At 70.8% G+C, this 56,737-nt stretch carries 48 protein-coding genes and 2 pseudogenes; 28 read left to right on the top strand and 22 right to left on the bottom strand.

Going from position 1 to position 56,737, the window contains the following annotated elements; genetic code table 11:
- Positions 1 to 146: 146 nt before the first annotated feature.
- Positions 147 to 587: a methylmalonyl-CoA epimerase gene (mce, locus tag ACGFNV_RS07110; RefSeq protein ID WP_389427415.1), complete on the bottom strand. Its 441-nt coding sequence runs from the start codon at positions 585 to 587 to the stop codon at positions 147 to 149.
- Positions 588 to 734: 147 nt separating this feature from the next.
- On the opposite strand from mce, the gene ACGFNV_RS07105 reads away from it, so the two are divergent.
- The 3 genes from ACGFNV_RS07105 to ACGFNV_RS07095 all read left to right on the top strand — a co-directional run bounded on the left by ACGFNV_RS07105 (position 735) and on the right by ACGFNV_RS07095 (position 4,367).
- A complete protein-coding gene (locus tag ACGFNV_RS07105; protein WP_393620142.1) occupies positions 735 to 1,937 on the top strand; it encodes an acetyl-CoA C-acetyltransferase in 1,203 nt (400 codons plus the stop codon).
- An 82-nt stretch (positions 1,938 to 2,019) separates the two neighbouring features.
- On the top strand, positions 2,020 to 2,976 hold the full coding sequence (gene meaB, locus ACGFNV_RS07100; protein ID WP_393621445.1) for a methylmalonyl Co-A mutase-associated GTPase MeaB: 957 nt from the start codon (positions 2,020 to 2,022) through the stop codon (positions 2,974 to 2,976).
- A 158-nt stretch (positions 2,977 to 3,134) separates the two neighbouring features.
- The gene (locus tag ACGFNV_RS07095) at positions 3,135 to 4,367 is read left to right on the top strand and encodes an MFS transporter (RefSeq protein ID WP_393620141.1); all 1,233 of its coding nucleotides are present in this window, start codon (positions 3,135 to 3,137) and stop codon (positions 4,365 to 4,367) included.
- On the opposite strand, the gene ACGFNV_RS07090 is transcribed toward ACGFNV_RS07095, so the two are convergent.
- Positions 4,368 to 5,009 carry a PepSY domain-containing protein gene (locus ACGFNV_RS07090; protein ID WP_393620140.1) on the bottom strand — a complete coding sequence of 214 codons (642 nt, stop codon included), beginning with the start codon at positions 5,007 to 5,009 and terminating at the stop codon, positions 4,368 to 4,370. It lies immediately after the preceding gene.
- 124 nt (positions 5,010 to 5,133) lie between these two features.
- Between ACGFNV_RS07090 and ACGFNV_RS07085 the strand changes: the two genes are divergently transcribed.
- On the top strand, positions 5,134 to 5,802 hold the full coding sequence (locus ACGFNV_RS07085; protein WP_393620138.1) for a response regulator transcription factor: 669 nt from the start codon (positions 5,134 to 5,136) through the stop codon (positions 5,800 to 5,802).
- Positions 5,799 to 7,271 (top strand): sensor histidine kinase, encoded by a 1,473-nt coding sequence (locus ACGFNV_RS07080; protein ID WP_393620136.1) that lies wholly within the window; start codon positions 5,799 to 5,801, stop codon positions 7,269 to 7,271. The genes ACGFNV_RS07085 and ACGFNV_RS07080 overlap by 4 nt, the downstream gene beginning before the upstream one ends.
- 7 nt (positions 7,272 to 7,278) lie before the next feature.
- Here ACGFNV_RS07080 and ACGFNV_RS07075 read toward each other — a convergent pair whose 3' ends face one another.
- From ACGFNV_RS07075 to ACGFNV_RS07060, 4 genes are all read right to left on the bottom strand, one after another.
- On the bottom strand, positions 7,279 to 7,755 hold the full coding sequence (locus ACGFNV_RS07075; protein ID WP_133927787.1) for a MarR family transcriptional regulator: 477 nt from the start codon (positions 7,753 to 7,755) through the stop codon (positions 7,279 to 7,281).
- 92 nt (positions 7,756 to 7,847) lie between these two features.
- Entirely contained in the window at positions 7,848 to 8,600 is a 753-nt protein-coding gene (locus ACGFNV_RS07070) for an AIM24 family protein (protein WP_393621443.1), read from the bottom strand.
- Between the two features lie 38 nt (positions 8,601 to 8,638).
- Positions 8,639 to 9,289, bottom strand: a complete 651-nt coding sequence (locus ACGFNV_RS07065) for an AIM24 family protein (RefSeq protein ID WP_393620134.1) — start codon at positions 9,287 to 9,289, stop codon at positions 8,639 to 8,641.
- 1 nt (position 9,290) lies between these two features.
- A complete protein-coding gene (locus ACGFNV_RS07060; protein ID WP_393621442.1) occupies positions 9,291 to 9,923 on the bottom strand; it encodes an AIM24 family protein in 633 nt (210 codons plus the stop codon).
- Positions 9,924 to 10,154: 231 nt separating this feature from the next.
- On the opposite strand from ACGFNV_RS07060, the gene ACGFNV_RS07055 reads away from it, so the two are divergent.
- The 5 genes from ACGFNV_RS07055 to ACGFNV_RS07035 all read left to right on the top strand — a co-directional run bounded on the left by ACGFNV_RS07055 (position 10,155) and on the right by ACGFNV_RS07035 (position 13,055).
- Positions 10,155 to 10,502, top strand: a complete 348-nt coding sequence (locus ACGFNV_RS07055; RefSeq protein ID WP_393620133.1) for a DUF3817 domain-containing protein — start codon at positions 10,155 to 10,157, stop codon at positions 10,500 to 10,502.
- Entirely contained in the window at positions 10,499 to 10,792 is a 294-nt protein-coding gene (locus tag ACGFNV_RS07050) for an MTH1187 family thiamine-binding protein (RefSeq protein WP_393620131.1), read from the top strand. The genes ACGFNV_RS07055 and ACGFNV_RS07050 overlap by 4 nt, the downstream gene beginning before the upstream one ends.
- Before the next feature lie 156 nt (positions 10,793 to 10,948).
- Positions 10,949 to 11,701, top strand: a complete 753-nt coding sequence (locus ACGFNV_RS07045) for a hypothetical protein (protein WP_393620129.1) — start codon at positions 10,949 to 10,951, stop codon at positions 11,699 to 11,701.
- On the top strand, positions 11,698 to 12,408 hold the full coding sequence (locus ACGFNV_RS07040) for a DUF4166 domain-containing protein (protein ID WP_393620127.1): 711 nt from the start codon (positions 11,698 to 11,700) through the stop codon (positions 12,406 to 12,408). The genes ACGFNV_RS07045 and ACGFNV_RS07040 overlap by 4 nt, the downstream gene beginning before the upstream one ends.
- Positions 12,405 to 13,055, top strand: coding sequence for a TetR/AcrR family transcriptional regulator (locus tag ACGFNV_RS07035; RefSeq protein WP_393620125.1), 651 nt, complete (start codon positions 12,405 to 12,407; stop codon positions 13,053 to 13,055). The genes ACGFNV_RS07040 and ACGFNV_RS07035 overlap by 4 nt, the downstream gene beginning before the upstream one ends.
- Before the next feature lie 57 nt (positions 13,056 to 13,112).
- Here the strand turns inward: ACGFNV_RS07035 and ACGFNV_RS07030 are convergent, their stop codons facing one another.
- The gene (locus tag ACGFNV_RS07030) at positions 13,113 to 14,096 is read right to left on the bottom strand and encodes a DUF5937 family protein (RefSeq protein WP_393620124.1); all 984 of its coding nucleotides are present in this window, start codon (positions 14,094 to 14,096) and stop codon (positions 13,113 to 13,115) included.
- Positions 14,097 to 14,171: 75 nt separating this feature from the next.
- On the opposite strand from ACGFNV_RS07030, the gene ACGFNV_RS07025 reads away from it, so the two are divergent.
- From ACGFNV_RS07025 to ACGFNV_RS07010, 4 genes are all read left to right on the top strand, one after another.
- Entirely contained in the window at positions 14,172 to 15,446 is a 1,275-nt protein-coding gene (locus ACGFNV_RS07025) for an MFS transporter (RefSeq protein WP_393620123.1), read from the top strand.
- An 11-nt stretch (positions 15,447 to 15,457) separates the two neighbouring features.
- A complete protein-coding gene (locus ACGFNV_RS07020) occupies positions 15,458 to 15,967 on the top strand; it encodes a MarR family winged helix-turn-helix transcriptional regulator (RefSeq protein ID WP_393620121.1) in 510 nt (169 codons plus the stop codon).
- A 43-nt stretch (positions 15,968 to 16,010) separates the two neighbouring features.
- Positions 16,011 to 16,349, top strand: a complete 339-nt coding sequence (locus ACGFNV_RS07015) for a DUF3817 domain-containing protein (protein ID WP_133927043.1) — start codon at positions 16,011 to 16,013, stop codon at positions 16,347 to 16,349.
- A 124-nt stretch (positions 16,350 to 16,473) separates the two neighbouring features.
- Positions 16,474 to 18,174: a methylmalonyl-CoA mutase gene (locus ACGFNV_RS07010; RefSeq protein WP_393620119.1), complete on the top strand. Its 1,701-nt coding sequence runs from the start codon at positions 16,474 to 16,476 to the stop codon at positions 18,172 to 18,174.
- Here ACGFNV_RS07010 and ACGFNV_RS07005 read toward each other — a convergent pair.
- From ACGFNV_RS07005 to ACGFNV_RS06995, 3 genes are read right to left on the bottom strand one after another with little or no spacing between them, the layout of a single operon-like run.
- Positions 18,150 to 22,442 carry a caspase family protein gene (locus ACGFNV_RS07005; protein WP_393620117.1) on the bottom strand — a complete coding sequence of 1,431 codons (4,293 nt, stop codon included), beginning with the start codon at positions 22,440 to 22,442 and terminating at the stop codon, positions 18,150 to 18,152. The genes ACGFNV_RS07010 and ACGFNV_RS07005 overlap by 25 nt on opposite strands.
- Positions 22,439 to 23,359 (bottom strand): antibiotic ABC transporter ATP-binding protein, encoded by a 921-nt coding sequence (locus ACGFNV_RS07000; RefSeq protein ID WP_393620115.1) that lies wholly within the window; start codon positions 23,357 to 23,359, stop codon positions 22,439 to 22,441. Before ACGFNV_RS07000 ends, ACGFNV_RS07005 begins: the two co-directional genes overlap by 4 nt.
- A 56-nt stretch (positions 23,360 to 23,415) precedes the next feature.
- Positions 23,416 to 24,045, bottom strand: coding sequence for a TetR/AcrR family transcriptional regulator (locus ACGFNV_RS06995; protein WP_393620113.1), 630 nt, complete (start codon positions 24,043 to 24,045; stop codon positions 23,416 to 23,418).
- Positions 24,046 to 24,278: 233 nt separating this feature from the next.
- On the opposite strand from ACGFNV_RS06995, the gene ACGFNV_RS06990 reads away from it, so the two are divergent.
- From ACGFNV_RS06990 to ACGFNV_RS06975, 4 genes are all read left to right on the top strand, one after another.
- The gene (locus ACGFNV_RS06990) at positions 24,279 to 25,253 is read left to right on the top strand and encodes a tetratricopeptide repeat protein (RefSeq protein WP_393620111.1); all 975 of its coding nucleotides are present in this window, start codon (positions 24,279 to 24,281) and stop codon (positions 25,251 to 25,253) included.
- A 649-nt stretch (positions 25,254 to 25,902) separates the two neighbouring features.
- Positions 25,903 to 26,535 carry a DUF6230 family protein gene (locus ACGFNV_RS06985; protein WP_393620110.1) on the top strand — a complete coding sequence of 211 codons (633 nt, stop codon included), beginning with the start codon at positions 25,903 to 25,905 and terminating at the stop codon, positions 26,533 to 26,535.
- A 117-nt stretch (positions 26,536 to 26,652) separates the two neighbouring features.
- Entirely contained in the window at positions 26,653 to 27,246 is a 594-nt protein-coding gene (locus tag ACGFNV_RS06980) for a DUF6114 domain-containing protein (RefSeq protein WP_393620108.1), read from the top strand.
- Positions 27,236 to 28,645, top strand: coding sequence for a hypothetical protein (locus tag ACGFNV_RS06975; protein WP_393620106.1), 1,410 nt, complete (start codon positions 27,236 to 27,238; stop codon positions 28,643 to 28,645). Before ACGFNV_RS06980 ends, ACGFNV_RS06975 begins: the two co-directional genes overlap by 11 nt.
- Before the next feature lie 103 nt (positions 28,646 to 28,748).
- On the opposite strand, the gene pyk is transcribed toward ACGFNV_RS06975, so the two are convergent.
- The 3 genes from pyk to pta all read right to left on the bottom strand — a co-directional run bounded on the left by pyk (position 28,749) and on the right by pta (position 33,638).
- Complete coding sequence (pyk, locus tag ACGFNV_RS06970; protein WP_393620104.1) at positions 28,749 to 30,179, bottom strand: pyruvate kinase; 1,431 nt, start codon at positions 30,177 to 30,179, stop codon at positions 28,749 to 28,751.
- Between the two features lie 130 nt (positions 30,180 to 30,309).
- Positions 30,310 to 31,539 (bottom strand): acetate kinase, encoded by a 1,230-nt coding sequence (locus ACGFNV_RS06965; RefSeq protein WP_393620102.1) that lies wholly within the window; start codon positions 31,537 to 31,539, stop codon positions 30,310 to 30,312.
- Positions 31,536 to 33,638, bottom strand: coding sequence for a phosphate acetyltransferase (gene pta / locus ACGFNV_RS06960; protein WP_393620100.1), 2,103 nt, complete (start codon positions 33,636 to 33,638; stop codon positions 31,536 to 31,538). Before pta ends, ACGFNV_RS06965 begins: the two co-directional genes overlap by 4 nt.
- Before the next feature lie 228 nt (positions 33,639 to 33,866).
- On the opposite strand from pta, the gene ACGFNV_RS06955 reads away from it, so the two are divergent.
- Positions 33,867 to 34,892, top strand: coding sequence for an ATP-dependent 6-phosphofructokinase (locus tag ACGFNV_RS06955; protein ID WP_393620098.1), 1,026 nt, complete (start codon positions 33,867 to 33,869; stop codon positions 34,890 to 34,892).
- A gap of 197 nt (positions 34,893 to 35,089) precedes the next feature.
- Here the strand turns inward: ACGFNV_RS06955 and ACGFNV_RS06950 are convergent, their stop codons facing one another.
- Entirely contained in the window at positions 35,090 to 35,806 is a 717-nt protein-coding gene (locus tag ACGFNV_RS06950; protein ID WP_393620096.1) for an XRE family transcriptional regulator, read from the bottom strand.
- Positions 35,807 to 35,983: 177 nt separating this feature from the next.
- On the opposite strand from ACGFNV_RS06950, the pseudogene ACGFNV_RS06945 reads away from it, so the two are divergent.
- Positions 35,984 to 36,477 (top strand): annotated as a pseudogene (locus ACGFNV_RS06945) (PPOX class F420-dependent oxidoreductase).
- A gap of 27 nt (positions 36,478 to 36,504) precedes the next feature.
- Here ACGFNV_RS06945 and ACGFNV_RS06940 read toward each other — a convergent pair.
- Positions 36,505 to 37,374, bottom strand: coding sequence for a nucleosidase (locus tag ACGFNV_RS06940; RefSeq protein WP_393620094.1), 870 nt, complete (start codon positions 37,372 to 37,374; stop codon positions 36,505 to 36,507).
- A gap of 63 nt (positions 37,375 to 37,437) precedes the next feature.
- Between ACGFNV_RS06940 and ACGFNV_RS06935 the strand changes: the two genes are divergently transcribed.
- Positions 37,438 to 38,004: a hypothetical protein gene (locus tag ACGFNV_RS06935; RefSeq protein ID WP_393620093.1), complete on the top strand. Its 567-nt coding sequence runs from the start codon at positions 37,438 to 37,440 to the stop codon at positions 38,002 to 38,004.
- Here the strand turns inward: ACGFNV_RS06935 and ACGFNV_RS06930 are convergent.
- A complete protein-coding gene (locus tag ACGFNV_RS06930; RefSeq protein ID WP_393620092.1) occupies positions 37,998 to 38,693 on the bottom strand; it encodes a response regulator in 696 nt (231 codons plus the stop codon). The genes ACGFNV_RS06935 and ACGFNV_RS06930 overlap by 7 nt on opposite strands.
- Positions 38,690 to 40,330 (bottom strand): ATP-binding protein, encoded by a 1,641-nt coding sequence (locus tag ACGFNV_RS06925; protein WP_393620090.1) that lies wholly within the window; start codon positions 40,328 to 40,330, stop codon positions 38,690 to 38,692. Before ACGFNV_RS06925 ends, ACGFNV_RS06930 begins: the two co-directional genes overlap by 4 nt.
- 122 nt (positions 40,331 to 40,452) lie before the next feature.
- Here ACGFNV_RS06925 and ACGFNV_RS06920 point away from each other — a divergent pair, with 122 nt between their 5' ends.
- Positions 40,453 to 41,874, top strand: coding sequence for a cation:dicarboxylate symporter family transporter (locus ACGFNV_RS06920; protein WP_393621441.1), 1,422 nt, complete (start codon positions 40,453 to 40,455; stop codon positions 41,872 to 41,874).
- A gap of 182 nt (positions 41,875 to 42,056) precedes the next feature.
- Here ACGFNV_RS06920 and ACGFNV_RS06915 read toward each other — a convergent pair whose 3' ends face one another.
- Complete coding sequence (locus ACGFNV_RS06915; RefSeq protein ID WP_393621440.1) at positions 42,057 to 42,674, bottom strand: TetR/AcrR family transcriptional regulator; 618 nt, start codon at positions 42,672 to 42,674, stop codon at positions 42,057 to 42,059.
- Positions 42,675 to 42,802: 128 nt separating this feature from the next.
- On the opposite strand from ACGFNV_RS06915, the gene ACGFNV_RS06910 reads away from it, so the two are divergent.
- The 6 genes from ACGFNV_RS06910 (at position 42,803) to ACGFNV_RS06885 (ending at position 50,210) form a co-directional block, all read left to right on the top strand.
- Entirely contained in the window at positions 42,803 to 44,554 is a 1,752-nt protein-coding gene (locus tag ACGFNV_RS06910) for an MFS transporter (RefSeq protein ID WP_393620089.1), read from the top strand.
- Positions 44,555 to 44,753: 199 nt separating this feature from the next.
- The gene (locus tag ACGFNV_RS06905) at positions 44,754 to 45,389 is read left to right on the top strand and encodes a TetR/AcrR family transcriptional regulator (RefSeq protein WP_393620087.1); all 636 of its coding nucleotides are present in this window, start codon (positions 44,754 to 44,756) and stop codon (positions 45,387 to 45,389) included.
- Between the two features lie 160 nt (positions 45,390 to 45,549).
- A complete protein-coding gene (locus ACGFNV_RS06900; protein ID WP_393620085.1) occupies positions 45,550 to 45,978 on the top strand; it encodes a MerR family transcriptional regulator in 429 nt (142 codons plus the stop codon).
- Positions 45,975 to 46,307 carry a thioredoxin family protein gene (locus ACGFNV_RS06895; RefSeq protein ID WP_393620084.1) on the top strand — a complete coding sequence of 111 codons (333 nt, stop codon included), beginning with the start codon at positions 45,975 to 45,977 and terminating at the stop codon, positions 46,305 to 46,307. Before ACGFNV_RS06900 ends, ACGFNV_RS06895 begins: the two co-directional genes overlap by 4 nt.
- A 189-nt stretch (positions 46,308 to 46,496) precedes the next feature.
- Positions 46,497 to 48,728, top strand: coding sequence for a HelD family protein (locus tag ACGFNV_RS06890; RefSeq protein ID WP_393621439.1), 2,232 nt, complete (start codon positions 46,497 to 46,499; stop codon positions 48,726 to 48,728).
- Positions 48,729 to 48,809: 81 nt separating this feature from the next.
- The gene (locus ACGFNV_RS06885; protein WP_393620083.1) at positions 48,810 to 50,210 is read left to right on the top strand and encodes a cytochrome; all 1,401 of its coding nucleotides are present in this window, start codon (positions 48,810 to 48,812) and stop codon (positions 50,208 to 50,210) included.
- A gap of 59 nt (positions 50,211 to 50,269) precedes the next feature.
- Here ACGFNV_RS06885 and glgB read toward each other — a convergent pair whose 3' ends face one another.
- The 4 genes and pseudogenes from glgB to ACGFNV_RS06865 all read right to left on the bottom strand — a co-directional run.
- Positions 50,270 to 53,014 (bottom strand): 1,4-alpha-glucan branching enzyme, encoded by a 2,745-nt coding sequence (gene glgB / locus ACGFNV_RS06880; RefSeq protein ID WP_393620081.1) that lies wholly within the window; start codon positions 53,012 to 53,014, stop codon positions 50,270 to 50,272.
- Between the two features lie 37 nt (positions 53,015 to 53,051).
- Positions 53,052 to 54,440: a maltokinase gene (locus ACGFNV_RS06875; RefSeq protein WP_393620079.1), complete on the bottom strand. Its 1,389-nt coding sequence runs from the start codon at positions 54,438 to 54,440 to the stop codon at positions 53,052 to 53,054.
- A gap of 87 nt (positions 54,441 to 54,527) precedes the next feature.
- Complete coding sequence (gene treS, locus ACGFNV_RS06870) at positions 54,528 to 56,228, bottom strand: maltose alpha-D-glucosyltransferase (RefSeq protein WP_393620077.1); 1,701 nt, start codon at positions 56,226 to 56,228, stop codon at positions 54,528 to 54,530.
- Positions 56,225 to 56,737, bottom strand: a pseudogene (locus tag ACGFNV_RS06865) (alpha-1,4-glucan--maltose-1-phosphate maltosyltransferase); the annotation flags it as partial. The gene treS and the pseudogene ACGFNV_RS06865, both read right to left, overlap by 4 nt.

Raw genomic sequence — 56,737 nt, 5'->3', positions numbered from 1 at the left:
GGGGCCCCCGGGGAATGGTGTCAGATCAACGGCGGAGCACGGACTGCTGCCCCGTCGCGCGTCCCCCGAAACACAGGACCCCGGACTGCGGTCACCCTGGTGGAGCGGCGACCGCACCCAACCCTACCGGCCCATATGTACGGGGGTCAGTGCTCAGGTGACTCAACAGGCGCAGAAGTGACCAGTTCTGTCAGAACGCCATGGCAATCCTTCGGGTGCAGGAACGTGATCCGCGACCCCATGGAACCGCGTCGTGGCTCTTCGTACAGAACGCGTACGCCCTTCTCCTTGATGTCGGCCGCCTCGGTGTCGACATCCGCCGTACCGAAAGCGATGTGGTGGACGCCCTCGCCGTTCTTCGCGAGCCACTTGGCGACCGTGGAGTCCTCCCGGGTCGGCTCCAGGAGCTGGAGGTACGAGGCTCCGCCGTCCGACGTATCGTTGATCTTGAGCATGGCTTCGCGGACCCCCTGCTCCTCGTTGACCTCGGAGTGGAAGACCTCGAAGCCGTAGGTCGCGCGGTAGAACTCGACAGTCTTGTCGAGGTCGAAACAGGCGATCCCGATGTGGTCGATTCGCGTCAGCATGGATTCAGTGCAGCGCCCCGGAGGTGGTTACGCAACGTGCGCGCGATCACACCGACGGCCCGATGACGGCACGGAGTGCCACTCAGTACATTCGAAGTAAACCCTCGTTCACTCCTCGGCAGTGCAGCCGGAAGGGGATCGCACCTCATGACTGGAACGAACGGCACCACCTCGGTGATCGTCGCGGGCGCCCGTACGCCCATGGGACGGTTGCTGGGCTCGCTGAAGTCCTTCTCCGGAGCCGACCTCGGCGGCTTCGCGATCAAGGCCGCCCTCGACCGTGCGGGGATCGGGGGCGACCAGGTCCAGTACGTGATCATGGGGCAGGTGCTCCAGGCCGGCGCGGGCCAGATCCCGGCCCGCCAGGCCGCCGTCAAGGCCGGCATCCCGATGAGCGTCCCGGCACTCACCGTCAACAAGGTGTGTCTTTCGGGCCTCGACGCCATCGCGCTCGCCGACCAGCTGATCCGCGCGGGTGAGTTCGACGTGATCGTCGCGGGCGGCCAGGAGTCCATGACCAACGCCCCCCACCTGCTGCCGAAGTCCCGCGAGGGCTTCAAGTACGGCGCGGTGGAGATGCTCGACGCGATGGCCTACGACGGCCTCACCGACGCCTTCGAGAACATCGCCATGGGCGAGTCGACGGAGAAGCACAACACCCGCCTCGGCATCGGCCGCCAGGAGCAGGACGAGATCGCCGCCCTGTCCCACCAGCGCGCCGCCGCCGCCCAGAAGAACGGCGTCTTCGAGGCCGAGATCACCCCCGTCGAGATCCCGCAGCGCAAGGGCGACGCGGTCGTCTTCAGCAAGGACGAGGGCATCCGCGGCGACACCACCGCAGAGTCCCTCGGCAAGCTGCGCCCCGCCTTCACCCGGGACGGCACGATCACCGCCGGCTCCTCCTCGCAGATCTCGGACGGTGCGGCGGCCGTGGTCGTGATGAGCAAGGCCAAGGCGCAGGAGCTCGGCCTGGACTGGATCGCCGAGATCGGCGCCCACGGCAACGTGGCGGGACCGGACAACTCCCTGCAGTCCCAGCCGTCCAACGCGATCCAGCACGCCCTCAAGAAGGAGGGCCTGGAGGTCTCCGACCTCGACCTCATCGAGATCAACGAGGCCTTCGCCGCCGTGGCGGTCCAGTCAATGAACGACCTCGGAGTGTCCACGGAAAAGGTGAACGTCAACGGTGGCGCCATCGCCCTGGGCCACCCCATCGGCATGTCGGGCGCCCGCCTCGTCCTGCACCTCGCCCTGGAGCTCAAGCGGCGCGGCGGCGGCGTCGGCGCGGCCGCGCTGTGCGGCGGCGGCGGTCAGGGTGACGCGCTGATCGTGCGGGTACCGAAGGCGTAAGCGGTTTTGCCGGTCTCTTCTGGTGACGGGTGTGACGGTGGTGTCCGGCACGGCCGTCGTGACCTTCGTGAACGGAGCTGTGATGCAGGACGTCTCCACTCTGGTGGCCCAGGCCAGGGAAGGCCGGCCCCGGGCCGTGGCCCGGCTGATCTCCCTGGTGGAGGGGGCGTCCCCGCAGCTCAGGGAGGTCATGGCCGCCCTGGCCCCGCTGACCGGCAACGCGTACGTCGTGGGCCTCACCGGCTCACCGGGCGTCGGCAAGTCCACGTCGACGTCGGCGCTGGTGACCGCCTACCGCAAGCAGGGCAAGCGGGTCGGCGTCCTCGCCGTCGACCCGTCCTCCCCGTTCTCCGGCGGTGCCCTCCTCGGTGACCGCGTCCGCATGTCGGAGCACGCCTCCGACCCGGGCGTCTACATCCGCTCGATGGCCACCCGCGGCCACCTGGGCGGCCTCGCCTGGGCCGCCCCGCAGGCGATCCGCGTCCTCGACGCGGCGGGCTGCGACGTGGTCCTCGTCGAGACGGTCGGCGTCGGCCAGTCGGAGGTGGAGATCGCCTCCCAGGCCGACACCTCCGTCGTCCTGCTGGCCCCCGGCATGGGCGACGGCATCCAGGCCGCCAAGGCCGGAATCCTGGAGATCGGCGACGTCTACGTCGTCAACAAGGCCGACCGCGACGGCGCGGACGCCACCGCCCGCGAGCTCAACCACATGCTGGGCCTCGGCGAGTCCCGCGGCCCCGGCGACTGGCGCCCGCCCATCGTCAAGACGGTCGCCGCCCGCGCCGAGGGCGTCGACGAGGTGGTGGAGGCCCTGGAGAAGCACCGCGCCTGGATGGAGGAACACGGCGTCCTGGCCGAACGCCGCCTCTCCCGCGCCGCCCGCGAGGTCGAGACCATCGCCGTCACGGCCCTGCGCGAACGCATCGGCGACCTCCACGGCGACCGCCGCCTCAGCGCACTCGCGGACCGCATCATCTCCGGCGAACTCGACCCGTACCGGGCGGCGGACGAACTGGTGGCGGGCCTCACCGAGTCCTGAGGGATCGTCGACTACGGGTCCACCCTGGTACGTTGACCCGCATGTTCCTCCTCTGTGCGTAGAGCACACCGACGAGCCACGCACGGCAGCCGAGCGATCGGCCCCGTCGCCGTGGCACTCCGGTGTCCCCTCTCCGCCTCACGTCGAGGAACTCACGCATGTCCGCACCTCCTTCGCGGCTGTCGTACGCCGCCGTCCTGCGCGTCCCCCGCGCCCGCTCCACCTTCGCCGCCGCCCTCGCGGGACGCCTGGCGTACGGGGTGGTCTCCCTCTCCCTGCTGCTCGCCACGGTCCGGGCGACAGGCTCGTACGCCGTGGCCGGTACCGTCATGGTCCTGTTCGGGACCTCCACGGTCCTCCTGATGCCGTTACGGGCCTCCCTGGTCGACCGCCACGGCCCGCGCCGCGCTCTGACGCCCATGGCCCTGCTCCACGCCGGCCTGCTCTCCCTGCTCGCCGCGGTCACCTGGAACCCCGGAACACCGGCGGTGGTGCTCGGCACGGTCGCCGCGCTCACGGGCGCCTGCGCGCCCCCGCTCGGCCCGACCATGCGCATGGTCTGGGGCGAACTGGTCCAGGACCGGCGACTGCTGCAACGGGCGTACAGCCTCGACGGCGTCGCCGAGGAACTGCTGTACGTGTCGGGCCCCGTCCTGGTCGGCGTACTGGTCCGGTACACCACCCCGGCCGCCGGACTGCTGCTGACCGCGGCACTGATCGCGGCCGGGACGTGCGCGTTCGTGGCCTCACCGGTGGTGGGCGGCATCCGGGGGTCCTCGGAACGGCGGCGGCAACGCGAGAAGGGCTCCGCTCAGGGGCTGCTCCCACCGGTCCTCGTGGCGGCCGGGGCGGGCCTCGCGCTCAGCGCCGTCGACCTGCTGGTGGCGGCCTTCGCCGACCGGCACGGGTACGGCGGGGACACGGTCGCCTGGATGCTGGCCGCGCTCTCGGTGGGCAGCGCGGTGGGGGGCCTCCTGAACGGCGCGATCGACTGGCGCACACCCGCGCGGGTACGGCTGCCGTGGCAGGCGGCGGGCCTCGGCCTGGTGGTGTGCGCGGCCGGCCTCGCCCCCGACCCCTGGACCCTCACCGCGGCCCTCGTCTGCGCCGGTGTCTTCGTCGCCCCGGCCCTGACCACGGCCTACCTCATCGCGGACGAGACGGCGCCGCCGGGCGCCCGGACCCGGGCGGGCGCCTGGATCAACACCGCCGTGAACGCGGGCAGTTCCTGCGGCGCGATCACAGCCGGACTGCTGCTGAGCCACGCCCCGCTCGGCGTGTGCTTCGCCGCGGCGGGGTGTGTGGCGCTGCTTTCGGCGGGCGGCGCCGTGTGGGCGACAGCCGGACGGGGCCGCACGCCTCGGGCGCGGCCCCGGTCCCTTCGGGTCTGATCAGTCGTCGTCGCGGTCCGCCGTGACCTTCGCAGTCTTCGGGTCGACGTTCCAGTCGTGGTCCTTGCTGTGGGTGTCCGTGGTCTCCACGTCCCAGCGGGGGGAGCGGTCGTCGTCGAGGTCGACGGAGGTCACGGTGCCCTTGGGGGCGGCTGCCTCGGCCGCCTGCTTGGCGTCGACGGTGGCGACCTTCAGGGCACGGTGGGCGTCGGCGGCGTCGTCGTCCTGCTCGGTCTCCGTGGCGAGGATCCTGCCGGTCTGCTGGTCCACGTGGACGGTGTACGAGGTCGTGCCCTTGCCCAGGATGTCGACCTCCCAGCCGCGGACGTCGTCCCCGTCCTCGTCGTCACCGGCGTCGAGGTCGGCGGAGACCGCCGTTCCCGGCTTCGCCTTCAGGGCCGCGTCGATCGCCTGAGCGGCGGTCAGCTTGCTGTCACGCGCCTCGGCGGAGTCACCGGTGCGGTCGTCACGGTCGTCGCTGGTGTCGTCCTGGCCCTTGGTGTCCCTGTCGTCCCCCGACACCGCCGTAGGCGCCTTGGCGGGCGCGTCGTCCTCGCCTGCCGCGCCGAAGGCGAGCGTCGCACCGCCGCCGATCATGACGGCCGCGGTGACGGTGGAGACGACGACGAGGTGGCGCTTCATGGATGTCCTCCCGTGGTGGGTTCGTTCCGTTCGCTTCGACGAGAACCAACCTGCCGAACCGGACCTGAAGCCCCGCTGAAGCCACCTGAAGATCGCTTCAGGTTCGCTTTGGCACCCTGTTCCCATGCGCCTGTTGATCGTCGAGGACGAGAAGCGTCTCGCCCTGTCCCTGGCCAAGGGCCTGACCGCCGAGGGCTACGCCGTGGACGTCGTCCACGACGGCCTGGAGGGGCTGCACCGGGCGAGCGAGTCGCCGTACGACCTGCTCGTGCTCGACATCATGCTGCCCGGCATGAACGGCTACCGCGTCTGCTCCGCGCTGCGCGCCGCCGGCCACGACGTGCCCATCCTGATGCTCACCGCCAAGGACGGCGAGTACGACGAGGCCGAGGGCCTGGACACGGGCGCGGACGACTATCTGACCAAGCCGTTCTCGTACGTGGTGCTGGTCGCGCGGATCAAGGCGCTGCTGCGGCGCCGCGGGCAGGGGGCGGGGGCATCACCCGTGCACGTCCTCGGCGAGCTGCGGGTCGACACCGCCGCACGCCGTGTCCACCTGCGCGACGACGAGGTGACGCTCACCGCCAAGGAGTTCGCCGTCCTGGAGCAGCTCGTACTGCGGGCGGGCGAGGTGGTGTCCAAGGGCGAGATCCTCGACCACGTCTGGGACTTCGCCTACGAGGGCGACCCCAACATCGTCGAGGTCTACGTCAGCGCCCTGCGCCGCAAGCTGGGCGCCGCGCTCATCCGGACCGTGCGCGGTGCCGGGTACCGGTTGGAGGCGGCCCGGTGAGACGCCTGTTCGGTTCCGTCCGGGCCCGGGCCACGCTCGGCGCCACGCTCGTCGTCGCCGTCGCCCTGGTCGCCGCCGGGGTGGCGGTCCTGCTGTCCCTGCGGTCCAACCTGAGCGGCCAGGCCGGCACCCAGGCCGAACGCACCGCGCGGGAGGTCGCCGCCGAACTCGCCGCCGGGAAGAGCTACGCGCAGCTGTCCCTCGACGGCGACGACCGGCCGGTCCAGGTCGTCACGGAGGACGGGACGCTGGTCGCGGCCAGTGAGGACCTGGAGCGGATCAGCGGGACGGGCAGCGACGCCGTGCGGCCGCGGGCGGCGGCGACCCCTGGTGCCGGGCAGACCGCCCCCGAAGACACTGAAGACACTGAAGACACCGACGACGCGGACGACAAGGCGGGCGACGCGACGGACGACAAGAACGGCGAAGGCGGCCTCGACGCCGGTGAGATCGACGAGGACACCGACTTCTCCGACGGTGCCGCGACGGTCGACGGGGACACCGGGGACTACCGATTCGCCGCCGTCCACGTGGACACCGGTGACCGCGGCACCCTCACCGTGTACGCGGGCGCCCCCCTCTCCGCCGAGCACAGCGCCGTGCGCACCGCGCTGACCAGCATGCTGATCGGCTTCCCGCTGCTGCTGGGCGTCGTCGCGGGCGTGACCTGGCTGGTCACCCGGCGCGCCCTGCGCCCGGTGGAGGGCATCCGGCGCGAGATGGCCGCGATCACCGCCTCCGAGGACCTGGCCCGGCGCGTCCCGGAGCCGGACACGCACGACGAGGTGGCTCGGCTCGCCCGCACCACCAACGCCACGCTGGCAGCGCTGGAGGCCTCCGTGGCGCGCCAGCGCCGGTTCGTCGCCGACGCCTCCCACGAGCTGCGCAGCCCGATCGCCAGTCTGCGCACGCAGTTGGAGGTGGGCGTCGCCCATCCCGGGCTGCTGGACGTCCCGGGCGCGGTCGAGGACACCGTACGGCTTCAGCAACTGGCCGCCGACCTGCTGCTGCTGGCGCGTCTGGACGCGGGGGAGCGGCGGGGCGACACCCGGGTGGACCTGGGCGCGCTGGCGCGGGAGGGGGCCACCGGGCGGGCCGGGGTGACGGTCGAGGCGGCCGAGGGCGTGGAAGTGGCCGGATCGCGGGGGCAGCTGGAGCGGGTGCTGGCCAATCTGCTGGACAACGCGCGGCGGCACGCGCGCGAGGCGGTGTCGGTCACCGTTCGACGGGAGGGGGGCCGGGCGGTGCTGGAGGTCGCCGACGACGGCGACGGGGTGCCCGAGGGGGAACGGGAGCGCGTCTTCGAGCGGTTCGTACGGCTCGACGCCGCCCGCAGCCGCGACGACGGCGGCGCGGGACTGGGCCTCGCCATCGCCCGTGACGTGGCCGTCCGGCACGGCGGCACCCTCACGGTCCGCGACGCGCCGACAGGCGGAGCCCTGTTCGAGCTCCGCCTGCCTTCGGTCTAGAGGATGCTCAGGGACGGCCCCGGTGCCCGCGCAGGTGTTCCGCGATGGGCTTGAGGGCCTTGTCGAGCTCGGTCAGGGCCTCGGGGGAGAGCAGGTCGATGAAGTGCCTCCGCACAGACGCCACATGATGGGGCGCGACCTTCTTCATCGTCTCCATGCCGTGCTCGGTGAGCACGGCGTACAGTCCGCGGCGGTCGGACTCGCAGTTCTCCCGGCGCACCAGGTCCGCGTTCTCCATGCGGGTGATCTGGTGCGAGAGGCGGCTCTTGGACTGGAGGGTGGCGGACGCGAGGTCGCTCATTCGCATCCGTACGCCCTCCGACTCGGAGAGGTTCACCAGGATCTCGTAGTCGTTCATTGTCAGACCGAACGGCTGGAGGTCCTTTTCGAGCTGGTACGTCAACAGCCTGTTGACCTCCAGGTGGGTGCGCCAGGCGCACTGCTCCGCATCGGTCAGCCAGTGTGTGGCCGTCTCGGTCTCCATGAATGAAGTCCACCTAAGAAGTTGAAAGGCGAACTAATGAGGGTGGTGTGACGGTGCGCACGCGTTCGATGTCACACTCCGCAGACTACCGCTCACAGCCCGAAGCGACGCTGGAGGTCTCCCAGCTGTCCGGGAAGTCGCGGTGTGCCTGACGGGCCGTGACCGCCCGGTGCGCCGCCGCCACCGGGCACGCCCGGCTCGTGCGGAGTCACTCCGGTGGCCTGCTCGGCCATCAAGGTCTCCGTCGACTGGAGCAGCACCGTTCCGGCTCCCACGAACTCGAACTGGTGCTCCTCCCCGGAGGCCCCGCCGAGGCCCGTCATCGCACGTAGACCGCCCATTACGCCGGTCATGTAGCCGTGGTCGTAGTGATGGCACGGCGAGGGGCAGTCGGCCCAGCCGACGAGTGCCTGCGGATCCACCCGGATGGGGGGTTCCATGAACACCACCGGACCGTTTGACGCGGCCACGAACTTTCCGGTTCCGATGAGTGTCAGAAAACCCGGCACGATCGACTGCTTGAGTGACAGACTTGGCTGAAAAGCGAGCAGATTGCCCGAGCGAATGGTCAGATTGCCGTCGTCCAGGTCGTACGAGTTCACATCGAAGGCCCGGTCGGCGAGGAGCATCTTGCCCGAGCCCTCCGCCACGACCCAGTCGCTCGCGTGCAGAGGCGAATGAAAGGACGTGCGGACAAGTCGGTCGAGTCGGCCGTGTCCGATGCCGTTGAAGTCGATCGACCCGTAGTAGGCGATCATCTTCCCCTTCTGCAGGAACCACTGGCTCCCCTTGAGTTCCACGCAGAAGGTGTAGGCGTTGACGTTGTCGTCGACGGGCAGCGTCATGGGGTCGTGGACCACGGGACCTGCGCCCGGATAGGTGGTCACAGCTTCTCCTCCGAGGCCTGGACGTACACCGTGCCGTTGCCGCTGAGCTCCAGTTGGAAGGCCTCGCCGGAGCCGCGTCCCACCATGTCGCGCCAGCCCAGCGCGGTGGACAGCTTGTTGCGGACGTCGCCGTGGTGGGCGACGTAGGCCTGGGGGTCGACGTGGATCGGGCGCTGGGGCGTGATCGGGATCTCGAAGACGCCGCCGTGGGCCATCACGGCGACCGCGCCGTGGCCCTTGAGGGTGGTGGTGAACAGACCCTGGCCGCTGATCTGGCCCCGAACCATGCCCATGACGCCGCCTTGCGAGCCCATGAACATCGTGCCCTGCTGCAGGGTGCCCTCGAAGGCGAGCAGGCGGTCGGCCTCGACGTAGAGAGTGTCGCCCGTGAGCTGGATGACCTGGACGTGGTGGCCCCCGTGACCGAAGAGGACGGTGCCGCTGCCCTCGACGGTCATCAGCGGGGTGTCCTCGTTGGCCAGGCGGCGGCCGATCATCGACATCACACCGCCCTGGCCGCCCTGGAGGTTGGGCGTGAAGGAGACCTCGCCCCGGTAGGCGAGCATCGCGCCGCGCTGGCTGAACAGCCGCTGGCCGGGCATGACCGTCGCCTCGACGATCTTCGAGTTGAGCTCGCGGAAGGGCATGTCACACATCCCCCGCGATCGTGTTCCGCTCGCTCGGCTGCACGTACACCAGGCCGTCGCCCTCGAAGCGGATCTGGAAGGCCTCGCCGCCGCCCTCCCCGAGGAACGTGCGGAACGTCACACCGGACTGGAAGGACTGCCGGACATTGCCCTGGTGGGCGATGTACGCCCCCGGGTCGACGATCAGCGGGTACTGCGGGCTGACCCGCAGCACCACGGCCGGCCCGTCCGACGTGATCGCCGCCTGGCCGTGCCCCTCGACGGTCGTCGTGAACAGCCCGTTGCCCTGGGACGCGCCGCGCAGTCCGGTGAAGCTCGTGCCGGTCCTGAGGCCGGCGTCGGTCGCGAGCAGGTTGCTCGACTCCACGTACAGCTTGTCCCCCTGGAGATTGACGAGGTTGATCTCCGAAGCACGGTCCGCGAACCAGCAGGTCCCCTGCCCCTTCACCTCCATCACGGTCATCTGCTCGCCGGTGAGCCGCCGGGTCACCATCCCCCGCAGTCCCTCGCCGCCGCCACTCATCTTCTTGAAGGCCATCTGCCCGTCGTACGCGACCATCGAGCCGTTCTTCGCCTTCACGGCATCCCCGGTCATGTCGACGGCGAGCACCTTGCTTCCTTGCAGTCGGAACATCGCCACGGGGTGAAGGTAGCCGCAGGTCGGCCCGTCGGACAGAGCCTCCGGGTGGAGACGGACCCCGACCGAACCCCTAAGGGGTCCTTGCACTGTGCCCGCCCGGGACCCCCTTCCGCGGCCCGCCCGACCCGTTTGTCACAATGGACGAACGCTTGTGCGCGCGTTCACAAACCGCGCAGGCCGCCACACCGCCCCGACCGTCGACACCTCTCCCACCGAAGGTGACCCGTGGACCTCAAGACCGCCACCGCCCTCCGCCGACTCCGCCTGGTCTCCGCCCCCGAGGCCATCTCCTTCCTGCTCCTCCTCGTCTGCTCGGTGCTGAAGCGGACTACGGAGTTCGACGCGGTGCGCCCGATGGGCCTGATCCACGGCGTCCTCTTCATCCTCTACGTGATCTTCTGGGCGGACGCCTGGAACCGCACCAAGTGGGACCTGAAGACCGCGGCGCTCTACTTCGTCCTCTCCGTCCTGCCGACCGGCGGCTTCTTCGCCGAGCGCAAGCTGCGCCGTGAGGCGGAGGACGCGGTCATCGCGTCCCGTGCGCGCCGCGAGGGCGTGGTGGAGGCGTCATGATCGTCGCCTTCTCCGTGACGCCGCTGGGGGTCGGCGAGGAGGTGGGGGAGTACGTGGCCGACGCCGTCCGTGTCGTCCGCGAGTCCGGACTGCCCCACCGCACCGACGCGATGTTCACCTCCATCGAGGGCGAGTGGGACGAGGTCATGGACGTCGTCCGGCGGGCCGTCGCCGTGGTCGAGGAGCGGGTACCGCGCGTGTCGCTGGTCCTCAAGGCCGACATCCGACCCGGTGTGACGGACGGGCTCACTTCGAAGGTGGAGACGGTGGAGCGGTATCTCGCCCCTTAGAGCCCCTTAGAGGTCCTTAGTCCCGCACAACGAACCCCGGCCCGCGCGGGCCGGGGTTTTCTCGTCCCCGATGTTTGAGCGATCGCTCAAAGAGGTGTAGCTTCACTTCCGCGAGTTTGAGCGATCGCTCAAACAGCGAGCCGATCAGGGGGATCGATGGGGCTCTACATAGAGGCGCACATCCGCGCCGACCTCGACGAGTTGTGGGCGCGCACCCAGGAACCCGACCGGCACCAGCGCTGGGACGTGCGCTTCACCGAGATCACCTACCTCCCGCGCGCGGAGGGCGAACCACAGCGCTTCCGGTACGCCACGCGCGTGCTGCCCTTCCTGACCGTCGCCGGGACGGGGGTGTCGGCGGGCGAGAAGGAACGCGCGGACGGCACCCGCACCTCCGCCCTGCGCTTCGCCTCCCCGCACCCCCTCTCCTTGCTCGCCGAGGGCAGCGGCTACTGGCGCTACGTCCCCGACGGCGACGGTGTCCGCTTCCTCACCGGCTACGACTACCGCCCCCGCTGGGGCCGCTTCGGAGCCGTGGCCGACCGGCTGGTGTTCCGCCCGCTGATGGGGTGGGCCACCGCCTGGTCCTTCGACCGGCTGCGCCTGTGGCTGGAGCGCGGGATCAGCCCGGAGCGGGCGCTTCTCAACTGGCTCGCCGAACTGGCGGTGCGGGCCGCCGTCGTCACCCTCTGCTGCACCGGACTCGGCCTCGGCTCCCTCCTGCGCCTGCTCGGCCCGTTCGCGGCGGCCACGGCCTATCTGTGTCCGCTGCTGCTGGCCGGCGCCATCTGCGTGGCCCTGTTCAAGTCGCCGCTGTCCTGCACCCCTGCCGCCCGCCGCTGTCTGCGGCAACCGCCCACGCGCGTGCGTGCGCCGCGCCTGATGCGAGCCCTGGAGAACCCGCGATGACTTCTGCCCCGCGTGACGTGACCGCTCCCGCCTCGATCTTCCGCACGGTGATGGGTGCCGACTTCGACCGCCTCCACCCACGGCTCCAGCGCCGCTTCTCGGTCGGCCTCGCGAGCGGAGAGGCCTGCACGGGGCGCGGCGTGATGGACCGCATCTGGCACGGCCGCGCCTTCGTGAAGCCGTTCCTGGCGCTCGGGTCCACCCGCAACATCCTTGTCCCCAGGGCCGGTCGGAACGTTCCCTTCGTCATCGAGAACGTTCCGTACACCGACACCTTCGGCCGTGAGACGGTGACCTTCGTGCGCACCTTCGACCTGCCCGGCCGCTCACGCCGCTTCGACGCCCAGATGGTGCTGAGCCCCAAGGGCGACCGCGTCCTCGACTACCTGGGCACCCACCAGCACCTCGCCAGTGACCTCCACTTCCGCGCCGAGCCCGACGGTTCGCTGCTGATCCGCTCCGGTGAACACCGGTTCCGGGAAGGGGTGGTGGACGTGCGGGTGCCGGAGCTGATCGGGGCGAGCGCGGAGGTGCGGGAGTCGTACGACGACGTCGCCGGCCGCTTCCGCATCCGGGTACGGGTGGTGAACCGGTACTTCGGGCCGCTGTTCGGCTACGACGGGTCCTTCACCGCGACCTACACCGACGTCCGGCGGTGCGGGGTGCGGGCCGGGCTGCGGCCGGTGCGCGAGGAGGTCCGTGCGTGAGCCCGGAGACGGCGAAGTCGCAGGAGACGAAGACCAAACTGCTGGAGGGGGCGCTGCGGACGCTCACCGAGCAGGGGATCGCGAAGGTGTCGGCGCGTACGATCGCGGCGGCCGCCGGGGTCAACCAGGCGCTGGTCTTCTACCACTTCGGCTCCGTGGACGAACTGCTGGCCGCGGCCTGCCGGTACGGCGCGGAGCGGACGGTGGCGCGCTACCGGGCCCGGTTCGCCGCGGTCACCTCGCTGTCCGAGCTGCTGACCGTGGGACGGGAGATCCATGAGCAGGAGCGGGCCGGAGGGCATGTCGCGCTGCTCGGACAGCTGCTCGCGGGCGCCCAGACCCACGAGAGCCTCGGCCCCGCGACCGCGGCGGGGCTCGAACTGTGGATCGTCGAGATCGAGCAGGTGCTCGTGAGGGTGCTCGCCCAGACCCCGTTCGGGGAGTTTGTGGACGCACCCGGACTGGCGCGGGCGGTGGCGGGGTCCTTCGTGGGGATCGAGTTGTACGAGGGCGTGGACGCGGTGGGTGCCACCGCCGCGCTGGACGCCCTGGAGCAACTCGGTTCCCTGGTAGGGGCGTTGGAGGAACTGGGGCCGGTGGCGCAGCGGGCGGTACGGCATCGGCTGCGGCGCTCCGGCCGACGCTGACCAGCGCTGACCCGCGTCACGCTCGCCGCCGTTCCTGGGCCGCCCGCCGTGACGTGGTCAGCCCCCGCCCGACGCCAGCGCCATCCCCAGCGGTGTCCGTTCGTACAGCACCTGGTGGCCGTACCGGCGCGCGATCAGCAGGCCGGCGTCGCGCAGGGTCGTCAGATGGGCGGAGACCGAGGACGGGGCGAGGGCGAGGCGGTGGGCGAGGGCGGTCGTGGTGGCCGGGTCGGTGAGGGCCATCAGGACCGCGGCCCGGCCGCGCCCCAGGAGTCGTACGAGCGCGTCGGAGACGTCGGCGGCCGGCTCCGACCACAGGGTGGCGATCCCGCGGGCCGGATAGACCAGGGTGGGCTGCCAGGGCGGGTCGAAGCCGCTGACGACGTCCGGCCAGGCGAACGCGCTCGGCATCAGCACCAGGCCCTGGCCGCCCAGATGGCGCTCGTGCTCGCCCTTGGAGTCCACCGTCAGCGTTCCGGCGCGCCAGCCGCAGCGGCGGTTGATCTCCGGGAGCAGACCGCCCAGGCCCACCTCGGCGAGCCGCCGGGAGTGGAACGCCACGTCCGCCTCCAGCAGCGCGCGCAGCCTCGGCCAGTCGGGCTCGACGAGGGTGTGCCAGACCTGCTCCAGCGTGCCGGCCAGTTCCTCGATCATCCGTACCGGGTCGGCGAGCCACGCCCGGCCGTGCGGGGAGTCGAGCGCGCCCGGGGTGTCCGCGAGCGAACGGGCCGTGTCCTCGCGGGCCGCGTCCGGATCGGCGGCCCGCACCGCGGCGATCTCCTCCTCGAAGGTGGCCGCCGGGCCCGCCGGCGGCGGGCACAGCCAGTCGGGCGAGTGGCCGCGGCGCGGCATCAGCAGCCACAGCCCGGTCAGATCGAGCGCGTCGGCCGCCGTACGGACCCGGCGCAGCCAGGGCACGTGGTAGCCGTGCCGGTCGGGCCGCTTGAGCGTGCGCGCCACCTCCTGCGTCTCCCACAGCGGGGACAGCGCGAAGCGGCAGCGGAGGAAGTCGTCCTCCCCGAAGTGCAGGCGTGAGGGCATCCGGGCACCCGCTCGAAGATTCGGTCAGAGCCGAAAGTCTACGCGGGCGGGCCCGACCCCAGCACGCTGCTGCCCATGCCACCGGAACAGACCGCGGAAACCCTGACACCCCCTGCCCCCACCAGCCACGGCCGCTATCGCGACGTCTTCGCCGTCCGCGAGTTCCGAGCCGTCTTCGCCGCCCACCTGCTGTCCATGCTGGGCCTGATCGTCAGCGAGATCGCGCTCTCCGTCCTCGTCTACGACCTGACCGGCTCCCCGCTGATGAGCGCGCTGGCGTTCGCGCTCGGCTTTCTGCCGTACGTCGTCGGCGGCACCCTGCTCGCGGGCGTCGCCGACCGCTTCCCGGCCCGGCGGGTGCTGGTGGTGTGCGATCTGGTGTGCGCCGGGTGCGTGGCCCTGATGGTGACGCCGGGTGCGTCGATCGCCGTACTGCTGACCCTGCGCTGCTGCCTCGCCGTGGTCTCGCCGGTCTTCGCGGGGACCAGGATGGCGACGCTGGCCGATGTGCTCGGCGACGGCGACCTGTTCGTGCTCGGCCGCTCCCTGCTGCGGATCACCGCGCAGAGCTCGCTGCTCGTCGGCTACGGCCTCGGTGGGCTGCTGCTCACCATGGTCACCCCGCGCCACGCCCTGCTCATCACCGTCGGCACCTTCCTCGCCTCCGCCACGCTGCTGCGCTGCGGCACCCGGCACCGGCCCGCCCGGGCGCGGGACGGCGGGTCGGCGCTGGTGACGGACTCCCTCAAGGGCGCCCGCGAGGTCCTCGCCGACCGGCGGACACGCGTCCTGCTGCTGCTCTTCTGGGTGCCGCCGATGTTCACCGTCGCGCCGGAGGCGCTGGCCGCCCCCTACGCCGACGACCTCGGGGTCGGATCGACCGGCCTGGGCCTGCTGATGTGCGCGCTGCCCGTCGGTACGGTCGCCGGCGAGCTGTTCGCGGGGGCCCGGCTGCGGCCCGCCGCCCGGGAGCGGATCGCGCTGCCGCTGGTCTGCCTCACCCCGCTGCCGTACCTCGGCTACGCCCTGCGCCCCGGCCTCGCGACCTCGCTGCTCCTGCTGCTGGTCTCCGGGGCGGGGTCCGCGTACACCCTGGGCCTGGACCAGTGGTTCGTACGGGCCGTGCCGGAGGGACTGCGGGGCCGGGCGATGACGCTGCTCACGGCGGGACTGATGACCGTGCAGGGGGTGGGCATGGCGCTGGCGGGGGTGGCGGCGGAGTTCGCGGGGGTGACGGCGACCGTGACGGGGGCGGGTGTCCTGGGGACGGCGTGCTGTGCGCTGCTCGCCGTTCAGGCCCGGCGGACCGAAGGGCGAGACGGGGCTGACCACCATGTGACCGGCCGGTAAGGTCTGGAGACGTGCCGAAGCCGCTCAGTCTCCCGTTCGACCCCATCGCCCGCGCCGACGAGCTCTGGAAGCAGCGCTGGGGAAACGTGCCGTCCATGGCCGCGATCACCTCGATCATGCGCGCGCACCAGATCCTGCTCGCCGAGGTCGACGCCGTGGTCAAGCCGTACGGGCTGACGTTCGCGCGCTACGAGGCGCTGGTGCTGCTGAACTTCTCCAAGGCCGGTGAGCTGACGATGTCGAAGATCGGCGAGCGGCTCATGGTGCACCCCACGTCGGTCACCAACACCGTCGACCGCCTGGTCAGGTCGGGTCTGGTGGCCAAGCGCCCCAACCCCAACGACGGCCGCGGCACCCTCGCCTCCATCACCGACAAGGGCCGCGAGGTGGTCGAGGCGGCCACCCGCGACCTGATGGCGATGGAGTTCGGCCTCGGTGTCTACGACGCCGAGGAGTGCGCGGAGATCTTCGCGATGCTGCGGCCGTTGAGGATCGCGGCACACGACTTCGACGAGGACTGACCCGGGACAAGATCTCCCGGAACGCGTGGTTACGCTCGTTCCCATGAAAAAGAGCGTGCTGACCCGCTACCGCGTCATGGCCTACGTCACCGGCGTGCTGCTGGTCCTGCTGACCCTGGGCGTCATCGCCAAGTACCTGCTGAAGATCGACGGCGCCGACGGCTTCACGAGCGTGGTGGGCATCGCGCACGGCTGGCTCTACGTCCTCTACCTGGTCGTCGCCTTCGACCTGGGCTCCAAGGCGAAGTGGCCGGTGCGCAAGCAGCTGTGGGTGCTGCTGGCCGGCACGGTCCCCACGGCCGCGTTCTTCGTGGAGCGCAACGTCACCCGGGAGCTGGAGGCCAAGGTCGCGGACGAGTCGCCCGTGACCGCGAAGGCCTGACCGCGACGGCCTGACCGCCAAGGCCTGGCGGAGAAGGCCTCGCCGCCGACGCCACCGCCGTACGGACGAACGTGCGGCGGTCTGCCATCGACAATTACTAGGACGTCCTAGTAAATTTGAGGGCATGGACGCTGACGCCATCGAAGAGGGCCGCCGTCGCTGGCAGGCCCGGTACGACGCCGCGCGCACGCGCGACGCTGATTTCACCACGCTCTCCGGCGACGCCGTGGAGCCGGTGTACGGGCCCCGGCCAGGAGACAACTACGAGGGCTTCGAGCGGATCGGGTGGCCGGGGGAGTACCCCTTCACGCGCGGGCTGTATCCGACCGGGTACCGGGGGCGTACCTGGACCATCCGGCAGTTCGCCGGGTTCGGCAACGCCGAGCAGACCAACGAGCGGTACAAGATGATCCTCGCCAACGGCGGGGGCGGTCTGTCCGTCGCCTTCGACATGCCGACCCTCATGGGGCGCGACTCCGACGACCCGCGCTCGCTCGGCGAGGTCGGGCACTGCGGGGTGGCGATCGACTCGGCCGCCGACATGGAGGTCCTGTTCAAGGACATCCCGCTCGGTGACGTCACGACGTCCATGACCATCAGCGGGCCGGCCGTGCCCGTCTTCTGCATGTACCTGGTCGCCGCCGAACGGCAGGGCGTGGATCCCGGGGTGCTCAACGGGACCCTCCAGACCGACATCTTCAAGGAGTACATCGCGCAGAAGGAGTGGCTCTTCCAGCCCGAGCCCCATCTGCGGCTGATCGGCGACCTGATGGAGTACTGCGCCGCCGGCATCCCCGCCTACAAGCCGCTGTCCGTCTCCGGCTACCACATCCGCGAGGCGGGCTCGACGGCCGCGCAGGAGCTGGCGTACACGCTGGCCGACGGGTTCGGGTACGTGGAGCTGGGGCTCAGCCGCGGACTCGACGTGGACCTCTTCGCGCCCGGCCTGTCCTTCTTCTTCGACGCGCACGTCGACTTCTTCGAGGAGATCGCCAAGTTCCGCGCGGCCCGCCGGATCTGGGCGCGCTGGATGCGGGACGTCTACGGGGCGAAGAGCGACAAGGCGCAGTGGCTGCGCTTCCACACGCAGACCGCCGGTGTCTCGCTGACCGCCCAGCAGCCGTACAACAACGTGGTGCGTACGGCCGTGGAGGCGCTCGCCGCGGTCCTCGGCGGCACCAACTCGCTGCACACCAACGCCCTCGACGAGACCCTCGCGCTGCCCAGCGAGCAGGCCGCGGAGATCGCGCTGCGCACCCAGCAGGTGCTGATGGAGGAGACCGGCGTCGGCAACGTCGCGGACCCGCTGGGCGGTTCCTGGTACGTCGAGCAGCTGACGGACCGGATCGAGGCCGACGCGGAGAAGATCTTCGAGCAGATCAAGGAGCGCGGACTGCGGGCCCACCCCGACGGGAAGCACCCGATCGGGCCGATCACCTCCGGAATCCTGCGGGGCATCGAGGACGGCTGGTTCACCGGCGAGATCGCCGAGTCCGCCTTCCGCTACCAGCAGGCCCTGGAGAAGGGCGACAAGAAGGTCGTGGGCGTCAACGTCCACACCGGGTCCGTCACCGGCGACCTGGAGATCCTGCGCGTGAGCCACGAGGTCGAGCGGGAGCAGGTGCGCGTGCTCGCGGCCCGCAAGGCCGCGCGCGACGACGCGGCCGTGCGCGCCGCGCTGGACGCGATGCTCGCGGCCGCGCGCGACGGCGGCAACATGATCGCGCCCATGCTGGACGCCGTACGCGCCGAGGCGACCCTGGGCGAGATCTGCGGGGTGCTGCGGGACGAGTGGGGGGTCTACACGGAACCCGCCGGGTTCTGACCCGTTCGTTCGAGGACGACGACTTCGTAACCGGATCCCACTACCAACTCGCCGCCGGGGCCCACGGCCACCGCGTCGGCGGCGTGGGGGAGGATTTGCTGGTGGAGGAGCCGCCCGTTCTCCAAGTCCCAGACGCTGAGGAAATGACGGCCGACGGCAGCCACCGTCGGCCGTCCGTCCGTCATGGCGCACGCGAGATCCATTGTCCATACGTGCCCCACTTCGATGGTGCGCCGCAGGGAGACGGTATGCAGGTCCCAGACCTGGATGCCCTCGCGAGACGTGGCGAGCACCGCGACAGGGACGCCCCCGACGGTCGTGCAGGCGATCGCGGTGACATGAGCGGTACAACCCTCGAACCGTCCCAGGTGGATCATAGTGCTCAGGTCCCAGATGTCGACCCGCGCGCTGGGAAGGCGGCCAGCAGCAAGGTGCTTGTGGTCTTCGCCCGCGATCACCGCCAACGGGGTGCCGTCCACCGCTGTGCATGCAAGAGCGGTTGCTGTCGACAAATCCTTCGAGAGAATGGCGCCGCCGTCCATGGCCTTGAGCGAGGCGGCGTTCCGGATGACGAGAGGGCCGGGAGCCGTGGACAGATGGGAGAACTCCGAGCCGGTGAGAAGTGTGGGCACCCCGTCGAGGGTGGTGGTGTCCACGTGTGTCCATCTCCGACCTGGGTCCGTCACGGCTGCCAACTCCTCGCATCGGGGAAGTGACCACACCCGTACCGAGTCGTCGTGGCCGCTGCTGACAGCCACCGGTTCTCCGTCGAGAACTGTATGGGCGACGGACAGAACACCTTCGGTATGGCCCCTCCCGACACCGAGCTCGGCCCCGGTGTCGAGATGCCAGGCGCGGACCGACAGGTCTCCGCCTGTGACGGCGATCGGCATGCCACCCGCGACGAGGCATGTCACGGCGTGGACCTGACTGTTGTGCCCCGGCGAAGTGGCGATCTCGCTCTCCTCGGGAAGGTCCCACAGGCGTAGGGTTCCGTCCATGCTGGACGAGACGATTACCTGCGCACCCTCCACGACTGCGGTGGACAGGGCGTGCACCCATTGATCGTGGCCGTTCAGCCTGCCGATGAGGGCTCCGCTCTGTGCGTCGCGGATGTGGATCGTCCCGTCCGCGTGGCCGACCACGACGGCATCTCCGGTCCGGCCCGGTACGACCGCGGTGGCTGTGACCTGCTTGCTGTGGGACGGGAAAAGACGAGACTCGGCCCGGGTGACGGGATCCCACCGCAGGAGGCCCACCTTGCCTCCGAGGAAGACGGTGGCGCGTCCCTCCAAGGAGCCCGTCCACTGGACCTCGACATCTGCCGAGTCACGGGCGGGGACATGGCTCAGCTCACCGTTGATCAGGTTCCAGGCGAGGGCCGGCCGGTATCCGCTGGTCACGATGGCGTGAGGAGCGTCGCCCAGTTCCACGCAACCGATCGCGGCTCTGACCGTCAGAGCCGACGCCTGGGTGTCCACGTGCCGCAGCAGTTCTGCTGTGCGGAGGTCCCACAACCACGCTGTGCCGTTGAAACCGTAGCCCAGCAAGACGGGGGCGCCGTCCAGGACGGTACAGGCGAGGGAGACCGCAAAGTCGGGTGCGCTTTTATCCCCTCCTGTGCTGGAGATGACACGCTCCGTGCGCGGGTTGGGGCGCCCCTCGCCTGACTGAGCAACGGTGATACGGAGACTGACCGTGCCCTCGGCGATGTTCCAGATCCGAACCTCGCCGTCCAGGTCGGCGGTCGCCACGATCTGTACGCCGTCCGCTTCCCCGCAACAGAGCGCCGTGAGATCGGCTCGGTGCCCGCGCAGGGAGGTGTGCACGGACTGGGTGCGCATGTCCCACAGCCACACTTCCCGATTAGGGCCCGCCGTCGCGAGGAGAGGCACACTGCCCACTGTCAAGCAGTCCATGACGGAGTAGCTTCCGCAGTAGCTGTCCAGCGTTGCCCGCAGTGTGCCGCTCGTCTGGGTGCGCGTGGCCCAGCGCGGCGCCCACGCCAGAAGTCGCCGCAGCGCGCGCTGGTGCTCGTCCATCCCGAATCGCGTGGAATCGACGGCGAGCAACTGCGCCCGATACGTGGTTGGCAGCCTTCGATGCAGATGGGCTGAGGAGCGATACATGGCATGGGTCCGCCGCACCATGTGGTCGTCGACACCGTCCATGGCTGAGAGCAACGCGTCGGGGTCGGCGTGCACGAGGAAGAAGGAGTCCCGTAGCAGCTCGGCCAGTTCGCCGGCTGCCGCCGCGTGTCCCGGGAGGTTCTTGACGATGTAGGGGTGGGCGCGCGTCCAGTCCCGGTCGCCGTCCTGGCGGAGCGGGACGGTCTGCTGCAATGCGGCGGTGAGCCGGCGTTGGTTCTCCGTGTCGCGGCGGGGGCTGCGCAGGTGTTCCGCCAGCGCCTCGTGGAAGAGACGGAAGACCGAGCGCTCGTCCTCGGCCGGGACTTCGACGACGTAGGCCCCCGCGTTCCGGAAGAGCCAGTCGACGTCCTCGTCCGAGCACGGGACCGCGGACAGGGCGGTGGCCAGGGGCGCCCACAGGGCGTCCCAGGGCAGACCGTCGCCCTCGGCGTAGGCGAGCGGGGTGAGGAGGCGGCGTACTTTCGCCTCGTCCTCGCCGTAGCGTGCCAGGTAGGCGTCAAAGGCCTGGCCCGCCTCAGTGGGCAGGGTCTGCTCCCACCCCGGCCGGCTCGTGTCCACGACGAGGTCGCCGTGGGCGACGGCACGTACGGTCATGCGTGCCACCAGGAAGGACTGGCCGGCGCGCGCCGCGATCGCTCGTGCCAACTCTCGCCGGGTGTCCGGCGGGTAGCGTCGGCAGGCGCCCGAAGCCTCCAGGGAGGCGTGCGCGTACTCCTCGATGTCCGTCCGCTTGGCGTAGGCCGCGTTGTCGAGGTCGATGACGTGAACCGCGCTGCCCAGCGCGGCGATGGTTTCGCGGCGGGTGCCGATCAGGAGGCGTACGTGGGGCAGGGTGCTCAGCGGGCGCAGCAGTTCGCGGGCGATGCGCAGCGGCTCGGTGCCGCCGACACCCGTGCCGGCCTCGTCCAGGGCATCGATGAGCAAGGTGCACGGTGCCGTGTGGTCGGCGAGGGCCGCGAGCAGTTGGTGGGGTGAGTCGGCGTCGATGCCGAGCGCCCCCGCCAGCCGGCCGGTGAGCGATTCCAGGTTGGCACCGCGCGCGTGAACGGCGGTCGTGACGCACCCGGCGGGTGGCGTCACGTAAGCGGGTGCCGTCGGCCATACGCCCGGGTCCGTATCGGCCAGCGCGAGCAGGCGCCCGAGCAAGGCGGACTTGCCCGAGCCGGGGCCGCCGGTGATCACGCGCGCCCGGCCGTCGTGCTGCGGCTCGCGCAGCCAGGAGGCGAGGGTGGCCAGGGCTTGCAGCCGGCCGGTGAAGAAGTCGCCCTTCTCGCTGGCGTACTCCACCCCGCGGCCCCGCGGGTCGAAATGCGCGGCCCACTCGCGGGCCGTCTGGACGTCCACCAGGGTGGGGGACAGCCCCGGCCGGTAGGCGGGATTGGGGAAGAACGGCGGCGGTGTGCGGACCTCGGCCGCGCTGCACCGGGCGCTCTGGTGGGGGTGGTGCTCGCGTAGATACGCGTCGATGCGGCTGGTGACGTCCAGGACGTCCAGGTGGGGCTGGCGCATGCCGGCCCGGCTGTGACGCAAAGCCTCTTCCAGGGCGGGTACGAACGCGTGGTCCACGGCCTCTTCCCGGGCCCGGGCGGCCGCCAGGAGCCAGGGGCCCTCGCTGTCGTTCCCGCGCAGGGTCGCCAGGTCGACGGCGACGGACGCCATCTGCGCGGTTCCGGCGCCGGCGTAACAGGTGTCGAGGATCAGCAGGGCGTGCCCGACACATGAACCGGTCACGACGCCGGCCAGGTCGCTGGACCTGATCGCCGTGCCCTGTGGGCGGGCGATCTTGCTGCCGCCGCACATCAGGTAGTGGTCGCGCCGCCGCGGGTGCTTGACGCCGTGACCGGCGTAGTACACGACGAGCACGTCCCGCTCGGACCTGTCAGGGTGTTCCAGCCACTCCTCCAACTCGCCGAGCAGGTGCTGGGAGCGAGGCGAGGAGCTCAGGTGCGGCAGGATCCGGGTGTAGCCGAGGTCCTGGAAGAGCGCCGCCACCCGTTCGACGTCCTCCTCCACGCCCGGCAGTTCGGTCAGGTCGGGGTCGTCGGGGTAATGGCGGGTGCCTGCCGCGAGCACGTACCGGCGGAACTCCGGCTCTCCGGCCGGGGCATCGGCGCTCATCCAGCCAGCCCCAGGGCGATTGCGGCACCCGTCTCCCCGGCTGTCAGATACGCCGACATCTCGTGCATGGTCGTGCCGTTGTGGACGTGGTGGTCGCGCAGCCGGGCACCGAAGCGCGGGGAGAGTTCGTGGACGAGCGCGACGATGTCGCCCGGGTCGGAGATGTTGTGCCAGTGCTCCGCCGACCGCGGCCAGACGCCGACGCCGTCGACGGGCAGGGGCGTGAGACGGTCGAAGGTGAGGTTGCGGATCCCGAGCGGGGAGCCCAGGGTCACCAACGTGACCGTACGGGGGGCCTGCTGGGAGCACAGTGCCTCGTAGGCGACGACCGACCCGAGCGAGTGGGCCACGACGACACGCGTGTCCGGGCCAAGCTGCTCGAGGACTCGCTCCTGGGCTGTCGCGCGCAGGTGTGGTTCCTCGAAGTACCGCCGAAACTGCTTGAGGGCGGCGATGAGGAAGGCGTCCGAGACGGACTTGAAGAAACGGGTGCGGGTCAGCGCGTCCAGGGCCCGCCGTACGGTGGCGACCCGCAGGGGCCTCGAGGCCGCGTATCCGGCCAGTCCGCGTCCGACGTCCTCCGGGCCGAGGACGGCCGGGTCACGCCGCGCGGCCTCCTGCCACCACGCCAGGAGCAGGTCGTATTCCAGGCCTTCGGCGACGTCCTCCGCCTCGTACTGGGGTGTCCCGCCGCGCGCGCCGGGGCGGCGGAACAGGTCTCCGTAGGCCGCGCAGGAGATGTCGTCCTGAGTGAGGGGCGTACCACGGCCGGCGAGGCGGGGGTCTTGGCGCAGGGCGAGGTTCACGCCGCCGACGAGAGCGGGGGCCAGTGCGGCATACAGTGTCTCGGCGGTGTCCAGTTGCTTGCCCACCCCGTGCACCATCACGACCCGTGCCATCGATGTCCCCCAGTCCACGCGCTCACCTGCCCTGCCGATCACCATAGGACGCCGGTCGTGTCCTGGGGACGTATTCACGGGCGGGAGGACTCCAGCGCCGTCAGGCCGCCCAGCAACACCCGTGTGAAGCTGCGCACCCACTCCTCGTCCGCAGGTTCCGCGCTCACCAGTGTGCGGTGGACGACCGCTCCCGCGACCATGTCGAAGATGAGGTCGACCGTGCGGGCGGTCTCCTCGGGGCTGGTCTCCGGGGGGAGTTCACCGCGGGCCTGGGCCCGGGTGCGGCCCTGGAGGACCAGGCGTTTCTGGCGTTCGACGATGGAGGCGCGGATCCGCTCGCGCAGCGCGTCGTCGCGGGTGGACTCGGCCACCACCGCCATCAGCCCGCTCTTGGCCTCGGGGCGGGCCAGGATGGCCGCGAACTGCAGGACGACGCCCTCGGTGTCGGCGGCGAGGCTGCCGCGGTCGGGGAGTTCCAGTTCGTCGAAGAGCTCCGCCACCGCGTCGACGACGAGTTCGTGCTTGCCGGCCCAGCGGCGGTACAGCGTCGTCTTTGCAACCCCGGCCCGCGTGGCCACGTCTCCGAGGGTGAGCCTCGACCAGCCCAGCTCGACCAGCGCCTGCCGCGTGGCGGCCAGGATCGCGGTGTCCGCGGCGGCGCTGCGGGGGCGGCCGGGGCGGCCCGAGGGGGTGCTGGTCTGCATCCCTCGACCATAACCGGCGGGTCGTGCGGTGCCGTGAGGGAGATCACCGAGGCGTACTTTTCCTCGACCCCCTCCTGCCATTACGCTACGACTCGTAGCGAAAGCCCGTGACGGACGTACACGGGTGGCGATCGCACGGCGTGGGGTGGGGACCCGGCGCCGGACGGCACCGACCAGGCCATGCTTTTCATATCGCTTTTCACGCACACGCGAGAACGGGGGAGGATAGACGCATGCAGCCACGGAACATGTCCATGAGCGGAGTCGTCGACCTCGCCGCGGTGAAGGCGGCCCAGGAGGCCAAGGCGAAGGCGGAGCAGGCGCGCGCCCAGGCGGCCCAGCAGGGCGGCACCGGAGCCGTCTCGCCGGCCGATCTCGTCATCGACGTCGATGAGGCGGGGTTCGAGAGCGATGTCCTGCAGCGCTCCGCCGAGGTACCCGTCGTCCTCGACTTCTGGGCCGAGTGGTGCCAGCCCTGCAAGCAGCTGAGCCCGGTCCTGGAGCGGCTCGCGGTCGAGTACAACGGGCGGTTCCTGCTCGCCAAGATCGACGTCGACGCCAATCAGATGCTGATGCAGCAGTTCGGGATCCAGGGGATCCCCGCGGTGTTCGCGGTCGTCGCCGGGCAGGCGCTGCCGCTCTTCCAGGGTGCCGCCGGCGAGGACCAGATCCGGCAGACCCTCGACCAGTTGGTCCAGGTCGCCGAGCAGCGCTTCGGGCTGACCGGCCTGGTCGTCGACCCCGAGGCCGAGCCCGGCGGCCGTCCGGCCCCCGCCGAGATGCCGGCCGGCCCGCACGACGCCCTGCTCGAGGCCGCCGTACGCGCCCTGGACGCGGGCGACTTGGGCGGCGCGGTCCAGGCGTACAAGAACGTACTGAGCGACGACCCGGGCAACATGGAGGCGAAACTCGGACTCGCGCAGGCCGAGTTGCTCCAGCGGGTGCAGGACGCGGACCCGCAGCAGGTGCGCAAGGAGGCGGCCGAGAAGCCGGCGGACGCCCAGGCCCAGATCGCCGCCGCCGACCTGGATCTGGTGGGCGGTCATGTCGAGGACGCTTTCGGCCGACTTATCGACACCGTGCGGCGCACGGCGGGCGAGGACCGGGACGCCGTACGGCTGCGACTGCTCGAACTCTTCGAAGTGGTGGGGGCCGAGGACCCGCGGGTGACGGCGGCGCGCAGGGCGCTCGCGCGCGCCCTGTTCTGAGCGGGCCGGAAGCCGCGTCCTGACCAGTCGCTAAACACTCGGGCATGTGTTGCCGGAGTGAAAGGTTGGCCGAGGATCGTCGTAGGCGGCCGCGCTTTACCAAATCTTGGTAAACGCGGCCGCTGTTACTGCGAGTAAGAGATCGGTGTTGATCTGTCGGATTCTGTCCGCCGATCCATGACTTTGTCCCGCCCTCCGGGACCACCCTGCGTCGCCGGTCGAGACCGGCGGGTCGTTGTTCGGTTATCGCGCCGTTACTAGCGAGTAACGACCCCCCTTGTGCCTGGCGCGAGAATGCACCACGATCGGCGACGCTCGGTCCATTCCCGTACCCCGACAGCCAATCGGGCCCGCGGGATCCTCTGGGTCCCCACCGAGCAGAGTCGACGGCCGATGCCGTCGGCTCTTGGACAGGGGGGTCTTCGCCCTTCGGGTGAAGCCTGTCCGGCAGGGTTGTGCGTGATGCGTGTCAGGCGCGACCAGTGGTTGTCGCTCGGGGGTGATCGCCGGTGATTCGGGCGCGGTTCGCGCCACCGAGCGCGGGCGCTCTCCCTTCCGAGGACGTAGCACTTCTCCCATCCCTGCCCGGCCGAGCCGCCGTCCGGAGGCGCGCCCGGGCCAGGAGATGTACGTCCGAGAAGGAGGAAATATGGAGTCCCAGGTGCGTGGCGGGACCAGATGGAAGCGGTTCGCTGTGGTCATGGTGCCCAGCGTCGCCGCCACGGCATGCATAGGCATCGCCCTCGCGCAGGGCGCGCTCGCCGCGTCGTTCAGCGTGTCGGGCCAGTCGTTCAAGGTCTCGGCCGACAAGCTCGTGGGTACGGGCTTCTCGCAGTACGGGGCCATTGACTCGGGCTACACGCTCGACGGCAAGAAGACGGCTCACCCCGTCGCCGTCTCCGCGTTCAAGTCCGCGTCGATCACGAACATGTGCCAGTCCGTGGTCACCCCGAACATCCCGCTGCTCGGCTCGGTCAGCCTGACGCTGAAGGCGGGCGGCGGCGATACGCCGGTGCAGGCCGAGAACCTGTACATCGACGTCGAGGACCTGAGCGCGGATGCCACGTTCCACGGCATCGACATCGGTGTGGCGGGCAAGGACCTCAGCAAGGGTCCCGGCATCAAGAGCGGTGACACGGCCAACCCGTACGGCTTCGCCCAGCAGGCGGAGTCCGCGGAGCTGACCGACGTGAAGCAGACGGCGTGGGCGACCACCGCCGGAACCTTCAAGCTCAGCGGCCTGAAGATGTCGCTGTCGACGGGTGTCAAGGAGTGCTACTAAGCACTCGCTGACGGGCGGGGGAGCCGGTGGCCCCCCGCCCGTCCACTCCGAAGCCCGGATCTTCACACGCAAGACGACTCACCACCACAGCAACGCCGCACCAGGGAGCTGTTTTCCATGAGCGCCGAGACTCCTGCCGCCCCCGGCCGCGATGAGCACTACATTTCGGTCATCAAGCGGAACTTCCGCGCTTGGCGGGGCGGTCGGCCGTTCTGGGCCGGCCTGTTCGTCCTCCTCGGTGGTATCCCCATCGCCTACTTCCCGTACGCACACCTGCAGATCGGGCACCTGACGCTGGCGATGGCCACCACGGCGGGCGCCGGATCCCTGATCATCGGCGTGCTGCTCGTGGTCCTCGGCATCAGCCTGTGGTTCCAGAAGCACGTACGGGTCTTCGCCGGTGTCGCGGCGATCCTGCTGGCCCTGGTGTCCATCCCGGTGTCCAACCTCGGTGGCTTCCTCGTCGGCTTCCTCTTCGCGCTCGTCGGCGGAGCGATGGCCGTTGCCTGGGCGCCGGGCGCGCCGCCCGCGCCGGAGCACGCGCACGCGTCCACGGGATTCGGCGACGTCCCCCAGGGCGCGTTCGTCGACCCGGCCCCGGCGGGTCCGGTCGTACCGACCACCAAGAGCGTGGACGGGGTGAGCGAGCCGAACGATCTGTCAGGAACGAACCCGGCCAACGGGGCGAACGGGAGGCACAGTGCCGGCTGACGAGGTGACCCACGGGACGGATGTGGACGCGTCCCGTGTGAGAACCGGGCCGCGCCATGCGGCACCCAAGAAGCCGCTGTTCACCAGGATCCACATGCCGGCCGGGAAGGCGATGGCCCTCGCGGCGATGCCGACGGCGGTCCTCATGGGGATGGGCTTCACGGCGAGCCTGGCGATCGCCGACAACAACAACTCGCCGTCGCCGTCGAAGAGTCTGTCGGCCGACGAGTACAAGGACTGCGTCGCGGCGCTGGAGGACGGAGCCTCCCCGTCGGCCTCACCCTCGGCCTCGCCTTCGCCCTCCACCTCGGCGGGCGACTCCTCCGACGACAAGACGGACGGCAAGGACGACACCGGCGACACCGGCGGCAAGACCGACGACACGGGGGCGACGCCGGAGCCCACGGCCACGGGCGGCTCCTCCGGCGGGGACTCCTCGTCGGATTCGGGTTCCGACGACAAGCCCGAGCCCACGCCGTCCCCCTCCGCCTCGGCGGACAAGGAGGCCGAGTCCTCCGGCTCGGGCGCCGGTACGCCGAGCCCGTCGGCGTCGGAGAGCGGCGGCGGCCTCCTCGACACCATCGGTGACACCATCGAGGACGTCTTCACCGGCGGCAACAAGGCGTCCTCGGACGCGAGTCCGACGCCGTCCCCCTCCGCCTCGTCCTCGGCGCCCGCCGCGGGCAGCGACAGCGGCGACGACGGCGGCAAGAGCTCCGACACGACCTCCGGCAAGACCTCCGACTCGTCCGACCCCGTCAAGGAGACCACCGACAAGGTCACCGACACGGTGAAGGACACCGTCGAGGGCACCACCGACAAGGCGTCCGAGGCGGCCAAGAAGGCCGAGGAGGCGGCGAAGGACGCGGCCGACACGGCCACCGCCACGCCGAGCCCGTCGGCGAGCCCCTCGCCGGACGCGGACGACTGCCCGGTCGCCACGGACGCCGAGAGCGGCATCGACAACAAGGTGCGGCTGCCCGACGAGCCCTGGACCCTGAACGCCAGTTCGCTGCTGCTGAAGGGCGCCGACTACAAGGGCGTCGCGAAGGTGAAGACCGCCAACGGCACGGTCAAGGAAGTCCTGAAGTTCGTCATATCCGACGGCACCGACATCGGTGACCTGCACCAGTCGGTCAAGGACCCCAACTCCGGGAAGACCTACCACGTGCAGGCGGGCAAGGGCACCACGTCCACGATCCGCGACGGCGACACCGTGATGTACACGGAGAAGATCTCCGGCAACCTCTTCGGTCTGATCCCGGTGACCTTCGACCCGAAGAACCCGCCGCCGCTGAACATCCCGCTCATCTACTTCACCAACGTGACCGTGCAGCAGGCCGGTCAGTTCGGCGGCACCCTGCACGTGCCCGGACTGCATCAGTACGCGACCGGCTGAGCGGCCTTCACGAGCCCGTTCGGGAGCCGCACACACTGAGGGCGCCCCCTGGAGCCAGGGGGCGCCCTCAGCGCCGTACAAGGGCCTTGTGGGCCCGGGCGGATCAGCGCTGCGCGTTGCCGCCGAGGTGGTGGACGCGGAGCATGTTGGTGGTGCCGGGGACGCCGGGGGGCGAACCGGCGGTGATGATGACGATCTCGCCCGGGTTGAAGCGGTTGATCTTGGCGATCTCCTGGTCCACCATGTCGACCATCTCGTCGGTGGTGTTCACGAACGGCACGATGTGCGACTCGACGCCCCAACTGAGCGTCAGCTGGTTGCGGGTGCCCTCGTCGGTGGTGAACGCGATGATCGGCTGCTGCGCGCGGTAGCGGGAGAGACGGCGGGCGGTGTCGCCGGACTGGGTGAACGCCACCAGTCCGCGGCCACCGAGGAAGTCGGCGATCTCGCACGCGGCACGCGCGATCGAACCACCCTGCGTGCGCGGCTTCTTGCCCGGGACGAGCGGCTGCAGGCCCTTGGACAGCAGCTCCTGCTCGGCCGCGGTGACGATCTTCGACATCGTCCGCACGGTCTCGATCGGGTACGCGCCCACGCTCGACTCGGCGGACAGCATGACCGCGTCGGCGCCGTCCAGGATCGCGTTGGCCACGTCGGAGGCCTCGGCGCGGGTCGGACGGGAGTTGGTGATCATCGACTCCATCATCTGGGTCGCCACGATCACCGGCTTGGCGTTGCGCCGGCACAGCTCGATCAGGCGCTTCTGCACCATGGGGACCTTCTCGAGCGGGTACTCGACGGCCAGGTCGCCACGGGCCACCATGACGGCGTCGAACGCCATCACGACGTCCTCCATGTTGTCCACCGCCTGCGGCTTCTCCACCTTGGCGATGACGGGGACCCGGCGGCCCTCCTCGTCCATCACACGGTGGACGTCGGCCACGTCCTTGGCGTCCCGGACGAAGGACAGGGCGACCATGTCGCAGCCCATGCGCAGCGCGAAGCGGAGGTCCTCGACGTCCTTCTCGCTCAGCGCCGGGACGTTCACGGCCGTGCCGGGCAGGTTGATGCCCTTGTGGTCGGAGACGACACCGCCCTCGATGACGATCGTCCTGACCCGCGGGCCCTCGACGTCCAGGACCTTCAGCTCGACGTTGCCGTCGTTGATGAGGATCTGGTCGCCGCGGGAGACGTCCCCGGGCAGGCCCTTGTAGGTCGTCCCGCAGATCTGCTTGTCGCCCGGCACGTCCTCGGTGGTGATGGTGAACTCGTCACCCCGCTCCAGCTCGACCGGCCCCTCGGCGAAGGTCTCCAGGCGGATCTTCGGGCCCTGGAGGTCGGCGAGGACGCCGATGGGGCGGCCGGTCTCCTTGGCGGCGGCACGGACACGGTCGTACCGGCCCTGGTGCTCGGCGTGGGTGCCGTGGCTGAAGTTGAAGCGGGCCACGTTCATCCCGGCCTCGATCAGCGACACGAGCATCTCGTGGGAGTCGACCGCGGGGCCGAGAGTACAGACGATTTTCGAACGGCGCATGGGACGATCCTATCGGTTTGTTTCGCTACGGAATATTCCGTCTGGCGGAAAATACAAATGGGCGGCTATGCGCTCAGGCGTGTTACTGCCGTGTATTGCTCAGTTGGCCACGCGGCGGAGCCGCATATTGTTACTGCCCGACCAGTGCGTAGGTCTGTGTGGCGATCTCCAGTTCCTCGTCCGTCGGCACCACCGCGACCGCCACCCGGGCGCCCGCGGGCGAGATCAACCGCGCCTCGTCGGCCCGTACGGCGTTCAGCCCGTCGTCCACCGTGAGCCCCAGTTCCTCCAGGCCGGCCACGGCGGCCGCCCGTACCGGCGCCGCGTTCTCGCCCACTCCGGCGGTGAAGGCGACCGCGTCCACCCGGCCGAGCACCGCGTAATAGGCGCCGATGTACTTCTTCAGTCGGTGAATGTAGATGTCGAAGGCCAATTGGGCCTGTTCGTCACCCTCGTCGATCCGGCGCCGGATCTCCCGCATGTCGTTGTCCCCGCACAGGCCGATCAGCCCGCTCCTCTTGTTGAGGAGAGTGTCGATCTCGTCGATGGACATTCCTCCAACGCGCGCCAAATGGAAGATGACGGCAGGATCCATGTCTCCGGAGCGCGTACCCATCACGAGCCCCTCCAAAGGCGTCAGCCCCATGGAGGTGTCCACGCACTTCCCGCCCCGCACCGCGGAGGCGGACGCCCCGTTGCCGAGGTGCAGCACGATCACGTTGACGTCCTCGGGCGCCTTCCCCAGCAGCTTCGCCGTGGCCCGGGAGACGTACGCGTGCGAGGTGCCGTGGAATCCGTAGCGGCGCACCCGGTGTTCGTCGGCGGTCCGTACGTCGATCGCGTAGCGCGCCGCCGACTCCGGCATCGTCGTGTGGAAGGCGGTGTCGAAGACGGCGACCTGCGGCAGGTCCGGGCGCAGAGCCCGGGCGGTGCGGATGCCGGTGAGGTTGGCGGGGTTGTGCAGCGGCGCCACCGGGATCAGCCGCTCGATCTCGGCGAGTACGGACTCGTCGACCACCGTCGGCTCGGTGAAGGACTTCCCGCCGTGCACGACCCGGTGTCCGATCGCCGCCAACTCCGGCGAGTCCAGGCCGAGGCCGTCCTTGGCGAGCTGCTCCGCCACGGCCTTCAGAGCGGTCTCGTGGTCGGCGATCGGGCCGTTCCACTCGCGGGACTCGCCGCCGCCTTCGCCCGTGCCGAGCGGTGTGTGCTTCAGGCGGGCGCTCGAATCCTCACCGATGCGCTCGACCAGGCCCGTTGCCAGCCGGCTGCCGTCGCTCATGTCGAGCAGCTGGTACTTCACCGACGACGAGCCGGAGTTGAGGACGAGGACGCGAGTGGGGGACGGTTGGGCGGTCACTGGGCGGTCGCCTTCTCGGTCGGGGACGGGGCGGAGGTCTGGGCCTGGATCGCCGTGATGGCGACGGTGGTGACGATGTCCTGGACGAGGGCGCCCCGGGACAGGTCGTTGACGGGCTTGCGCAGCCCCTGGAGCACCGGGCCGACGGCGATCGCGCCGGCCGAGCGCTGCACGGCCTTGTAGGTGTTGTTGCCGGTGTTCAGGTCGGGGAAGATCAGCACGCTGGCCTGCCCGGCCACCTCCGAGCCCGGCAGCTTGGTCGCCGCCACCGTCGGCTCCACGGCCGCGTCGTACTGGATCGGCCCCTCGATCTTCAGGTCGGGGCGCCGGGTGCGGACGATCTCCGTGGCCTGGCGCACCTTGTCGACGTCGGCGCCCGAACCGGACGTACCCGTCGAGTACGACAGCATCGCGATCCGCGGTTCCACGCCGAACTGCTCGGCGGTCGCGGCCGACTGGATGGCGATGTCGGCGAGCTGCTCGGCGTTCGGGTCGGGGTTGACCGCGCAGTCGCCGTAGACGAGGACCTTGTCGGCCAGGCACATGAAGAACACGGACGACACGATCGAGGCGTCCGGCTTGGTCTTGATGATCTCGAAGCCGGGCCGGATGGTCGCGGCCGTGGAGTGCACGGACCCGGAGACCATCCCGTCGGCCAGCCCCTCCTGCACCATCAGCGTGCCGAAGTAGTTCACGTCCGAGACGACGTCGTAGGCCAGTTCCACCGTGACGCCCCGGTGGGAGCGCAGCAGGGCGTACTGCTCGGCGAAGGAGTCGCGCAGCTCGCTGGTGGCCGGGTCGATCAACTGGGAGTCGCCCAGGTCGATGCCGAGGTCGGCGGCCTTCTTGCGGATCTGGTCGACCGGACCGAGCAGGGTCAGGTCGCACACCCCGCGTCGCAGCAGCACCTCGGCCGCGTGCAGCACGCGTTCCTCGGTGCCCTCCGGCAGGACGACCCGGCGCCGCTCGGAGCGGGCCCGTTCGATCAGCTTGTGCTCGAACATCATCGGCGTGAGGCGGTCGCTGCCGGTGACGGAGACACGCTGGTCGAGGCCGGCGGTGTCGACGTAGCGCTCGAAGAGGCCCAGCGCCCGTTCCGCCTTGCGCGGGGTGGCCGCGTTCAACTTCCCCTCCAGGGAGAAGAGTTCGGCGGCGGTGGGGAAGCTGGTGCCGGGCACCGAGATCACCGGGGTGCCCGGGGCGAGGCGGGCGGCCAGGGTGAGGACGTCGTCGCCGGGCACCTCGTCCAGGGTGAGCAGTACGCCCGCGATCGGCGGGGTGCCGGCGCTGTGCGCGGCGAGTGAGCCCACCACCAGGTCGGCGCGGTCGCCCGGGGTGACGACCAGACAGCCCGGGGTCAGGGCGCCCAGGAAGTTCGGCAGCATGGCCCCGCCGAACACGAAGTCCAGCGCGTCCCGGGCCAGCCCCGAGTCGTCGCCGAGCAGGACCTTCGCGCCGAGCGCGTGGGTGATCTGGGCGACGGTCGGGGCGGAGAGGGCCGCGTCGTCGGGGAGGACGTAGCACGGCACCGGAAGCCGCGAGTCGAGCCCGTCGGCTATCGCGTCCCGGTCGGCGGGGGAGACCCGGTTGGCGACCATGGCCAGCACGTCGCAGCCGAGACCCTCGTACGCGCGGTAGGCGTTGCGGGTCTCGGCGAGCACGGACTCGGGGGTCTGCTTGCGGCCGCCCACGACCGGGATGACCGAGGCGCCGAACTCGTTGGCGAGGCGGGCGTTGAGGGACAGCTCGTCCGGGAGCTGCGTGTCGGCGTAGTCGGTGCCGAGGACGAGGACGACGTCGTAGTCCCGGGCGACGGCGTGGAACCGGTCGACGAGCGCCGCGACCAGCTCGTCCGTGCCCTGTTCGGCCTGGAGGGCGGACGCCTCCGCGTAGTCCATGCCGTAGACGGTCGTCGGGTCCTGGGACAGCCGGTAGCGGGCCCGCAGCAACTCGAAGAGGCGGTCGGGCCCGTCGTGGACGAGGGGGCGGAAGACCCCGACCCGGTCGACCTGCCGGGTCAGGAGTTCCATGACTCCCAGCTCGACGACCTGGCGTCCGTCGCCGCGGTCGATACCGGTCACGTACACGCTGCGCGTCACGCGGGATCTCCGTTTCGTCTGTGCGTACAGATGTGCGTACAAAAATCGCCCACCGAGGTGAGCAGAACCCTCTTGACAATACCTCCGGCGATGGTTAAGGCGCGCGGAGCTGGGGTGGAGTGAGGGGGGAGTGCTGGTGGAGCCGGACGGGAGCGACATGGGCCGGAACGGCATGAAACAATCGGACCTGGCTCACCGGTGTCAACAGCGAGCAGGAGACACAGCACGATGCGTATCGGAGTTCTCACCGCAGGCGGCGACTGCCCCGGCCTGAACGCCGTGATCCGGTCGGTCGTGCACCGCGCGGTCGACAACTACGGCGACGAGGTCATCGGCTTCGAGGACGGATACGCCGGTCTGCTCGACGGCCGCTACCGCGGCCTCGACCTGGACTCGGTCAGCGGCATCCTGGCCCGCGGCGGCACCATCCTCGGCTCCTCCCGCCTGGAGCGCGACCGGCTGCGCGAGGCCTGCGAGAGCGCCTCCGACATCGTCCACGACTTCGGCATCGACGCCCTGATTCCCATCGGCGGCGAGGGCACGCTGACGGCCGCGCGCATGCTGAGCGACGCGGGTCTGCCGGTGGTCGGCGTCCCCAAGACGATCGACAACGACATCTCCTCCACGGATCGCACCTTCGGTTTCGACACCGCCGTCGGGGTCGCCACGGAGGCGATGGACCGCCTGAAGACGACGGCTGAGTCACACCAACGAGTGATGGTCGTCGAGGTCATGGGCCGGCACGCGGGCTGGATCGCCCTGGAGTCCGGCATGGCGGCCGGCGCCCACGGCATCTGCCTCCCCGAGCGTCCCTTCGACCCGGCGGACCTGGTCAAGATGGTCGAGGAGCGCTTCTCCCGCGGCAAGAAGTTCGCGGTGATCTGCGTCGCCGAGGGCGCCCACCCCGCCGACGGCACCATGGACTACGCCAAGGGCGACATCGACCAGTTCGGCCACGAGCGCTTCCAGGGCATCGGCACCGCCCTCGCCTACGAGCTGGAGCGGCGCCTCGGCAAGGAGGCCAAGCCGGTCATCCTCGGCCACGTCCAGCGCGGCGGCGTGCCGACCGCGTACGACCGCGTCCTCGCGACCCGCTTCGGCTGGCACGCGGTGGAGGCCGCGCACCGGGGCGAGTTCGGCCGCATGACCGCGCTGCGCGGGACGGACATCGTGATGGTGCCGCTCGCGCAGGCGGTGACCGAGCTGAAGACGGTCCCCAAGGACCGGATGGACGAGGCGGAGTCGGTCTTCTAGTGCCGTGACCGGAAAGGTTTGCCGGGAAGTTCGCGGCGTCCGGTGCGGTGCATCGGAAGGCGGAGTATCGCCCGTGTACTGGATGTACTCGGGTGATGCGACAACGCGGCGGTGGGGGCCCCTCCCGCGCGAGCGAAGCCGAGCGTGGGGGAGCCGTGCCGGGCGCCGCGAGCCGGTGAACCTTTCCGGTCACGGCACTAGACCGCCTCGCCCGCGCCGCCGCCCTCGACCCCGGCCCAGAACCGGTCGACGATTTCGTTGAGGAAGTCCCGGTCGGCCGCACCCCGGTCGCCGGTCCCGCCCCAGCTCAGGGTGGCGGCCATGTGCCCCTGGTAGATGCCGTGCAACTCCTGGAGGACGCCCGCCAGGAGCCGCCGCTCCAGGGGCACGACCTTGCCCACCGGCCGTACGTACCCCTGCCAGCGCGTGGTGACCGCGCCGCGCAGCAGGTCGGCCAGTTCGGCGTCGCGCCCCGAGACGGTCACGAGGTCCGCCACGGACAGGCCGAGCAGCGCGGCGAGCGCCGCGGACTGCCGCTCGCCGCCCCGCCATCGCTCGCTCTCCTCCATCCGCAGATACGCGCCGAGTTCGCACCCGACGGCCCGGGCGACGTCCTGCGGTGCGAGCCCACGGGCGATCCGGTGCTCGCGCAGCGTGCGTGGACGGCCGATGAGTTCACCGGGGGAACACCACAACACACCCGCGAGCGCCGTGAGTTCGGGGCTGCTCGGGGTGGTGGCCCCGCGTTCCCAGGCGAGGACGAGGTCCGGGGTGACGTAGGGGAGCCCGTACGAGGAGCGCAGGCCGTGGGCGACGTGCTCGGGCCCCATGCCGAGGGCGGCGCGCAGGCGCCGGGCGGCGGGTGCGTCGAAGGGGGGACCGGGCTGGTTCGGCAGGGCTGGGGGGCGGCGCATTGGCCACACCGTAGGGGCGGGGCGAGATGCTGACTACGCTCTGTTCGGCCAGTATCACTCATCGTAGGAACATACGGTTCCGGGCGTTGGGCAGGCGTGGCGGAAGATCGTCTGTCAACGGGGCAGGACCGGTCGCGAGGATGACATCGGGCCGCCCGGACGGGGGCCGGGAGGAGCGTGGCATTCGTGTACGAGGTGAATGGCAAGGTCGAGGGGCATGTGCGCGAGCGGCTGCCGGCGCCGAACTTCTGGCATCTCGCGACGGTCGGCCCCGACGGGACGCCGCAGATCTCGCCCATGTGGGCGGACCTCGAAGGTGAGTTCGTCATGGTCAACACGGCGATCGGCCGGGTGAAGGAGGCGAACCTGCGGCGCAATCCGAACGTTTCCCTCTCCCACCACGACCCCGACAACCCCTACGACCGCGTGGAGATCCGGGGCCGCGTCGTCCTCCCCCACTGCCCAAAGGCGTGGGAGGTGCCCCCATCGTCGAGGGCGAGCAGGCGGAACGCGCCATGGACCGCCTCACCCGCAAGTACATCGGCGAGGACCGCTACCCCTGGCTCCTCCCCGGCGAACGCCGCGTGATGCTGCTGATCGAGCCGGTACGGGTGCGCAGGGTGGTCGGCGTGGAGCCGTTCCGGGCGGGGGTGCTGCCGGAGGGTGACTAAGGGATTACGGGGCAGCCCTTGGCTCCCTCATCCGCGCCCGCCGTTGATCTGCTTGCCGATGACGGTTCCGTAGAACGTCCCGCCCCGGAAGTCGAGGTGGTCCCCGGCGTTGGACGCAGGGCCGGCGGGGCCGCGATGGGGGTCCTCCTCAGAGCCGGTGGAGTCGGAGGTGCCTCTCGGCCGGTGCTTGCGCAGTACGCCCATGGCCACCCTGGCCGCCTGCGCGGCCGCCCGCTGCTGGGAGCCCGAGGCGTCGGCGTCGTGCTTGGCCGCGTCGGCGAGGTCGCTGATGCCCCGGATCACGAGCGCGCCCACCTGGCCGTTGAGATGGGCCGCGTGGGCCGCGCCCGAACCCTCCATCTCGATGGCCGCCGCGTCGTTGTAGTGCACGCGCAGGTGCCGGGCGATCTCGGAGCGGGCGTCCGCCAGGACCACGTCCCCCGTCGCGATCGGCTTGAAGTGCGCCCGTACGCCGTCCATGTCCCGCACCGCGGAACGCGCCGCCTGGTCCAGCGCGTGGGAGGCCGGCCAGGCCTCGGGGCGGACCAGGAAGCCCTCGGGGGTCTGCTTGCCGCCGTGGATGCCGTAGACCTTCGTGCCGACGACGACGTCCCCGATCCCGATGTCGTCCTTCAGACTGCCCGCCACCCCCACGAACAGCACCGCCTGCGGCCGCAGCCACGACACGAGCCGTGTCGTCAGCGCGGCGGCACGCGCGGCGCCCTCGCCGAGCTCCGCCAGGGCGACCGTCCACGGCGTGCCGTCGAGCCGGCCGCGTTCGACGACGGTGCCGTCCTCGTGGACGAGTTCCGAGCGGTCGGTGATGTGGGCGCGCACGGCGGTGTACTCGACCGCCAGGGCGGTGAGGATCACGACGGTGGGAGGTGTCTCGGGCACCCCTTTAAGGTACTGGTAAGTCGCCGACGCCGGAGTGTCGTTGGCAGCGGGGGAGGGGCACACGTGGCGGAGCGGGAGGATCTCGGGGTCGGGCAGTTGCTGCTCGCCGAGTACCAGAGCGTCAAGGACGAGCAGAAGGCCCGGATCGGATTCCGGGACAACCTGCTGTACGTGACCCTCGCGGTCGTCGCCGCCGTCGTCGCGGCGGCGGCCCAGGCCAAGCAGCCGTCGATGCTTCTCGCGCTGCCGCCGGTGTGCGTCGTCCTCGGATGGACCTACCTCGTCAACGACGAGAAGATCTCGGCGATCGGGTACTACGTGCGGGACGATCTGGGCCCCAGGCTGGCCGAACTCGTCGCGCCCGCGGGCGGTTTCGCGACCTTCGGATGGGAGGCGTACCACCGCGGCGACACCCGCCGCCGGTCCCGCAAGGCGATCCAGACCGCGGTCGACCTGACGGCCTTCTGCGGGGTACCGCTGGCGGCGCTGGTCGTCTTCTGGGCCGGCGGGGACACAGGCGGGCTGCTCATCACCCTGTCGGTGCTGGAGGCGCTTGCCGTGGCGGGGCTCGGTGTACAGGTCGTGCTGTACACGAGACCGGCGCGCACTCCCCGCAACACTCCTCACTGACGTCGGTCCCGTACCCACCGATACACCAGCTCCGGTCTTCCCACCTGCCCGTACAGTGGCTTCCGCTCGGCTCTGCCGCCCTCCACGAGGTGCTCCAGGTAGCGGCGCGCCGTGATGCGTGAGATGCCCACGACCTCGGCCACCTTCGCCGCCGTGATGCCCTCGTCGACCTCCCGCAGCGCGTCGGTGACCCGTTCCAGCGTCGGTCCGCTCAGACCTTTCGGCAGGGCCGCCGGGCTCGGCGCCCGCAGCGCCGCCAGCGCGCGGTCCACCTCGTCCTGACCGCTGGCCTCTCCGGCGGCTCCCCGGAACTCCGCGTACCGCACCAGGCGGTCGCGCAGGGTGGCGAAGGTGAACGGCTTCAGCACGTACTGGACGACACCGAGGGACACGCCCTCGCGTACGACCGTCAGGTCCCGCGCGGACGTCACCGCGATGACGTCCGCGTGATAGCCGGCCGCCCGCAGGGTCCGCGCCAGCTGCAGGCCGTGCACGTCGGGCAGGTGCAGGTCGAGGAGGAGCAGGTCGACCGTCGTACGGTCGAGCATCCGCCGGGCCTCGGCGCCCGAGTGGGCCTTGCCGACGGCGACGAAGCCGGGGACGCGGCTGACGTAGAGGACGTGCGCGTCCGCGGCGACGGGGTCGTCCTCCACGACGAGGACCCGGATGGGCTGCTCGGCCGTCGTCACACCGCACCTCCGGAGGCGGCGGTGGGGCCGGTGGCGGGGGCGGCGGCCCGCAGGGGCAGGCGCACCTCGAACTCCGCGCCGCCCCCGTCCGCCTCCGTGACCGCCAGCGTGCCCTCGTGCCGGTGTGCGGCCTGCCGCACCAGGGCCAGGCCCAGGCCTCGGCCGCCGGGCCCCGACGGTTTCGTCGAGAAGCCGCGCTCGAAGACCAGGGAGGCGTGCGCGGGGTCGACGCCCGCCCCCGTGTCCGACACCCGCAGCAGCAGGTCGGCGCCCTCGGTGCGCGCGGTCACCGTCACGCGGGCCCGCAGGCTGCCCTGGGCCGCGTCCACGGCGTTGTCGATCAGGTTGCCGAGGATCGTCACCAGATCGCGGGCCGGGAGCGACTCCGGCAGCAGCCCGTCGTCCAGGCCGCTGTCCTCCGAGACCACCAGTTCCACGCCCCGTTCGTTGGCCTGGGCCGTCTTGCCGAGCAGTAGGGCCGCGAGCACCGGTTCGCTCACCGCCGCCACCACCTGGTCGGTGAGGGCCTGGGCCAGTTCCAGTTCGGCCGTCGCGAACTCCACGGCCTCCTCCGCCCGGTCCAGCTCGATCAGGGACACGACCGTGTGGAGGCGGTTGGCGGCCTCGTGCGCCTGCGAGCGCAGCGCGTGGGTGAAGCCCCGCTCGGAGTCCAGCTCTCCCATCAACGCCTGGAGTTCGGTGACATCGCGCAGTGTCACGACCGTGCCCCGCCGCTCACCGCCCGACACCGGGGAGGTGTTCACCACCAGGACCCGCGAGGCGGTCAGATGCACCTCGTCCACCCGCGGCTCCGACGCCAGCAGCGTCCCCGTCAGCGGCGCCGGGAGGCCCAGGTCCGCCACCGACGTGCCCACGACGTCCCCGGGCACGCCCAGCAGCTCCCGGCCGCCGTCGTTGATCAGCGCCACCCGGTACTGACCGTCCAGCATGAGCAGCCCCTCGCGTACGGCGTGCAGCGCGGCCTCGTGGTAGTCGTGCATGCGGCTGAGCTCGGCCGCGTTCATGCCGTGGGTGTGGCGGCGCAGCCGGGCGTTGACGACGTAGGTGCCGATGGCGCCGAGCGCGAGGGCGCCGACCGCGACGCCGAGCAGGGCCGTCACCTGGCCCCGTACCCGTTCGCTGATCGCGTCGACCTTGATGCCCGCGCTGACCAGACCGATGATCCGTTTGTCGCCGTCCTCGATGGGGACGACCGCGCGGACCGACGGGCCCAGGGTGCCGGTGTAGGTCTCGCTGAAGGCCTCGCCCTTGAGCGCCCGTGCGGTGTGTCCGCGGAAGTGCTGCCCTATCTCGTCCCGGTCGGGGTGGGTCCAGCGGATGCCCTGCGGGTTCATGATCGTGACGAAGTCGACCTTGGTGTCGTGCATGACCCGCAGCGCGTACGGCTGGAGCGCGGCCGAGGGGTCGGCGCCGCCGATCGCCGCGTGGACGGAGGGCGCGTCGGCGACCGAGTGGGCGACCGCCATGGCCTGGCTGGTCGCGGCGTCCTCGGCCTGGCGGGCGTCGCTGACGTACGTGAACAGCGCGTATCCGGCCACGACGACGGCGATCAGCACGGCCTGCATGGCGAAGAGCTGACCGGCCAGGCTCCGGGGTCTCGGGACGGGGATGCGCATGTCGTCAGTCTGCCCCTTGGCCGATTGTGAACTAAATGAACGGAAGGGTGACCGCGCTCACAGGGAGGTGAATAGTCACGGACAACCCCCACACCCATCCGGACGTGAGCCGCACGCCGGTGATGCCGACGAAGACGTCAAGGAGGGCAGCCGTGGCCGCCGCCAGCAACTCCCCAACGGCACCCGCAGCCAAGCGGGACCGCACGCACTATCTCTACATCGCGGTGATCGTCGCGGTGGCCATCGGTATCGCGGTGGGTCTCATCGCGCCCGACTTCGCCGTCGAGCTGAAGCCCATCGGCACAGGTTTTGTGAACCTGATCAAGATGATGATCTCCCCGATCATCTTCTGCACCATCGTCCTCGGTATCGGTTCGGTACGGAAGGCCGCGAAGGTCGGCGCCGTGGGCGGTATCGCCCTGGGCTACTTCATGGTCATGTCGCTGGTGGCGCTGGGCATCGGTCTCGTCGTCGGCAACATCCTGGAGCCGGGCACCGGCCTCGCGATCACCGACGCGGTCAAGGAGTCCGGACACGCGCAGGTGTCGGCGGAGGCCAAGGACACCACCGAGTTCCTGCTCGGCATCATCCCGACCACGATCGTGTCCGCCTTCACCAACGAGTCGGTCCTGCAGACCCTGCTGATCGCCCTGCTCGCCGGCTTCGCGCTCCAGGGCATGGGCTCGGCCGGCCAGCCGATCCTGCGCGGCATCGAGCACATCCAGCGGCTCGTCTTCCGCATCCTGGCGATGGTCATGTGGGCCGCGCCGATCGGCGCCTTCGGCGCCATGGCCGCGGTCGTCGGCTCGGCCGGTGTGGACGCGCTGAAGAGCCTCGCCGTGCTGATGTTCGGCTTCTACGTCACCTGCTTCCTCTTCGTGTTCATCGTGCTCGGCGTGCTGCTGCGGGTCGTCGCGGGCCTGAACATCCTCACGCTCTTCAAGTACCTGGGCCGTGAGTTCCTGCTGATCCTGTCCACCTCCTCCTCCGAGTCGGCGCTGCCGCGCCTGATCGCGAAGATGGAGCACCTGGGTGTCAGCAAGCCCGTCGTAGGCATCACCGTCCCGACCGGCTACTCCTTCAACCTCGACGGCACCATGATCTACATGACCATGGCGTCCCTGTTCATCGCCGACGCCATGGGTACGCCGATGGCGATCGGCGAGCAGATCCCGCTGCTGCTGTTCCTGTTCGTCGCCTCCAAGGGCGCGGCCGGTGTCACCGGCGCCGGCATGGCGACCCTGGCCGGCGGTCTCCAGTCGCACAAGCCCGCCCTGGTGGACGGCATGGGCCTCATCGTCGGTATCGACCGCTTCATGAGCGAGGCCCGCGCCCTCACCAACTTCGCGGGCAACGCGGTCGCCACCGTCCTGATCGGCACCTGGACCAAGGAGATCGACAAGGACCGCGTCCAGCAGGTCCTGGCCGGTGAGGCGCCCTTCGACGAGAAGACGCTGCTCGACGACGGCCACGGCGGCGCCGACGACGAGGCCGAGCTGCCCGAGCCTCGCGAGGACGGCGAGAAGGAGCTGGCGAAGGCCTGACCTCCGCCCACCCGCTCCGGGTGCCCGGCCCGGCCTGAACCCGGGCCGGACACCCGGCACGGACTCCGGGCGGCTGAGTACTCCCCCGTATGCTCAGCCGCCCGGTCCCATGACCCACAAGACCTTTCAGAGCTCCGAACAAAGGTGGGGCCCGGCTCGGGCTCCACCTTTGTTCGGAGCTCTCAGTCGCTCAGCTCGGCCACCAGCGAGGTGGCCCTGGAGGCGGGTACGCCCGCCGCGGTCAGCAGTGTGACCGCGGCGGAGCGGCCCGCCTCCTGTGCTGCCAGCAGTCCGTCGTTCACCGCCTCCATGAGCGCGAAGAGCATCTGCTCGTGCACGTACGCCAGTGCTTCCGGCGGCAGCGGTGAGCTGAAGACGCCCTGCTCCAGGCCACTGCGGAGCAGTTCGGTTCCGGCGGCGCGGGTCGGCGCGAGTCGCTCGCGGATGCCCTGCACGGTGACGCTGCGCTGGGCCAGCGCCACGAGGATCCGGTAGCGGTCGGCGACCTCCCAGACCGCGACCGTGGAGCGCGCCACCGCCTCCGCCGGGTCCCGGGCGCCCTCGCGGCCCGCGGCGTGCGCCGCCTCCACCGCCTCCACCGCACCGTCGACCAGCGTGCTGATCAGCGCCTCACGGCTGGGGAAGTGCCCGTACACCGTCCGGCGGACGACGCCCGCGGCGCGCGCGATCTGGTCCATGGACGCGTCGGGGTCGCGCAGCAGCTCGGCGAGGGCGACGTCGAGGATGCGGAGCCGGTTTGCGTCGGCGCGGCTGGTGCTACCCGTGGTCATGCCCGCCATTCTGCCTTCCACCTCACTCATTTGCACACCCCTGTGCAACGGGCGTACATTGCACAGTGTTGAGTAATTGCACGCACCTGTGCAATCCGTGTCACGGGCGTACGTCCCGAGGAAGGCGATCCCGGCCCATGCGACTCGTCATGAACGAACCCGTCGAGCGGATGGAGAGCCCCTACCGCCGGCGGTGGTGGGCGCTCCTCGTGCTCTGCCTCAGCCTGCTGATCATCGTGATGGCGAACACCGCCCTCACGGTCGCCGCGCCCGACATGACCCAGGACCTGGGCCTGTCCAGCGCGGACCTCCAGTGGGTCATCGACGGCTACACCGTCCCGTACGCGGCGCTGATGCTCCTGCTCGGCGCCATCGGCGACAAGTACAGCCGCCGCGGCGCCCTGATCCTGGGGCTCGTCGTCTTCGGCGGTGGCGCGGTCTACGGCTCCCTCGCCGACAGCTCCACGGCGGTCATCGCGGCCCGCGCCGTGATGGGCGTCGGCGCGGCGCTCATCATGCCCGCGACCCTCTCGCTGCTCGCGGCCACCTTCCCGCGCGCCGAGCGCGCCAAGGCGATCACCCTGTGGACCGCCACCGCCGGCCTCGCCATCGCGGCCGGGCCGCTGGTCGCCGGCGCGCTCCTGGAGGACCGCGGCTGGTCGTCGACGTTCCTGATCAACGTGCCCGTCGTCGCCGTCGCGCTCGTCGGCGCCCTCGTCCTCGTACCGCCGTCCAAGTCCGGTCACCGCGAGCGGATCGACTACGTCGGCGGCCTGCTGTCGGTGGTCTGGATCGGCGCGCTCGTCTACATGATCATCGAGGGGCCGCACTTCGGCTGGGGCGTGAAGGCCCTCACCGCCGCGGTCGTCGCGGGCGCGGGTCTCGTCGCCTTCGTCCTGTGGGAGCTGCGCCATCCGCGCCCGGTGCTGGACGTCCGCCGCTTCGGCAACCGCCGGTTCGCGGGCTCCAACCTCGCCGTGGCCCTGTTCTTCCTGGCCGTCTTCGGCGCGTTCTACTACCTCACCCAGCACCTCCAGTTCGTCCTCGGCTACGACGCCCTGGACACCGGCCTGCGCATGCTGCCGCTGGCCGGCGCGGTCTTCGTCGGCTCGGCGCTGACGGGCTACCTCACTCCGCGCGTCGGCATGAAGTGGACGGTCAGTGCCGGCATGGTCGGCGGCACCACCGCCCTCGCGCTCCTCGCTTCGGTGGACGCCACCTCCTCCTACGGCGACTTCGTGGCGCCCCTGGTCATCCTCGGCCTCTCCATCGGGCTGGCCCTCTCGCCCTGCACCGACGCGATCATGGGGGCGTTCCCCGAGTCGCAGCTCGGCGTCGGCGGCGCCGTGAACGACACCTCGCTGGAGCTCGGCGGCTCGCTCGGCATCGCGATCCTGGGCTCGCTGCTGGCGACGTCGTACGGCGACCACCTCGCCGACGCCACGGCGGGCAGCAAGCTGCCGGCGTCCTCGCTGGCCACGGCGCAGGACTCGGTCGGCGCGGGCTACGCGGTCGCCCGGGGTCTCGGCGACAAGGCCCGCGAGCTGGCGGGGCAGGCCTCCCACGCCACCGATCCGCAGCAGGCCGCGCAGCTCAAGGCGCAGGCGGACCAGCTCGCCCGGGGCGCCCACAGCATGTCGGACGCGGTCGCCTCCTCCTTCTCCGACGCGGTCGCCCACACCAGCCTGGTCGGAGCGGTGATCCTCGGCGCGGGCACGATCCTGGTCGCACTGCTGCTGCCGCGCCACGACAAGAGCGCCGACCCGGCCGAGGCCTCCGACCCGACCGGGCCTTCCGACCCGGCCGAGCCGTCCGACCCGGCTGACCCGGGCGAGCCGAGCGACTCCTCCGAGCCCGACCGGGAGGCGGCGACCAGCGGGGCGCGCTGAGCCGGCCCGGCCCAAGGTCCGTGATCCCCCAACGGGGCCGCCACCGAACCGTGGATCTCCCGCGGCCCGGTGGCGGCCCCGCTGCTCCTGCCCGACGAAGCAGCCGCTGCCGTGCGGGAGCACCCGCGACCGTGCGTCACCTCGCAAACTAAGCGCACGACCGATCGTGCACATCGCTCATCTGTGGCAGGATGACGGAGTGAACGAGCCGGTACAGCGTGCGGGGACGGGGACACGGGTGCGGGACGGGCGGCTGCTGCGCGGCGTCCGGAGCCGGCAGGTGGTCGCCCGGCGGGCCGCAGACGTGGCCTCCGTGGAAGGGCTCAACGGGCTCAGCATCGGACGGCTGGCCGCCGATCTGGGCCTGAGCAAGAGCGGGGTCCAGACGCTGTTCGGGACGAAGGAGCGGCTCCAGTTGGCCGCCGTGGACTTCGCCCAGCAGGCCTTCGTCGAGGCGGTCGTACGGCCCGCGTCCGCCGCCCCGCGCGGAGCGGCCCGGCTGCGCTCGCTGGTCGAGCACTGGATCGCCTACGTCGAGGCACCGTTGTTCCCCGGCGGCTGCTTCTGGGCCGCCAACCTCGCCGACTTCGACAGCCGTCCCGGCGCCGTCCGCGACGCCCTCGCCGCCCAGCACCACGGCTGGCTCGCCCTGCTCGCCGGGGAGTTCCGGGAGGCCGTACGCGCGGGCGAGGCCGCGCCCCTGGACGCCGACCTCACCGCCTTCCAGCTGGACGCGGTCCTCACCGCCGCGAACATCGCCCTGCGCCTCGGTGACTCGGGCGCGGTGGACAAGCCGCGGCGCGTCCTGGCGGAGCTCATCGGTCCGCCCGTCTGACCTCCTCGTCGAGGCGCGACAACTCCGCCGCCGCCGGCACCGGTCCGGCCGCTGCCGCCACAGCGAAAGAGGTGCACGACGACGTCGATCGTGCCCACCTCGCCGGTCGAGCGGAAGCCGCTGTTGCCTTGACGTCGGCGTCAAGCCGTACGTTCGTGGCATGCGAATCGGCGAGCTGGCCGCTCGGGTCGGGACCACGACCCGGACGCTGCGGTACTACGAGTCACGGGGGCTGCTGCCCGCGCGTCGCGACGAGCAGGGCTACCGGTCCTACGACGAGCGCGATCTGCGGCTGCTGCAACAGATCAGGACGCTGCAGGACTTCGGGTTCGACCTGGAGGAGACGCGGCCCTTCGTGGAGTGTCTGCGGGCTGGGCACCCGGAGGGCGACTCCTGCCCCGCGTCCCTCGTGGTCTACCGGCGCAAGCTGGACGAACTGGACGCGCTGATCGGTGATCTGCGGGCGGTGCGGGAGAAGGTCGCCCAGCAGCTCGCACGGGCCGAGCGGGCGCGCGACGAGCTGGGCGCCGAGTCGCTGGTTCCGGGGGGTCCGGAACCGGGGTGCGAACTGGGAGGGCAGGAGCTGTGATCAAGGCAGCGGGTGTGGCCGAGGTGACGGACGCGGACTTCGAGCGGGAGGTGATCGGGGCCCCGCTTCCGGTGCTGGTGGAGTTCACCGCCGACTGGTGTCCGCCGTGCCGGCAGATGGGGCCGGTGCTCACCGCCCTCGCCGCGGAGGAGGGCGAGCGGTTCAAGGTCGTCCAGCTGGACGTGGACACCAATCCGGAGACCACGAACGCCTACAAGGTGCTGTCCATGCCGACCTTCATGCTGTTCCGTGACGGCGAGCCCGTGAAGGCGATGGTGGGGGCGCGCCCCAAGCGCAGGCTCCTGGAGGAGCTCTCCGACGTGCTGTAGGGGTGTGCGGCCATCGCCCCGGACACGAAGAAATCCCCCGAGCAATTGCGCTCGGGGGATTTCCTTGCGTATATTGAATAGTTCGCGACTTCAAGGAGATCGAGTCGCAAAGAAGTTCAGTGAACACAGTATATCCGGGCGGGAGCAGAATTGTCAAACACGTCGAACTCCGAATTGCCAGACGGTGAAATCCGCAGCGAACAGGAATTCATCGACGGGGTGTACGCGCACGTGGACGCGCTGCGCGGGGACACCGAGACCTCCGTCAAGGACGCCCTCGCCCAGGGCCACACCCCCAGGCAGGCCAGGCTGGAGCGGGACATCCTCGTCGCCGAACGCTCCGGGCTGCTCGCCGCGCTGAACGCGGTGGAGGGCTCGCTCTGCTTCGGCCGCATCGACCTGACCTCCGGCGCCGGTCACCACATCGGCCGGATCGGCCTGCGCACCGACGACGCGGACCGCACCCCGATCCTCATCGACTGGCGGGCCGACGTCGCCCGCCCCTTCTACCTGGCCACCGGCCACACCCCGATGGGACTGCGCAGGCGCCGCCACATCACCACCGAGGGCCGCCGGGTCACCGCCCTGCACGACGAGATCCTCGACCTGGGCGACGCCACCCGCACCGGCCACGAGGACCCCACCGGCGACGCCGTGCTGCTCGCCGCGCTGGACGCGGCCCGCACCGGCCGCATGCACGACATCGTGCAGACCATCCAGGCCGAGCAGGACGAGATCATCCGCGCCCCCCACCGCGGGGTGCTGGTGGTCGAGGGCGGCCCGGGCACCGGCAAGACCGCGGTCGCCCTGCACAGGGCCGCGTACCTGTTGTACGAGCACCGCGAACTGCTCGCCAAGCGGGCCGTCCTGATCGTCGGCCCCAACCCCGCCTTCCTCGGCTACATCGGCGAGGTGCTGCCCTCCCTCGGCGAGACGGGCGTCCTGCTCGCCACGGTCGGCGAACTGTTCCCCGGTGTGCGGGCGACGGCCACGGACACCCCCGAGGCGGCCGCCGTGAAGGGCCACGCGCGGATGGCCGACGTGCTCGCCGCCGTCGTACGGGACCGGCAGGCGCTGCCCGACCCGGTGATCGCGATCGAGCACGACCGCGAGGTCCTGATGCTCGACGACGGCCTGGTGGGCGTCGCCCGCGAGCGCACGCGAGAGGCGAAGCTGCCGCACAACGCGGCCCGCGAGCACTTCGAGGGCCACATCCTCAACACCCTCACCGAGCTCTACGCCGAACGCGTCGGCACCGACCCCTACGACGGCTCCAGCCTGCTCGACCCCAGCGACATCACCCAGATCCGCGACGAACTCGCCGAGAACCCGGAGGTCTGGTCCGCGATCGACCAGTTGTGGCCGCGCCTGACCCCGCAGCGCCTGGTCTCCGACTTCCTCGCCGAACCCGAGGGGTACGTCGGCGCCGAGGACGCGGCCGCGATCCGCCGCCCGGTGACGCGGGCGTGGACCGTGGCGGACGTACCGCTGCTCGACGAGGCGGCCGAACTGCTCGGGGAGGACGACCGCTTGGCGCGTGCGCGCGCCGAGCGCGAACGGGAGACCCAGATCGCGTACGCGCAGGGCGTCCTCGATGTCTCCTACGCCTCCCGGACCTACGAGTTCGACGACAAGGAGGACGACGACCCGGACTCCTCCGAGGTGCTGTCCGCCCACGACATCATCGACGCCGAACGGTTCGCCGAACGCCAGGAGGAGGACGACCACCGCAGCGCCGCCGAGCGCGCGGCGGCCGACCGCACCTGGGCGTTCGGCCACATCATCGTCGACGAGGCGCAGGAGTTGTCGCCGATGGCGTGGCGGCTGCTCATGCGGCGCAGCCCGACCCGCTCGATGACCCTGGTCGGCGACCCCGCGCAGACCGCGGAGGCGGCCGGCGTCGGCGCGTGGGCCGACATCCTCCAGCCGTACCTGGAGGACCGCTGGGAGCACACCCGCCTCGGCGTCAACTACCGCACCCCCGCCGAGATCATGGAGATCGCGGCGGCCGTGGTCCGCGCCGAGCACCCCGGCTTCGAACCGCCGAGTTCGGTGCGCTCCACGGGGGTACGGCCCTGGCTGCGCGCCACCGACGACCTGCCCGGCGCCGTCGCCAAGGCGGTCGAGGAGCTCACCCCCGCCGAGGGGCGGCTCGCGGTGATCGCCCCGCGCGACCTGCACCGCGGGCTCGCCGCGCGGCTCGACGGGGTGACCGCGGGCGCGGAACCCGACCTGACCCGTACCGTCGTCCTGCTGGACCCCCGCCAGTCCAAGGGCCTCGAGTTCGACTCGGTGCTCGTGGTCGAACCGGGGCGGTACGGCACGAGCGACCTGTACGTGGCGCTGACCCGCGCCACGCAGCGACTGGGCGTGCTGCACACGGGTTCCGTGCCCCCGGCGCTGGCCGAGGCATTCGCGTAAGGATCCGGAATCGTGTAGGAGCCGTAACAGTTCGTGACACGATCACTGCGTGTGCACGGCCGGTGCGGTAAGCGTTGCGGTATGGACGTCCATCCTTACGCCACCGCACCGGCCGACAGCCCCACGCTGGCGTCACTGCCGGTGGAACCGCTGCTCACCGCGGAGTTCGACACCGATCCCGGCGCGGTGTACGCACGGCTGCGGCACACCTACGGTCCGATCGCACCGGTCGGCCTGTTAGGCGTACCGGTGTGGCTGGTCCTCGGCTACCGCGAGGTCCTGGAAGTGCTCAGGAACGAGAGCCAGTGGCGGCGCGACATCCGCTACTGGCGGGCGCGGGCGCAGGGTCACCTGCCCGCCGACTGGCCGCTGCTCGCCGGGTACGAGGTGCGGCAGACGATGTTCATGGACGAGGAGGAGCACCAGGCGGCGCGGCGCACCCTGCACACGGCCCTCGGTCCCTTCCGGGACACGGCGGGTCCCGAGGGCTGGGGGCTGCGGGCGGCCGTCGAACGCTACGCCGACGACCTCGTCGCCCTGCTCGCCGCGGAGTCGGGCACCTCCGGCTTCGCCGACCTCGGCGCGCAGTACACCCGGCCGCTGCTGTTGATGGTCACCACCCGGCTGTTCGGCTGCCCGGTCGAGCTCGGCGACGAACTGGTCATGGAAATGTGGCGGATGCTGGACGGCGGCCCCGACGCCGGGCCCGCCACCGCACGCGCGCTGGCCGCGATGACGAGGCTCGCCGCTCACCGCAGGGCCCGCCCCGGCGACGACCTCACCTCGTACATGCTGCTCGCCGACCCAGAGCTGAGCGACGAACAGCTCGGCCGGGAGCTGTTCATGAACGCCGTCTACCTCAACGACATCACCGGCAACATGGTCCTCAACACCCTGCTGGAGGTCCTGCGCGGCAACGTCACCGTGCGGCGCAGCCTGTCCGCCGGGCAGCTCGGGGAGACGGTGAACCGGGCCGCGCTCGCCAACCCGCCCGTCGCCAACATGTGCTTCCGCTTCGCCGCGCGGGACACCCGGCTCGGTGAGTTCTGGGTGCGGGCCGGGGACGCCGTCTCGCCGTCCGCGGCGGCCGCGCACCAGGACCTGCTGGCCATCGGCTCCTCGCACATGGTCGGCACCGCCGTCAGCACCCGCGCCCACCTGGGCTGGGGCGCCGGACCCCACCAGTGCCCGACCGCCGCCCGGGAGTTGGGCGCCCTGATCGTGAACACCGCCGTCGGCCGTGTCTTCGACCACCTCACCAAGGTCGAACTGACCCTCCCGCACGACCAGTTGCCCTGGCGTGCGGGCCCGGTGGTCCGGGGCCTGCGCCTGCTTCCGGTGCGCTACGAACTGGCGGCCACCGCCCCCTCCGCCCGCCGACCGGAGCCGGTCCCCGCCACCACCGGCGCCCACACCGGCGACGGCCACGCCAGGGGACTGCTGGCGGCCCTGCGACGGCTGATGCAGGGCGGTAAGAACTGACAACAGGCGTCCGGGTCCCCCTGTCACAAGGGGGAACCGGACGCCTCGCCGTCCCCGGCTCAGGCCGGGCGCAGCCAGACCGTCGCCAGGGGTGGCAGTGTCAGGCGGATGCTGGCCGGGCGGCCGTGCCGGCCCGTCGCCTCCGGCTTGATCGCGTCGGGGTTGGTGACGTCGCTGCCGCCGTAGCGGGCGGCGTCGGTGTTGAGGACCTCCAGCCAGGCGGGGACGTCGTCGGGGACGCCGAGGGGGTAGTCGTGGCGGACCGTGGGGGAGAAGTTGCTGACGGCGAGCAGCGGGGTGCCGTCGGCGTCGTGGCGCAGGAAGGCGAAGACGTTGTCGTCGGCCGCGTCACCGACGATCCAGCCGAACCCGGAGGGGTCGGTGTCCCGCTCCCACAGGGCGGGCGTGTCACGGTAGACCGTGTTGAGGTCGCGCACCAGGTCACGCACGCCCCGGTGGTCGGCCTCCGCACCGTACGCGGGATCCAGCAGCCACCAGTCCGGACCGTGCGCCTCCGACCACTCGGCGCCCTGGGCGAACTCCTGCCCCATGAACAGCAGCTGCTTGCCGGGATGGGCCCACATGAAGCCCAGGTACGCCCGGTGGTTCGCGCGCTGCTGCCACCAGTCGCCCGGCATCTTCGACACCAGCGCGCGCTTGCCGTGGACGACCTCGTCGTGGGAGATCGGCAGGACGTAGTTCTCGCTGTAGGCGTACACCATCGAGAAGGTCATCTCGTGGTGGTGGTACTTGCGGTGGATCGGCTCGTGGCTCAGGTACTGGAGCGAGTCGTGCATCCAGCCCATGTTCCACTTCAGGCCGAACCCGAGCCCCCCGAAGCCGCTCGGACCCTGATGGTGCGTGGCCCGGGTGACACCGTCCCAGGCGGTCGACTCCTCCGCGATCGTCACCACGCCCGGCACCCGCCGGTACACCGTGGCGTTCATCTCCTGGAGGAAGGCGACCGCGTCCAGGTTCTCCCGGCCGCCGTGCTCGTTCGGCGTCCACTGGCCCGCCTCGCGCGAGTAGTCCAGGTACAGCATCGAGGCGACCGCGTCCACGCGCAGGCCGTCGATGTGGAACTCCTCGCACCAGTACACCGCGTTGGCGACCAGGAAGTTGCGCACCTCACGGCGGCCGAAGTCGAACTCCAGCGTGCCCCAGTCGGGGTGCGCGGCCCGCAACGGGTCCTCGTGCTCGTACAGGGGGCGCCCGTCGAACTCGGCGAGCGCCCAGTCGTCGCGCGGGAAGTGCGCGGGCACCCAGTCCATCAGGACGCCGATGCCGGCCCGGTGCAGCGCGTCCACCAGGTACTTGAAGTCGTCGGGGGTGCCCAGCCGGGCGGTCGGCGCGTAGAAACCGGTGACCTGGTAGCCCCAGGAACCGCCGAAGGGATGCTCGGCGACCGGCATCAGCTCCACGTGCGTGAAGCCGAGGTCCTTGACGTACGTGGGGAGCTGCTCGGCGAGTTGACTGTACGTCAGTCCTGGTCGCCAGGACGGCAGGTGCACCTCGTACACCGAGAACGGGCCCTCGTGCGCGGGGCGCTCGGCGCGCTGCGCGAGCCACTCCGCGTCACCCCACTCGTGCCGCGAGGCGTGCACGATCGACGCGGTCTCCGGCGGAACCTGGGTGCGGCGGGCCAGCGGGTCGGCGCGCAGGGTCTTCGTGCCGTCGGGCCGGGTGATCTCGAACTTGTACTGCTCGCCCTCGCCGATGCCCGGCACGAACAGCTCCCAGACACCGGAGCCGCCCAGCGAGCGCATCGGGAACCCGGTGCCGTCCCAGTAGTTGAAGGTGCCGGCCACCCGCACACCCCGGGCGTTGGGCGCCCAGACCGTGAACCGGGTGCCGGTCACGCCCTGGTGCGTCATCGGCTCCGCGCCCAGCGCCCGCCACAGCTCCTCGTGCCGGCCCTCGCCGATCAGGTGCAGGTCGAGCTCGCCCAGCGCGGGCAGGAAGCCGTAGGCGTCCTCGGTGTCCTGGACCGTGCCCTCGTAGGTGACGAGGAGACGGTACGGCGGGACCTCGGTCAGCGGGAGCAGGCCCGAGAAGAAACCGTCCCCGTCGTCGTGCAGCTCGGCGCGCAGATCACCGGCTACGACGGTGACGGCCAGCGCGTACGGCCGCAGGGCCCGGAACACCACGCCGTCGGCGACCGGGTGTGCGCCGAGCACGGAGTGGGGGGCGTGGTGCGTGCCGTCGAGCAGCCGGTCGCGGTCGCCGCCGTCGAGCGCGGGGGAGAAGGCCACGGGCTGGGGGCGGACCGGCTCGTCCTGCGGGGACGCCTGCTGCGGGATGAGCTTCTTGGCGGGTGCCTTCCTGGCCGGCGCCTGCTTCGCCGGTGCCTTCTTGGCCACGGCCTTCTTCGTCACGGCCTTCTCGGCCACCGTCTTCTTGGCCACCGCCTTCTTGGTGACCGCCTTCTTCGCGACCGCCTTCTTGGCCACGGTCTGCTTCGTCGCGGTCTGCTGGGACGCGGTGGTCACGGTCTTCTTGGTCGTGGCCTTCTTCGCCGGTGCCGTCGTCTTCGCGGCCGTCTCCTTGGCCGCGGCCTTCTTGGCGACCGCCTTCTTCGCGGTGGCCGTCTTCTTCGCCGCGACCGTCTTCTTCGCCGGGGCCGTCTTCTTGGCCGCCGTCTTCTCGCCCGTCGTGGCCTTCTTCACCGTCGCCGTCTTCTTCGCGGCCGCCGCCTTCTTCGTCGTGCTCTTCTTCTGTTTCGGTACAGCCGCCGGCTGCTCGGTGCTCTGCTCCTCGGCCGTCTTCTTCGGGTGCGGACCGCTGGACGGGGGACTGGGGGTCACGGACAGTGCCTCCTGGGCGAAGGAAGGTGAGGGTGGGTCAGGACAGGTCGGGTGAGGCGAGGCGGCGTATCGCGGAGAGGGGGACCTCGAGCCAGTCGGGGCGGTGACGGGCCTCGTAGACCACCTCGTAGACCGCCTTGTCGGTCTCGTAGGCCCGCAGCAGCACCGGGTCGGTGCGCGGGTCGACGCCGCTGACCTCGGCGTACCCGGAGCAGTACGCCGCACGGCACGCCTCGGCCCAGCCGGGCGTCGGCGGGGTGGCCGAGTGGGCGGCGTAGTCGAAGGAGCGCAGCATGCCGGCGACGTCCCGCACCGCCGGCTGCGGCATCCTCCGTTCGGCCAGCGGCCTGGCCGGCTCCCCCTCGAAATCGATCAGCGACCACTGACCGGAGGACGCCCGAAGGCACTGCCCGAGATGCAGGTCGCCGTGGATGCGCTGGGCCGTCCAGGCGTGGCCCTCGGCCGCCAGGCCGGCCAGCGCCTCGAAGGCGGAGTGCAGCCCCGGCACGTACGGGCGCAGGGCGGGCACCGCCTGCGCCGCCGCGTCGAGGCGTTCGACCATGCCGTCGACCAGCGGCTGGAGCTGGGCCTGCCCCAGGGTGACCGTGGGCAGCGCGCGGGCGAGGGCCGTGTGCACCTCGGCGGTGGCCCGCCCGAGCGCCCTGGCCTCCCCGGCGAAGTCCTCGCCCTTGGCCAGCTCCCGCAGCGCCATCTCCCACCCGTCGGCCGCACCCTGCACGAACGGCTGGAGCACGCCGAGGACGTACGACTCCCCGTCGAGGTCCGCGTGCATCCACGCCGTCGGCTCGGGCACCCGGGGGCAGCCCTCGCGCGCCAGCGCCAGCGGCAGCTCCAGATCGGGGTTGACGCCGGGCACGACCCGACGCAACAGCTTCAGAATGAACGTATCTCCGTACACGACCGAGGAGTTGGACTGCTCGGAGGTCACCATGCGGGGCACCAGGCCCGACCGGATCTCCCGGTCGGGGGCCCGGTCGAAACGCAGACCGCCGATACGGGCCCGGGCGCGCAGCGCCTCCAGGAGAACCTCGGCGGGCCGCAGGTCGTACAACGCGTCGTACACCGTTCCTCCGGCGAGCGGTCCCTCCTCCACATGACCGATCAGCGCGGGCGCCAGCCGGGGCGGCAGCGCCTCGCGCACGCCTATGTAGAGCTGGTAGCAGTCACCGGGCTGGGTGGGGGCGCCCAGCACGGGTGGCTGATGGGCGCGCACGAGCAGGTGGTACAGGCCGAGACGGGTGCCGGTCGGCAGCAGCTCGGTGGCGGCCACCAGGGTGAATCCGGTGACCGGACGTCCCTTGCCCGCGAACCAGCGCTGGCGCGGGAGCCACTCCCGCAACAGCGGATCCAGTGACGCGAGAAGACTGGGGGTCGTCGTGCTGGATCGTGTGACAGTGTCCGCCATGGCGTCACGTCCTTTCCCCGGGGGCGGTCGGGGTGCTACTGATGCGTGCCCCGGGTGGGGCAGTGGAAACCGCCCCACCCGGCCGTTCTACGCGGCGTCCTTGCGGAGCCGCAGCCAGTAGAAGCCGTGGCCCGCCATGGTCAGCAGGTACGGCAGTTCGCCGATCGCGGGGAAGCGCACCCCGCCGAACAGCTCGACCGGGTGCCGTCCGTTGAACCTGCTCAGGTCCAGCTCGGTGGGCTGGGCGAACCGGGAGAAGTTGTTCACGCACAGCACCAGGTCGTCCTCGTATTCACGCAGGAAGGCGAGGACCGCCGGGTTCGACGACTGCAACTCGGTGTAGGAGCCGAGGCCGAAGGCGGGGTTCTGCTTGCGGATCTCGATCATGCGGCGGGTCCAGTGCAGCAGCGACGAGGGCGACGACATGGACGCCTCGACGTTGGTGACCTGGAAGCCGTAGACGGGGTCCATGATGGTCGGCAGGGACAGCCGTCCGGGGTCACAGGACGAAAAACCTGCGTTGCGATCAGGTGTCCACTGCATCGGCGTGCGGACGGCGTCGCGGTCGCCGAGCCAGATGTTGTCGCCCATGCCGATCTCGTCGCCGTAGTAGAGGATCGGCGAGCCCGGCAGGGACAGCAGCAGGGCGGTGAACAGCTCGATCTGGTTGCGGTCGTTGTCGAGGAGGGGCGCGAGGCGGCGGCGGATGCCGATGTTGGCGCGCATGCGCGGATCTTTCGCGTACTCCGCGTACATGTAGTCGCGCTCTTCGTCGGTGACCATTTCGAGCGTGAGCTCGTCGTGGTTGCGCAGGAAGATGCCCCACTGGCAGCCGGCGGGGATCGCGGGCGTCTTGGCGAGGATCTCCGAGACGGGGTAGCGCGACTCGCGGCGCACGGCCATGAAGATGCGGGGCATGACGGGGAAGTGGAACGCCATGTGGCACTCGTCGCCGCCGGAGGCGTAGTCGCCGAAGTAGTCGACGACGTCCTCGGGCCACTGGTTGGCCTCCGCCAGCAGCACGGTGTCCGGGTAGTGGGCGTCGATCTCCTTGCGCACACGCTTGAGGAACTCGTGGGTGGCCGGCAGGTTCTCGCAGTTGGTGCCCTCCTGCTGGTACAGGTACGGCACCGCGTCCAGCCGGAACCCGTCGATGCCGAGGTCCAGCCAGAACCGCAGCGCGGAGATCATCTCCTCCTGCACGGCCGGGTTCTCGTAGTTGAGGTCCGGCTGGTGGGAGAAGAAGCGGTGCCAGAAGTACTGCTTGCGGACCGGGTCGAAGGTCCAGTTGGACGCCTCGGTGTCGACGAAGATGATCCGCGCGTCCTGGAACTGCTTGTCGTCGTCGGCCCACACGTAGTAGTCGCCGTAGGGTCCGTCCGGGTTGGCGCGGGACTCCTGGAACCACGGGTGCTGGTCGCTGGTGTGGTTCATGACGAAGTCGATGATGACGCGCATGCCGCGCTGGTGGGCGGCGTCGACGAACTCGACGAAGTCGGCGAGGTCACCGAACTCGGGCAGGACGGCGGTGTAGTCGGAGACGTCGTAGCCGCCGTCACGCAGGGGTGACTTGAAGAAGGGCGGCAGCCAGAGGCAGTCGACGCCGAGCCACTGGAGGTAGTCCAGTTTCGCGGTGATGCCCTTGAGGTCGCCGACGCCGTCGCCGTTGCTGTCCTGGAAGGAGCGGACCAGGACCTCGTAGAAGACGGCGCGCTTGAACCAGTCCGGGTCCCGGTCCTTGGCGGGTGTGTCCTCGAAGGTGTCCGGGACGGGCTCGTTGACGATCATGATGTGGGTGACCCTCCGATCTGCGGGGTGGACGGTCGCAGAACCGTCAGCACGTGCGCCGGCCGGTCACCCGGTTCGAGACGCACGTAGTTGGCCCTGCCCCAGTGGTAGGTCTCGCCGGTGAGCTCGTCACGCACCGGCACCGACTCGTGCCATTCCAGGCCGAGTTGCGGCATGTCCAACGAGACCGTGGCCTCCTGGGTGTGGTGAGGGTCGAGGTTGACGACCACCAGAACCGTGTTCGAACCCTGCCGTTTCGAATACGCGATCACCGCTTCCTTGTCCGTCTGGTGGAAGTGGAGATCACGCAGCTGCCGCAGGGCCGGGTTGTTCCGCCGGATGGTGTTGAGGCGGGTGATGAGGGGGGCGAGGGTGCGGCCCTCGCGGGCGGCGGCCTCCCAGTCGCGGGGGCGTAGCTGGTACTTCTCGGAGTCGAGGTATTCCTCGCTGCCTTCGCGCAGGGGGGTGTTCTCGCAGAGTTCGTAGCCGCTGTAGATGCCCCAGGTGGG

This window comes from Streptomyces sp. NPDC048751, from assembly GCF_043198595.1.
In the GTDB taxonomy this organism is placed as follows: domain Bacteria; phylum Actinomycetota; class Actinomycetes; order Streptomycetales; family Streptomycetaceae; genus Streptomyces.
Note: the sequence above shows the minus strand (reverse complement) of the source record. Positions and strands in the feature narration are given on the sequence as shown.

Excerpts from the sequence above, each read along its gene's own strand:
- mce (WP_389427415.1), bottom strand. The coding sequence starts at position 587 with ATGCTGACGCGAATCGACCACATCGGGATCGCCTGTTTCGACCTCGAC.
- ACGFNV_RS07105 (WP_393620142.1), top strand. The coding sequence starts at position 735 with ATGACTGGAACGAACGGCACCACCTCGGTGATCGTCGCGGGCGCCCGT.
- meaB (WP_393621445.1), top strand. The coding sequence starts at position 2,020 with ATGCAGGACGTCTCCACTCTGGTGGCCCAGGCCAGGGAAGGCCGGCCC.
- ACGFNV_RS07095 (WP_393620141.1), top strand. The coding sequence starts at position 3,135 with ATGTCCGCACCTCCTTCGCGGCTGTCGTACGCCGCCGTCCTGCGCGTC.
- ACGFNV_RS07090 (WP_393620140.1), bottom strand. The coding sequence starts at position 5,009 with ATGAAGCGCCACCTCGTCGTCGTCTCCACCGTCACCGCGGCCGTCATG.
- ACGFNV_RS07085 (WP_393620138.1), top strand. The coding sequence starts at position 5,134 with ATGCGCCTGTTGATCGTCGAGGACGAGAAGCGTCTCGCCCTGTCCCTG.
- ACGFNV_RS07075 (WP_133927787.1), bottom strand. The coding sequence starts at position 7,755 with ATGGAGACCGAGACGGCCACACACTGGCTGACCGATGCGGAGCAGTGC.
- ACGFNV_RS07070 (WP_393621443.1), bottom strand. The coding sequence starts at position 8,600 with ATGACGCTGCCCGTCGACGACAACGTCAACGCCTACACCTTCTGCGTG.
- ACGFNV_RS07065 (WP_393620134.1), bottom strand. The coding sequence starts at position 9,289 with ATGCCCTTCCGCGAGCTCAACTCGAAGATCGTCGAGGCGACGGTCATG.
- ACGFNV_RS07060 (WP_393621442.1), bottom strand. The coding sequence starts at position 9,923 with ATGTTCCGACTGCAAGGAAGCAAGGTGCTCGCCGTCGACATGACCGGG.
- ACGFNV_RS07050 (WP_393620131.1), top strand. The coding sequence starts at position 10,499 with ATGATCGTCGCCTTCTCCGTGACGCCGCTGGGGGTCGGCGAGGAGGTG.
- ACGFNV_RS07045 (WP_393620129.1), top strand. The coding sequence starts at position 10,949 with ATGGGGCTCTACATAGAGGCGCACATCCGCGCCGACCTCGACGAGTTG.
- ACGFNV_RS07040 (WP_393620127.1), top strand. The coding sequence starts at position 11,698 with ATGACTTCTGCCCCGCGTGACGTGACCGCTCCCGCCTCGATCTTCCGC.
- ACGFNV_RS07030 (WP_393620124.1), bottom strand. The coding sequence starts at position 14,096 with ATGCCCTCACGCCTGCACTTCGGGGAGGACGACTTCCTCCGCTGCCGC.
- ACGFNV_RS07025 (WP_393620123.1), top strand. The coding sequence starts at position 14,172 with ATGCCACCGGAACAGACCGCGGAAACCCTGACACCCCCTGCCCCCACC.
- ACGFNV_RS07015 (WP_133927043.1), top strand. The coding sequence starts at position 16,011 with ATGAAAAAGAGCGTGCTGACCCGCTACCGCGTCATGGCCTACGTCACC.
- ACGFNV_RS07010 (WP_393620119.1), top strand. The coding sequence starts at position 16,474 with ATGGACGCTGACGCCATCGAAGAGGGCCGCCGTCGCTGGCAGGCCCGG.
- ACGFNV_RS07005 (WP_393620117.1), bottom strand. The coding sequence starts at position 22,442 with ATGAGCGCCGATGCCCCGGCCGGAGAGCCGGAGTTCCGCCGGTACGTG.
- ACGFNV_RS06995 (WP_393620113.1), bottom strand. The coding sequence starts at position 24,045 with ATGCAGACCAGCACCCCCTCGGGCCGCCCCGGCCGCCCCCGCAGCGCC.
- ACGFNV_RS06990 (WP_393620111.1), top strand. The coding sequence starts at position 24,279 with ATGCAGCCACGGAACATGTCCATGAGCGGAGTCGTCGACCTCGCCGCG.
- ACGFNV_RS06985 (WP_393620110.1), top strand. The coding sequence starts at position 25,903 with ATGGAGTCCCAGGTGCGTGGCGGGACCAGATGGAAGCGGTTCGCTGTG.
- ACGFNV_RS06980 (WP_393620108.1), top strand. The coding sequence starts at position 26,653 with ATGAGCGCCGAGACTCCTGCCGCCCCCGGCCGCGATGAGCACTACATT.
- pyk (WP_393620104.1), bottom strand. The coding sequence starts at position 30,179 with ATGCGCCGTTCGAAAATCGTCTGTACTCTCGGCCCCGCGGTCGACTCC.
- ACGFNV_RS06955 (WP_393620098.1), top strand. The coding sequence starts at position 33,867 with ATGCGTATCGGAGTTCTCACCGCAGGCGGCGACTGCCCCGGCCTGAAC.
- ACGFNV_RS06950 (WP_393620096.1), bottom strand. The coding sequence starts at position 35,806 with ATGCGCCGCCCCCCAGCCCTGCCGAACCAGCCCGGTCCCCCCTTCGAC.
- ACGFNV_RS06925 (WP_393620090.1), bottom strand. The coding sequence starts at position 40,330 with ATGCGCATCCCCGTCCCGAGACCCCGGAGCCTGGCCGGTCAGCTCTTC.
- ACGFNV_RS06920 (WP_393621441.1), top strand. The coding sequence starts at position 40,453 with ATGCCGACGAAGACGTCAAGGAGGGCAGCCGTGGCCGCCGCCAGCAAC.
- ACGFNV_RS06915 (WP_393621440.1), bottom strand. The coding sequence starts at position 42,674 with ATGGCGGGCATGACCACGGGTAGCACCAGCCGCGCCGACGCAAACCGG.
- ACGFNV_RS06910 (WP_393620089.1), top strand. The coding sequence starts at position 42,803 with ATGCGACTCGTCATGAACGAACCCGTCGAGCGGATGGAGAGCCCCTAC.
- ACGFNV_RS06900 (WP_393620085.1), top strand. The coding sequence starts at position 45,550 with ATGCGAATCGGCGAGCTGGCCGCTCGGGTCGGGACCACGACCCGGACG.
- ACGFNV_RS06885 (WP_393620083.1), top strand. The coding sequence starts at position 48,810 with ATGGACGTCCATCCTTACGCCACCGCACCGGCCGACAGCCCCACGCTG.
- ACGFNV_RS06875 (WP_393620079.1), bottom strand. The coding sequence starts at position 54,440 with ATGGCGGACACTGTCACACGATCCAGCACGACGACCCCCAGTCTTCTC.
- treS (WP_393620077.1), bottom strand. The coding sequence starts at position 56,228 with ATGATCGTCAACGAGCCCGTCCCGGACACCTTCGAGGACACACCCGCC.